Origin of the sequence: Rathayibacter sp. AY1A2, assembly GCF_002930935.1 — a bacterium.
GTDB lineage: Bacteria > Actinomycetota > Actinomycetes > Actinomycetales > Microbacteriaceae > Rathayibacter.
Window position 1 is genome coordinate 1 of sequence record NZ_PSTP01000025.1, and the last position, 48,190, is coordinate 48,190.

The window sequence follows — 48,190 nt, forward strand, 5'->3', positions numbered from 1 at the left end:
GTTCGAGCACACCGCGCAGACCCTCCGCGACGAGGCCGCGCAGCTGCCGCACCGGCGTCCACGTCGCCTGGTCGCCGTAGGCGTCGGAGCGGGTGAGGATCTGGAAGCCGTTGCCGGTGTACTCGGCGGCGGTCGCCGCGAGGAGCGCCTGGTGCGCGGCCTCGTCGCGGAGGGTCTGCGCGGTGTGCTCGAACTGCGCCGGGTCGTGGGTGGCGACCTCGATCAGGGTCGCGCGGGCGTCGGCGTCGTCCTCGAACTCCAACAGCACCGCCGCCTGGTCCAGGGTCAGCTCGTGCTCGTGCAGAACGGACGTGACGGTCGCGGACTCCGCGACCGCGAGGCCCTTCTTCACCGCGTCGGTCTTGGTGCCGGTGCGCTTGGCGATCGCTGCGGCGGTGACGCCCTCGAACGCGAGCTGCGCCCACGCGGCGGTGCGGTCCGCGACGCTCAGCTCGGCGCGCTGGTCGTTCTCGATGATCTGCTGCACGATCCGGTCCGCGGTCGTCTCGTCGCCCTCCACGACGTAGACGGGGATCGTGGGCACTCCGGCCTCGCGGGCGGCGAGGGTGCGGCGCTGTCCGGCGCGGACGATGACGTTGCCGTGCTCGTCGCGGCGGGCGAGGACCGGGGTGATGACGCCGTTCTCGCGGATCGACGCGATGAAGTCCTTCGTCAGCGGGGCGCTGGTGCGCACGTTCGCCTCGATCACGAGGGCGGTCGGGTCGATGTGCTGAACGGTCCCGGTTCCGGTGGTGATAGTCACGATGGTTTCTCCTCAATCGGTGTGCGACCATGAAGGTGACAAGTCCCGTGGTTCTAGACCAACTACGGGGCTTTTGTCGTCTTCCTGATCGTTTTTCTTTGCCTCTCCGGCGAGTGATAACCAATTGAGTGGAGTCGGCGGAGTGACGGCTCTCTTGGGCGAAATAAGGGAGCTTGCGACCGCGTCCGAGAGAGACGGCACGTAGCCGGCGGAGCGAGATAGGTTGAAACCGCGGAGAGGTGAAGAAAACGGGTAATCCGGCCGCGTAGCGGCTCCTGCCGGCGGTGTTCCGTCACCGCTGCGCGTGCGGAGCTCGCGCCCCGCCGGAGAAACGACGTCGGTAGGCTTCGGGCAGGTGACGCTTGATCACCCCGAACGGGAGAACGACATGAACGCCGTGATCTACCGCATTCGCTCCATCGCCGCATCGCTCCGCGCGAAGTTCACCAAAGCGCCGACGGCGCTGCCGAAGGATCCGTTCGGGGAGCCGCCCCGCGAGGCTCACGACCCGCACTCGTATCAGGAAGAGTCCTGGAAGGCACCTGCGCCCTCCACGATCAACTTCCACTAAAGCCATGCTCCCCGGGGGAGTGTGAGGGGGTCGCCCCTCACGGGCCGGCCCAGAAGGCCGGCCCCTCCCCCGCACTACTCGGCGGGCGTCAGGAACGCGATCAGCGCGGCGGCCTCGGCGGTGCCGTCGTCGTAGACAGGCATCCCGCCGGGTCCGCACTCCCCCGGCAGTCCGAGCGTGTTGCGGGTGTGCGCGAGGATCTCCGCGTCGGTCGCGGTGGTGTTCTCCGGGTCCTCGTCGCGACTGATCGCGAGGATGAGGGCGAGCTGTTCGGCCGTGGCGCGGCCGGTGTCGGTGCGGGTCATGGTGTGGTCCTCTCAGCGGTTCAGGAACGGGGCGACGCGGCGGATCGCTGCGCGGCGGGCGTGGGCGATGCAGTGGCGGAACGAGCCACTGGTGATGCCGTGCAGCTGGTCGGAGTGCCACGCCTCCCAGACGCCGGACTTGCGGCGGGTGACGTGCACCGAGGGCGTCGTCTTGGGGTCGGTGCCCACGACGCGGACGTCGACCGCGCGGGTGTTCGCGAGCGTGAGGTAGGTCTTCGCGGTGGTCTGCAAGTCGGTGATGGTCTGCATGGTGTGGGTGCTCCCTCTGACTGATCGTTTTTCTTTGCCTCTCCGGCGGGGAAAACCGTTTGAGTGGAGGCGGCGCAGTGACGCCGATAGCGGGCGAAATAAGCCCGCAGGGCGCGTCCGCTATCGGTGGCACGGAGCCGGGGGAGCGAAATAGGTTGAAACCGCGGAGAGGTGAATAAAACGGGTGGAACGGGCCGCATCGCGGCCTCCCCTCGGCGGCGCTCTGTCACCGCTGCGCGAGTGCAGCTCGCGCCCCGGACCGGGATCACGCCCTGAAGAACGACAATTGCCGATTAGGGTCGAATCTGTCGTTTATATACGCCCCTGCATTGGGGTCAAGGCCTGGGTCATCGATACGTGCCTCTGTTACGAAGTATGCGGACACATACTTTTCGACGACCGGAGCCCCGCATGCTCGCCACCGCACGACCTCAGACGCGAGCCACCGCTCCTGCCGTACTGCTCGATCACGGGACCCTGCCCGCGTTGCCGATGGACTCGGACCGGGTGCTCGTCATCCGCGCCGCGTCGGGCGATGACCGCGCGTTCGCGGCGATCGTGAACCGCTACTCGCGTCTGCTGCGAGCGATCGCGTCGCGAACCCTCGGAAGCTCCGCCGACGTCGATGACGTGGTGCAGGAGACGTTCCTCGCCGCATGGACGCACATCGACAACGTGATCGACGGGGACACGATCGCCGGCTGGCTGGCGACCACGACCCGCCGGCGCAGCATCGACCGCCTCCGCGCGCCCGCGTCCGCGCGCCGGTCGGAGCTGAACGAGGAACTGCCGGCGCTCGAAAAGGACGACCCCGAAGCCGCCGGCCGATGCGCCGTTCTCGCGGCGGACGCTCGGCGGGTGCTCGAGAAGCTGCCGGTGCTGCAGCGTCGCTGCTGGGAGCTGCGGCAGCTGCACGAGCTCAGCTACGACGAGATCGCTCTCGACCTCGACCTAACCCCAGCTGCTGTGCGCGGGCTCCTCGCTCGTGCTCGACTGCTGATGGCAAGCGAACTCGCCCACTGGCGCTGACCAGCGCGAGGAACGAACACAGCCGCTCCCCCCGAGCGACCGCTTCAGGGGGGAGTGTGAGGGGATCGCCCCTCACGGGCCGGTGACGCCAACCCACTTGCTCGAGCGAGTCGTATCGGCGCAGTGCGCGGCGATCGCGGAAGTGCGCGCGTCGATTCCGGAGGATCACGTCATCCTCTACGTGCTCCGGATCGCGGACGGCTCGAGTAGAGCACCGGGCGGCTCCAAGCCACTAGCGTTGCCATCCAGTCCTGAAGGTGATGGTTCCGTGATAGCAACAGCGTTGAAGCTCGTCGGGAAGTCAGTAGCGTTCGTCGCCCGCGTCGTGGGCGCGGCGGTGTCCGCCGGACTGGCCTCACTCGGTGTGGGCAGTTATCAGCAGCCAAATCCGGGGCCGCCGCCCTCGACCACGGACAATCGCGAATATCGCCCGTAGAAGAAGATCATCGCGGTGACGTCGGCCTCGGCGATCGCGGAAGTGCGCGCGGCGATTCCGGAGGATCACGTCATCCTCTCCGCGCTCCGGATCGCGGACGTCTCGGAGTAGGGGCTCAGGCCGTCCCGGCGAGGAGTGCGACGGCCGCTACGGAGAAGAGAACAACGGCAGCCAGGAGAGCGCCGCGGGCCCGAGCGCGCTTGTCGACCGCGACCTCGGACACTTGCGCGGAGTGGAGCTCGGAGTCGCGATAAAGCGGCACGATACCGGCGACGACGAGCGCGGCACCTGTCACGGCCAGCAGCAGAGCGATCCCGTCCCACATGCCGACCAACTTACTCAGCCGCGGGGGCGGCGCTGCGGCGGGGTGCGCGCTGGGTGGTTGTGGTGACGACGGCGGTCGCGCGGGTGAGGTTGGGGCCGATGGCGTCGGCTTCGAGGACGCGGCCGGTGCGGCGGTTCTCGCCTTCGCCCCAGGCGACGGTGCGCTCGTAGCCGACGACGATCACGGCGTCTCCCTTGTGGAGGGAGGCGAGGACGTGCTCGCCCAGTTCGAACTTCGCTTCGACGTAGTGCGTGGTCGGGGCGTCGTGCGGGGTCCACTCCCCCGCGCGGTATTCGCCGGTGTTCTCGATGACGCGCAGCTTCACGATCTGGACGCGGCCCGCCTGTAGGGCTTCGGGGTCGGCGGCGAGGTTGCCGGTGATGGTCCTGGTGCTCATCTGTCGTCTCCTGCTCGTGCGGTTGGTGGGTCCCGTCGACGTCGACGGGTTCTCGGTCGCGGCCGCGGCGGCCGGGGTGTCGGTGGGGGGTGTCTCGATGCCCCAGGACGCCAGAGCGTCGCGACGGGTGACTTCGACGGGCGGCTCGGACAGCGCTCTGCGCTGTTCGAGCTCGGCGCGCGTGACGGTGAGGTCGGGGACGCGGCGCTCGTCGCCGTAGGCGAGGCGGTAGAGCCGGTCGGCCTCGTTCTCCAGCCAGTCGACTTCGCCTTGCCGGTCGGCCTGTCCGGCGAGGTACCCGGCCCGGTAGTCGTCGCCGGTGACGTTCGGGCCGGTCATGCGGCGTGCTTCTCGATGAGGTCGGGGCGGAAGCCCGACCAGTGATCCTGGTCGCTCGCGACGACCACGGGGGCGGCGGAGTAGCCCAGCTCCTCCGTGACGTACGCGAGCGCTGCGGGGTTGGTGGTGATGTCGACGGTGGTGTACTCGATGCCCTTCTTCTCGAGCACCCGGTAGGTCATGGTGCACTGCACGCACGACGGCTTCGAGTAGACGGTGAGCATCAGTCGTCCCACCGGTCGCCGCGATGCGGGTCGTGCTCGTCGTTGACCGGGGACCAGGCGTGCAGCTCGGCCCACTTCTCGGCGGCGTCGGTGTATCCGGCCTGGGTGAGGAGGTCGATGATGCCCGTCGCGCGCCAGCACGGCAGCGTCGGGGCGATAGCTTCCGTGACGGCCGGGTCGGAGAGCGTGGCCGCGAAGGCCGCGACGGCCGCCTGGTAGGTCGCCGCCGGGTCGGGCGTGGTCTGCTGCTGCTCGCTCATCGGTGGGTTCCTTCCGGGGTGTGGGCGTCGCCCTCGTCGTCGTCGCTCGCGTGCTCCGCGATCCACAGGTCCGCGGCCTCATCTCGTCCGAATGCTCGCAGGAGTCCGACCAGCGCGTCGACCTCGGCGCAGCTGAGTCGCACGGCCAGCTCGTCGGCGGTGTCTCCGTGGGAGAACACGGACGCGAACTCGGCCACCGCGTCAAGGAGGGTCGGCTCCTCGGCCGCGGGGCTGGTGGTGATGGTGTCGGACATGGCGTTTGCTCCTCGGTGGTGATGCGGGTCAGGATTCGGTGCGGGTGAGGGTGTCCACGAACATGACGCCCTCGGGGCCGGGGATCGTGGCGGTGTGTGCCAGCGCCCACCCGTTGCGTGCCAGACCTGAGAGGTCGACGTCGCGCTCGGCGATCCGGCGCAACTGGCTCTGCATCCCGTCCTCGTTTGCGGCCGGGACGAAGGTGCTGACGGTGGTGATCTGCTGCATGTTCTTCCTCTTCCTCATCGTTTTTTTGCCGTGAAGGCGGTTCTCCGCCCTAGCAACCGGAGGGCGCAGTGCAACCAGCAGGGCGGCGGTGGAGAGAGTTTCGGCGCGATGTGAGGGAGCAAAGCTCCCGCGTGCCGAAAGTCTCGGAGGAGCCGGTGGCGCAGCCACTTGAACGGAGCCCGTAGGTAGCTACGACCGCAGCGAAGCGGAGGGAGCCGCCGAAGGCTTCACGGCAAAAAAGGGTGTGAGCCCGTAGGGCGACCAACGGCGGCCGGCGCAGCCGGGCGACCTCCTGGCGGTGCTCCGTCGCCGCTGCACGAGCGCAGCTCGCGCCCGCCCTGTCATAGTCGGACCGCTCGCGGTCGCCGATGTCACGATGTGTCCATGAGGGAACGCACGGTGATAGCGGTCGTCACCTCGAGCGTGACGGGAGAACCGGACATCACCCTCGACGGACGTCCCATCGGGGATTTCGTGACCGACGACGATCCGGAGGGTACGGGTGACGTCTTCACGGCACCCTGGGGCGAGTGGCGTCCGTTCCTCCTCTCGCTTCTCGGAGAAGGACCATCGGTCGTCACGGCCATGCTTCCTGGCCGGATCGCGCTGGCCAGCTGCGCGTCCTGCGGCGACTCCAGCTGCGGCATCCTCTTCAGCGCAGAACTCGTGCGCAGCGACGAGATCGTCCAGTGGAAGGACTCCCGGTGGGAGTCAGAGACTCTTCGACCGCTTCCACCTCCATCAACGCTTCTCGGCCGGCTCAGCCGGCGGCTTGGCTTCGGCGTGACCGATGAGTTCGCCGGATGGTGTCCGAACGGAGAGCTTGTTCGTACCCTCACCTTCGAGAGGGAGCAGTACGACGGCGCAATTCGCGAGGCACTGCGTCTGACGTGACTCGCAGTGACACGAGCGCAGCTCGTGCCTCCCGGAACGGGAATCCCGGGGTGTGTGAGGGGCCCGCCCCTCACGAGCTACCTACCTAGGTATCTAGGTAGGTAGCTCGCAACCGTTCAGCTCGCGGCGGCCGTCTCGGTGGCGGCCTTCTCGGTGGCGGCGGCTCGGGCTGCCTCGACTTCGGCGGCGGTGTGGTGTCCCTGCACGTCGGCGTAGACAACCTTGTAGGGGCGGGTGCCGTCGTTCCAGTCGAGCGCGACGGTCACGCTCTTGGGGTTCACGCGGGTAACGACGTGCCAGCCGAAGCGGTGCTTGATCATGTCGCCCTTGTTGATCGTGTCGCGGCTGTGGATCGTGACCTGTCCGGCGGCGGCCTGCGCCTCGCGGACGGCGCTCCAGTAGTCGCGCTGGTCTTCGAGCTGCGCGCGCTGGGTGAGCAGCCGCTCCCGGTAGGCGCCGGTCGCGGGGGCGGTCGTCTCGATGTAGCCGCCGCCGAAGTTGTGCGAGCTACCCTCGATCCTCCGTGTGCAGCCGCGAATGTCGGTATCGAGGCGGTCGATGCGGCGGGCGACCATTCCCGGCGCGTAGCGGGATTCGGTGGTCCCGGCGGCGACGTCGGCGCGGGCACGGGCGCGGGTGGCTTCGCGGTCGGCCTCGACGCTGCGGCCCATCGCGGCATCCGCCTTGGCGATCGCGTTGCGGTGCCGGTTCTCGGAGTGGTGGCCGATCTTGATCGGCTCGCCTCCCTCGGGGAGCCGGTCAAGCGCGCGGCGCGCGGCCGCGTCGGCGGTGTCGGCGTCCGCGGCGCGCCGGTCGGCCTTCGCGTCGAGCGCATCGACGCGGGCGGCCTGGCGCTCGGTCTTGTCCGCCTCGACCTCGGCGGTGGGCCGGAACGTCTCGTCAGCGTCGATCGTGACCTCGTGCCCGGCGTCGCGCAGGGCGGTCGCGGCACGGTTGATGGTCCACCACTTCGGGAGGCGGTCGCGGGACTGCGGGACGTACCAGGCGCCGATGGAGCGGCCCCAGCGCCAGCCGTTCGCCTTGAGGATCTCGGCGGTGCCGTCTCCGCGGCTGGTGCCCTCGATGATCGTTCCGGCCTCGGGGGTGTGGGTGATGGTGAGCATGTCGGTTCTCCTTCTCGGGTCGGTGATCAGTCGTTGGCGAGGTAGTCGGCTGGCGTCTCGCTGCGGTCGTGCAGCGAGTAGGCGGCGGGGTACAGGTCGAGCGCTCGGGCGACCGCGACCGGCACGACGACATAGGCACCGGAAGCCATGTAGCCGATGCGATCCGCGGGCAGCGGCTCGACGGGCTCAAAGTGCTGCAACGTCACCCCGGCCACCGCGCGGCCACCGCTGCGGGTGACCAGGCGCACGGCGGGCGTCTGCTCGGTCACCGGGTCGTTGCCACCGGCGCCGACGATGACCACCTGACGCGCGGTCCGGCTGATGCCCTCCGCTCCGGGTCCGTGGTTCTCGCTCTTGATGACCTCGGTACGTGTGCCGCGCTGCTCGCTCATGGTGCGTCTCCCTCTGGCTGATCGTTTTTCTTTGCCTCTCCGGCGGGGAAAACCGTTTGAGTGGAGGCGGCGGAGTGACGCCGATCACGGGCGAAATAAGCCCGCAGGGCGCGTCCGGGATCGGTGGCACGCAGCCGGTGGAGCGAAATAGGTTGAGACCGCGGAGAGGTGAAGAAAACCCGAAGGATGGGCCGCTCTGCGGCCTCCCCACGGTGTCGCGCAGCGACGCTGCGCGAGGACCCTCGCGCCCCCGGAACGGGTGTCTAAGACGCGCTCAGCGGGGTACAGGGCATGACACAGCGTCCAGCGTGCGAAGTACCCCGGGCGTGATCGTCTGGGCCGACTAGCGGCCGAGGCCTCCGATTTCGGGGCCGCGGGCCGGCTTCCTGCTCGTGGGGAAGCTCTGAGCGGCTGTTGCGCGTGTCTGCACGAGGGCGGTATCGACTAGCGGGCGTCCAAACGCCGTGCGGGACTTGTCGACGTGGACAGTGCGCGGCTGTCCTTCGCTGGCGGTGTTGAACCGGCGGAATCGCATCACGGTCGGGCCGGTTTCTGCGAGCTGTTCAGCGGAGAACTCGGGGAACGAACGACCCTCGGGGCCGGCGTAGACGTTGCGGGCGTACTCGCTGGGAACCCATCGGCCGCCGAGCTCATCGGCGCCGGCGAGGGCGCGTTCGTAGGACTGCTGCCACCGACCGGCGATCCGCGCTTCCGACAGCTCGAACGGCACCTCGACGTCGATCACTTCGACGCTGTAGCCGGCGGCCGCGAACCGTTGCCCCAGCTCGACTGCCTTCTCGGGTGAGGAGAGCACGGTGTCGATGACGACGTTCTGGCCGTCTCGCATCGCCGCAGCGCGGAGCTGGGTGGCGAGGAGGGAGGATTCTTCGTGCACGAGGGAGGCCAGCTCGAGCGGGAAGAACTTCTCCCCCGCCGCCTCGGCGGAGCGCACCTCTGGCGGCAGAATGGCGCGGTCGTAGCTGCCGTCCTTGATCGCCTCGGTGAGCAGCGCTCGCTTGAACTCGTCGGCATCGACCGTGAGCCACGCGCTGCGGTCGGCGCCGAGCACGTCTGCGAGAACTGTCGACTTTCCCGCTCCTGGTGGGCCGGCGAGGATGATCGCCTTCTTCTCCGAGCGGACGTCGGGAAAGTGAGCGCGGTACTCGTCCACGAGGCGGGCGTGCATGAGTCGGCGGGCAGCGCGAGGCTGGACCGATCCATCCGACTCCCGGGTGAACCAGTCCCGGTTGTTGACCGTCGCGCGCTCACTCGCAGGGCTCAGTGGGCCTCCCGCCCGAGCCCACGCGCGCACCGTCTCACGGTGCGCGGCGATCGCTGACGAGTCCTCCGCCGTCACCGACCTTGCTCGCTGTAGCGGTCAAGGATCTCGTCGTACGCGTCCGCGTCGATCAGGTGCTCAGTGAGAGCGCGACCTACTTCCTCGAACTCCCCCGGGTCCAAGGTGGTCCAGTCGTAGCTATCGCTGGGCGAGCCTGGACGATACGGCCAGCGGCCGAGCTCATCGATGACTTGCTCCCGCGTCAGCTCTCCCGCGTCGTAGCGCTGAGCGATTTCGTAGGGCGTCGCGCCAGAGAACCCGGGACGCACGTCAGGCACTGCGGCCGCAGACTTCAACGCACTGTTGACCGACGGCTGCGAGATGCCGATGTCGCGGGCGAGCTGCGACTGAGTGGTGCCTTCGGCCGCCGTCCGCAACGCGCGGAGGTATGACACGCGGGTTACGGCCTGCAAGCTGCGTAACCGGCGAACAGTGTCCCCGTCGGGCCTCTCAGCGATCGACACGGCAACCACCTCCTATAGAAGATTCTATCAAGTTGAGGGGACAGGGGACAGAGAGCAATGCGGTGATCTACTTGCATTCATTCTGATATTAAAATGAATGCATCGGACTTGACTGGTCAGCGCTCAGATTGGTGGTCGGCGCGCAGGGCTTCGAGCCCGCGTTGCAGGGCGCGGAGCGCGGTCTTGTGCTGGCTGCGGTCCTCGAGAGCTGCAACTTCGGCCAACTCCTTCGCCAAAGCAGGGTCAGGCCAGCGGACGAGGAGAGTTCGGCCGAGTCCGCTAGGCCACTCCCCCGCGCTCTCGACGGGCCGCTTCGCTGTGCCCGCTGCCCTCCCGGCCGACTTCGCCACTGCCAGCGGCGTAGTCGCCGTCGTAGCGGCTTGCGCTGCGGGGGCCGGGGGTGCGTCGGCCGCGTCACCGAACCTTTCGATCGCGGCAGGGTCCACGGCTGGCCGCTTCTTGATTGCCATTACGCCACCAACTCCGCAGCAAGTTCCTGAATTTCAGACTTTGCCTTGACGTTGTTCCATTCGACAACCCCGAGCCCTTCTCCCACGACGTCTCGGTAAGCCTTCCGCTCGTGGATCACTGTCTCGAGAGGCCGGATGCGCGGGTACTCCGCCAGGTACTCCCCTGCGTCGGTTCGTTCCGTGACGGCCGGATTGGAGGGGGCCTGGGCGATGAGGCCGCGCACGTCCAGGTCGGGATTGAAATCGAGAGCTTGGTCAATGACTTCGGTCATGTGTCCGAGAGTGTCGAGGTCGAGCTGACTGGGCCGAACGACCACGACGAGCTTGTCTGCGGCTGTCATGCCGGTGCGCATCTCCTTGCTGTCCTTGCCTGCGACGTCGACCATCACGACGTCGTAACGAGTCGCGAGGTCTTGCAGAGTTTGATGGATGCTGCCGAGCTTCTCGACGCACGCGATCGCTGGCTGGTGTCGGTTCTCCTCGCGGTCGGCGTGCCACCTGGCCGCCGAGCGCTGCGGGTCGGCATCGACCAGGCAGACGTCCTTGCCTTGGCGGGCGTACTCCGTGGCGAGATTGACCGCGATGGTCGTTTTCCCCGGGCCGCCCTTCTGGCTGCCGATCAGAATGATCATGCGTTCACATCGCTTTCAATTTGGCTTCAAAGTGCATGCGTCTTGCGATCCATATGCGCGAGCGGCAGGGATGCAAACTGCTGCGAAGTGATACCAGTCTGACATCATTGCAGGATGGATGCAAGGCGCAGTCATAGTGAATGCAGATGGCAGAACGGTTGCAGCTTGCAGGCATAGTGCATGCATGTGACAGAATAGATGCAATATGCAACCATCCTGAATGCAGATATTGGACTGAATGCACTATGCATTTGTCTGGGAGACGCGGGGGAGCAGCCTCACCTCGCGTGAGCGGCGGCTGGTTCACCCCAGTGGGGAGGCATCCGTCGTTGTTCGAGAGGACGACGGGCCGGCCTGCGAGCTTCGGGGCGAACAGTCGCTCGCAGGAGACGTAGAACGAGTTGACGTCGACCAGACCGATCCGCTGCTCAGAGCGCACGGTGGAGGTGGTGGAGGCAGACGGTGACGACGCCCCACACCTGGAGGTCGCTGAGCTCCGGGACGAGGATCGGCGGGTACTCGGAGTTCTCGGCGCGCAGGATCACGCCACCGGGGGAGAGTTCGAGGCGCTTGACGGTGAGTTCGCCGTCGAGGATCGCGACGACGACGTTGCCGTGCTTGGGGGAGAGGGAGCGATCGACCACCAGCTCATCGCCATCGCTGATGCCGGCACCGACCATGCTCTCCCCGGAGACGCGGACGATGAAGGTGGACGTCTTGTCGCGGATCAAGTGGTCGTTGAGGTCGAGAGAGCCGTCGAAGTAGTCCTGCGCGGGGGAGGGAAAACCGGCCGCTACCGCGTCGCCAGCAACGAGGAACGCGATCGCCACGGCGTCCGGCGCCGGAGTCGAGATCCGCTCCACGATCGTCACAGTCATCTCGATACCTCTCGACGTGTTCGAACGTATGTTCGATGAAAGTCGAGTGTAGGTCGGAGGATCTGACAGCGCTCATGTACGCCGGTCGGCGGGGCCGTCTCGGGCGCGTCGAGCTCGGGTCCGCGTCGACGTCGAAGGGCAGCGTCGGGGCTAGGCAGCGGTGGAGGACCACCAAAGCGAGCCGGGGGCGAGCATGCCGGTGCGTCCCCAGTGCAGCGCCTCGCGGTGATCGCCGCGGCCGGCGGCGTCGCGGGGGTAGAGCGGCCAAACGCGCTCACCGGGTGTGGTGTCCTCGAACAAGAGTCGGCTCGACACGTGTCGGCGTCGCGGGCGTTGTCTGGGGGAGGAGGAGCGGTGGCTCAGCTCTGCTTGCCACCAAGCCCAGACTTCGCGCTCGACGTCGTAGCGGTGGGCTCGATCAGCGAGGGCTCCGTCGACGCCGAGGGTGCGAGCTGCGACAGTGCGGAGATCGCGCTTGGCTCGGGTCCATCCCGTCGTGTGCTTGATGATCAGCCGGTGTGTGCGTAGGCGGGAGAGGGCGGTGGCGGCGGTGCGGGTGGTGATGCCGAGCAGCGTGGCTGCGGCGTCGAGGGCGAGGGTCCCTTCTCGGCGCAGCAAAGCGTAGGTCTTTCCTGCCAGGTGCCCCAGACCGGCGCGGGTGAAGAGGTCGTGCCGGGTGTCGGTGAGGTCGGCTTCGAGCATGGTGAGGAGCATGGTTCGTTCGGTGAAGATCGGCCCGGGGGGGCGGGGGTTATTAGTGGTTGTGACCGGACCTTGCAGAGAGCCTGTGGAAAGGTGCTCGGACAATCGCCATTCGCTGGCGTTCGAGCCGTCCGCACGGACGGCGAGCTGCACGTAGCCGTCCTCGCGCAGCGTCCGCAGGGCGCTGGCCGCGGTCGTTCGGCCCAGGCCCGCGAGGAGGGCGAGGTCACGGATGGACGCGGCGACGGTGCGCTTGCCGGTGTGCAGGGTGAGGTAGGCCAGGGCGGTGAGGATCGTCTTCTCCGACGTCGCCCGCTCGCTCCGACCCCACCGGCCCGGGCTCACCCGGAACCGGTCGAGGAGGGCGCTGACGGAGCCGACGAGGCTCTCCAGCTCCGCCAGGTCGCTCGGCTCGCGCTCGGACGGGAGAACGGCGTGCAGCGCCGCGTACTGGAGCGCTTTCTCCCACTGCCGCGTCAGGCGCTCGGCCGCTTCGTCGCGCGATCGCGGGCGGCGGTGGCCGCGGCCGGTGTTCTTGGTCCGGTAGTGCTCCATCCCGGGAGCGGTGCGGGCGGCGTGCTCGACGTCGGTCAGGGACCAGCCGGCGTGAGCCGCGGAGAGCAGGCACATGAACGCCGTCCACGACGGATTCGCACCGCCACCCGCGGCCGCCATGTGTCCGGCGCCGGCAGCGCTGAGCTGGCGGTGCGCCCGGTGCGTGGTGGTCGGGGCGGCCGGGGGAGTGACGTCGATGGCGCGCGGCGGGCGGGACGCTTGCAGCGCAGCGGTCACGGCCTCGATGGCGACCGCGGTGACGGTCGCATTCAGCAGCTCTTCCGCGCGGCCGCGGAGAACGCTCGAGAAGCTGCCGTCGCGGTGCGGGGACAGGGGAGGTCGAGCGGCGCCGGTGCGGGGGTTGCAGAGCATCCCGTGATCCAGCGTGCGAAAGTTCGCACGAGCGGCGATCGCCAGCCGAGCCACTGACTCGGCCGGAACACCCTCGGCGAGTGCGATCCACAGGTGCCGGCCGCCGGTTCCGGAGGACTGGCACACGAGGTGAGCGACCTGGTGCGCGTCCAGAACGGCGGAGAGTGCGTCGCAGTCGTCCGCGGCCTGCTCCATGAGGTCCGCATCAACGCCGTGGGAGTCCTTGCCGTCGAAGTCGAAGCAGAGCAGCCGGAACGCTCCGGCGTCATCTGCGAGGTAGATCGCCCACGGGGCCGCCGGCGCAGCAGGGGAGACGGGGAAAGCGGCCGGGTAGGCGTTCTCGTCCAAGCGCCCGTAGGCATCGCGGCGCATCGTTCGGACAGTGCTGCGCGGGCTCAGCCGACGTGTCAGCGACCATGCGTCGCCGCCGAGCGTCGACGAGCTGTTTCGGCGCGCCGAAAGATCCATCGTTGAATCTCTCGGCCCGTCGTGTAATCTTTCGGGCATAGAGAAGCCTCCCGTGAGGGTGGTGACTTGATTAGCTCTGAACCCGGGCTTTGGTCGGCGGTGGGTTCTGAGCTACGAAACTTGGTGAGGCCCGCTCCGGCGGGCCTCCTTCGTTTAAGCGGCTGTCGTGCGCGCCTCCTGAGGGATGGGCAGTTCGTTGATGCGATCGCGCCGAGGACGCGGGGCGTACTCGGGCATGCCGAGAGACTCCGCTGCGAGAGCGGTGATGTACTCGCCGTAGCTCAACCCCGCGGCTGTCGCATTGGCCTTGATGACCTCGGCAAGAGGCACCGCGGGTTTCGCCATGATGGGGACTCGTTGTCCCTTGCTCGGTCTAGCCATGGGCGAAATCATCCTGCGATTCCGTTAACGGAAACGTTAGGTGGGCGGTGTGTCGCCAAGTCGGCGCTCGGATCGCGAGACGCGGCGGCGCCTGGCGCTCGACGTCGACCGCGATTCGACCCACGCGTTGCCTAGGCGCCCACCCGCTTGCCGTCATGAGGACACCGTACCAAATTAGGTACGGATACTCTTACCCATCTTGATTCATTACATGCTCAGAGCCAGGGACTTGCGAGTGGCGGCCGAGCCAGTGCGTCACGATCCATTCGAACGCGTCCGGCGCCACGTTGTACTCCCATGCGTGTGCAGCCGGCGGAAGCAGTGCCAGCTCGCTTCGCTCGTCGTTCACGCTCACGAACGCTCGCGACAACGAGGCGGGCACCTCTCGATCTCCGTCCGAGTGGATGAGGAGGCTCGGGACGGTGAGTCGCGGTTCTCGGGTCCAGTCCAGGGCGTCGAAGTCGATGGGTCGGGGGAGTCCGACGAGGGTACTGAGCGGGCGAGTCGAGAGCGCGAACGTTCCGAGCGCACCGACTACTGATGGCAGGTGAGCACGGCGTGCTCCGGCGCGGATGACCTGCCGCCAGTCGGTAGCCGGGGCGATCAGGACAAGGGCTGCGATGACGTCGCGATGTCGGGATCTTTCGGTCAGCTGAAGAGCAATGCCACCACCGAGCGACCAGCCGAACAGCACGATGCTTCGCGCTCCGTGCGCCACGGCGAAGCTGATCGCAGCATCCACGTCCTCCCACTCGGCTTCGCCGAGGGCCGACGCTCCGTTACTCGTCGGTGGCGCTTCTCCATCACCGCGGAACGAAGGAACGAGCGATGTGTATCCGAGCTTGCGTGCCGCGGGGACGGAGCGCAGCGCCGTGATGCGTGTGGTGCGGATGCCGTGCACATGGATCGCCCAGGTCGTTTCCTCCTCGCCGCCGGTCGACGGGAAGAGCCATGCCGGACAGGGACCTGCTGGTGAGTCGATGTGGATCTCGCGCGCGTTCGGGTCGATGTCCTCGGGACGCGCGAAGACGTGTCCGGTCCATCGGCCTTCGTGAGCGGTGGAGAGATCGCCTCCGCTGACTCGAAGGATTTCCCGGCGCACGGTCCGACCTAGCGGGTCGTGGTGCAGGATCCGGCCGACGAGTGCATGGCCCCGATCGGAGTCGAACCAGAAGCCGTACTCGCCGTCGTGAAGGGTTTCGGGCGTGGCGTCGAGGGTGAGGGTGTCCGGGGTCGATGCGATGACCCGCATGGTTCTCTTGCGCCCCGGCATCACGACTCGCCGTCCCAGCACGACACCAACTCCGGCCAGCAGAGAGAGCGCCCCTATCGCGGTTCCGACCGCTCCTAGGGCAGTTCTCGCGCTGCCACGTCGTGCGCTCATCAGGTCCAGGCCTTCGTGGTCGCGGGGGAGGGGAGCTGTTCCATCACGATGGCCTCGGCCTCTGCCACGCGGCGAGCGTCCGCGACGGTCAGGCGGCCGCGATGGGCGTTCTCGAAGTCGCGCAGGGCGATCACGAGGTCGTACACGACAGCGATCGGAGATTCGTCTCGAGTGCCGTGTGACCCGTTCGTGGGCGGCATCACTGCGAGCCGGGTGGCGAGCCGGCGGAGTCGCCGCGCATGTCGGCCGAGTCGCGCCTCTCGCATGGCCTTCTGCAGAGTGAAGGAGGCGATTCCGGTGACGATGAGGATGACGCCGCAGTAGAACAGGAAGTCGAACGCGTTTCGTAGGAGGATGCGGAAGCCCAGATCGGTGACCTCGAAGTGGTCGAGAGCCAAGACGACGATCTCGTCGATGCACGCGAGGATGACGAGACTGCTGCCGGCGACGAAGAAGCCGTAGGAGCGCGCCTGTCTGCGGCGGAGACCCAACAGGAGCATCGTCGAGATGGCCAGGATTGCCGTCATATAGATGCTGGCGTAGAGCCAGGTGCTGGTCTGAGTGATGTGCTCGGTGATGAAGGTCTTCGAGGTGGGTTCCTTGTCGGTGATGAACAGGAACGGCACCGCGAAGGATACGAGCATGGCAACGAGGATGAGCTTCCTGGTCCAGAATCGCGGGGTGCTGCGGGACTGAAGGAGGGCGGCGCGCATGACCAGCCAGAAGGCGGTGGTCGCAAGGAGATTCTGGGCGAGGTTGATGTAGTTCTCACCACCGATGAACCGATCCAGCCCGGGGTGGACTCGGGTGAGTAGCGCTAGGGAGCCGACTCCGCTGGCGAGCCAGGACAGCCGGCTTGAGGGCTGGGAGACAGCGGCGGGGATCCGGGCGACGAAGACGACGGCGAGAATCACCAGAGCGATCAGTGCCAGAGCCTGCATCTACCCGAAGACCTCCTCGTCCTCCCGGAAGCGAGGACGCAGGAGCGAGCGGGAGAGAAGGTGTGCTAGGTGCTCTGCTTCTCCTTCGAGGATGCGCCGGTCGCCGTCGGCGTTCTCGAGGTCCTCCGAGCCGCCGGTTTCCAGGAGGCGGCCGCGCACGAGTCCGTTCGTTCCCCGGTACGACGCGAGGGAGGAGTCGTCTCCCAGGACGTTGCAGCCGGGGTGGCGAAGGACTATGTGAGCGAGTTCGTGCAAGATGCAGTGCATCTGGTAGAGCCGCGTATCAGTCGAGCGGTAGAGGATCTGGGCCTCGTGGGGGAAGTCGACCCAGAGGGCTGTGAGCGTCTCCCAGTCCGTGTCGTCGATGGCGTCGACGTGGATCGGCTTGCCGTGCAGGTCGGCGACGTGCTCGAGGAGGGCGTCCAGGGTTTGGTCGTCCTCGAATCGGTGCTGCTCGAATGCGTGCGCTGTGCGCGCCTCGACCTCGGCGTGCTCGAACCACAGGGCGTCGTTGCTCTGGGTGGCGCTCATGGGGTGGTGCCCTCCTTCGGAGTTCGCTCGATCGAGAGAATCGCCTTGGTGACGGCGGCGAGTTGCTTGGCGTTCATGCCACCCAGCGCTCGGGCGCTGATGGAGGTTGCACCGGTCGCGAGCAATGCCCGGTGGAAGCGGATCTCGGCTTCGATGAGCTCGCTGGCTTCGTCTTCACGCCTCGCGGTTAGGTACTCGTAGCTGACACCGAAAAACTCGCTGAGACCGACGAGCAGATCGACCGGCAGCCGAGTGGAGCCCTCCAGCCCGAGCATCTCGTCCCACTCTTCCGGGTCGAAGCTGATGTCACGGCCGTGGAGCGATTGAACGAGGGCATCGAGGGTGAAGACCGGAGCATCGGCGCTAGTCGGCCCTTCGGCGAGGAACTTTAGTCTCCGAGCGAACTCCCTGCCGTCGATGCGCTCAGCAGTGAGCTCTGCTCCGCCATCCTCCGCTGTCGGGGAAGAGGCGAGCTGCAGCACCTCGTACGGCTCGACTCCGAAGGCTCCGGCGAGCTTCTCGATGTCGTTGGTGGTGAACGGCGCTTCGCCCCGGAGGCGGATGTAGAAGTAGTTCGCCGAGATGCCCGCGGCGCGGATGAGCTCGGTGTTGGTCAGCCGCGCACGATCGCGGAGCGTCTCGACCGCGCGGACCACGCGTCGCGAGAAGTCCGTCGGTCCCGGCGCTGGTCGTCTAGCCACGCATGGAATGTACCAAAGATGATATAAGCCTATTTCGGTAACTCACTCAGGTTGCAATAGCTACCGAAATCGGTAGTTTTAGACGCGTGCTCGCATCTTCGTTTCGGTACTCGCCCGTGCTGCTTGCTCTCTGCGCCACGCTCCTCATCGGCGGCTGCACCTCCACCCGGTCGGACGACGCACCGCACGAGAGCGAGTCGCCGACGACGACGACGCCTGTACCGACCGCTGCGCCCTCAGCAGCGGAACTCGCGCCCAGCCGACCTGGTCCTGGTGACACTGAGCCGACTCCAGAACCAGATGTAGTGAGCGACACCGTTGCGGTAGCCACGAATGCGGTTGCCGCCTTCTGCCGTCCGTCGCTCGAATACGAGTTCTGGATCAATGAGCTGTATCCGGTGCTCTCGCAGCGGGCGGCTATCGCCTACGAGACGGTCGACCCCGCGAACGTGCCGTGCACGAGCGTCACAGGCGAAGCGCGAGTGCGCGACGGTGACGGCGCGTTCACGATGCGCATCCTCGTCCCCACCGACGCGGGGGAGTACTCCGTGTACGTCCACCGCACCAGCGAGAGCACTCCCTGGGCCGTCGAGCAGATCACCCCTCTGGCCTCGGAGTAGCCGGATGGAGAAGGGGGGACTGGGGGTGCTGGCGGCGGTCATGGTGCCCGTCGTGGCGGTCGCGATGCTGTTGTGGGTGCTGTTCTTCGGCGGCTCCGCTGCCGCGGCATGCCTGCCGGGCGGGGGGCCCATCAACGTCTCCGCCATCCCCGCGGACGCGAAGGTCGGCGCCTATAGACACGACCAGCTGGTGAACGCGGCACTGATCGTGAACGCAGGGGCAGCGAATGGGCTCGGCGCGGACGGGCAGACGCTCGGCGTGCAGACGGCGATCGGGGAGTCCTCCCTGGTGAACATCAGCTACGGGGACGGTGCGATCGACCCGGACGGGTCGGTCGCTGACTCGACCGGCTTGTTCCAGCAGCAGTCGAGCTGGGGCACCGTCGAGCAGCGCATGGACCCGACGACCTCGGCGGGCTTCTTCTACGACCGCCTCGTGGCCGTCGAGGGCTGGCCGGCAATGGAGCCCTCCATCGCGATCAACAAGGTCCAGCGCAACGCCGACCCGAACCACTACACGAAGTACCGCGCCGACGCCGTGGCGATCATGACCTATCTGAACGGGCTCGGTAGCACCACGACGGGGCCGGCGACGACCGGCGCACCGGTCAGTGTTCCGTCGACGCCGACCAGCACCACGCCTACGACGGCTGAGCCGGTCGGTGGATGCGTAGCCGTGTCCGGAGACGCGCAGGCCCTCGCCGCCGGACTCGTGACGGCGATGGACGAGGGGCGCCTGCGCCTACTCGAGGACCGCTACGCGCAGCAGATCCGCGACATGGCCGCCGGGACCGCCAAAGAGAACTGCGGCATCGACGTCCGGATCCTCCAGGTCATCACCATCGCCCTGAACACGTTCGGGAAGGTCGGCGTCTCCGACCTCAACCGACAGTGCACCGGTTCACTGCTGGGCGCCGGCACCGGCTCCTCGCACTGGATGAACGGCGGCGGGAACGCCGTTGACTTCTTCTCCTTCGACGGCACGGCCACCACCGGCTGCGACGCGAACGCCCTGCAACTGCTGACGGTCCTGGACCCGCAGGTGCCCCAGGGCTCTCGCGCCGGCCAGATCCAGTGCCGGTCGACCACCTATCAGCACATCACCCAGTTCGGTGACACCCCGAACCACCTGCACTTCGACGTCGCCTACGCCGACGGCCCCCTCATCACCGGATGACCGGACCCTTTCGACGTCGCGACCGCGGCGCCGATCACCCCGCACCACCCAACACAGAAAACGGAGCACACCATGTCTGCACTGCTCGCAGCAACGACCGACATCCTCACCACCGCGGGCGCGCTCGGCGCGGTCGTGCCGGATCCGGGCCCCGGCGGCATGCCCCCCGGATTCGAGGCCTTCACCACAGTCATGGGCTGGGCCAAGTGGGTCGGCCTCGGCGTTGCCGTCGTCGGCCTGATCATCCTCGGCGTCACCATGACCGTCTCCGCCCGCCGCGGCGAAGGCGGAGAGATCGGCGGCTGGCTCGGACGCCTGCTCGTCGGCGTGATCATCGTGTCCGCCGCCTTCACGATCGTCGGCTTCCTCATGGGTGCGTAGCGTCCGGAGGAAACCGACCGCACCACCAACGAAAGGCACGACGTCATGAGCGACACGGAGCAGCGCAACCCGTTCACCAGTCGAGGATTCATCTTCGGAGCGATCATCTTCGGAATCCTCGTCCTGGCCGCAATTCTGCTCGCCGTCACGTCCCTGGACAGTGGTGGCGGGCAGGGCACCGCCGTGCCCGCCACCACTGCAACGCCCACCTCCCAGGCCTCAGAGCTCGACGCCGATGCTGCGAGCATCTGCGGCCTCCCTGGACTCGACGAGAGCGGCAGCCTCGCTGCCGCACCCGACGCGGAATGGACCATCGTTGGGACCATGGCAGCGCCCTCCTCGGACGATGCAGGGCCTGGCGTCGTCGACGCCGACGGAGTCCGCAGCTGCTACGCGCACACCGTGGAAGGCGCAGCCTTCGCCGTCGCGAACCTCTGGGCGATGGGAACGGACGGCCGTCTGAGCGACCTCGTCACCGAACGCCTCACCGTCCCCGGCCCCGGTCGAGACGCCGCGCTGGCCCGCGAGACCACTCAGAGCAACACCGGCCTGAGCTCCCAGATCGCCGGCGTGAAAGTCCTCGCCTACGACGGCCAGAACGCCACCATCGACATCGCCTTCCAGATTTCCGACGGACGTCTCATCAGCTTCCCCTACGCCCTCAGCTGGTCCGAGGGCGACTGGAAGTTCGTGCTCACCGATGACGGACTCCCCACCTTCCGCCCGGTCGCTCTGCAGAGCCTCGGCGGCTACCTCCCTTGGAGCGGCACCACATGACCCCAGTCCCCGACAAAGAGCCGTGCTCCGTCGTCGACGTTCTCTGCTGGACCGGAGAAGGCATCGGCAAGGTCGTCTCGCAGGCGTCGAACGACGCTCTGCAGCAGTTCGTGAACAACATCTTGGAGGGCTTCGGCAAAGCGGTCATCTCGCTCGGCACCCTCTGGGTGAACGTTCCCTCCCCGGTGACCGTGGTCGACCGGGGAGGCGGCGTTAACGGTGGCGGTACCCCGCCCCTACCGGAAGCGTTCGAGACGATCCTCGGCTACGTGACGTGGGTCGCGGCGGGCCTCGCGGTCATGTCGCTCATCATCGCCGGCGTCATGATGAGCACCCGTCGCCGCCACGGCGACGGCGAGGCGCACATGGGACGCATTGGCGTCATCATTTTCGCCGTCTTCCTGCTCTCCTCCGCCTCAGCGCTCGTGACAGGGTTCCTGCCCTTGGCGCTGCACCTCAACGAGTCTTCGAGCGTCGTCGGCTGGGTGCAAGGGCAGCTCGAGTGGTACGCCGGAGGACTCGCGATCCTGTCGATCCTCGTCGCCGCCGGCCGCATGGTCTGGACGCAGCGCGCGGGCGAGTTGCGCACCCTCGCCCGGTCGGTACTGACGCTGATCGCCGTCGCCGGCGCGGGACTCGTCGTGATCCGTCTCGCCACGCAGGCAGGCGACGCCTTCTCGATCTGGATCCTCAACAACTCCACCGACTGCGACGTCACCAACGGTGAGAGCAACTGCTTCGGCACGAACATCTTCGCGATGATTTCGCTGACCGCAACGTCGGGTATCGGCCTCATTGGCTTGTTCCTCCTCGGCATCCTCGCCGTGCTCATGACCTACGTTCAGATCGCGCTCATGGTGTTCCGCGGCGCGATGCTCGTCGTCCTCGCCGGCATCTTCCCGATCGCCGCGGCCGCGACCAATACGGAGATCGGGCAGCAGTGGTTCAAGAAGACGATGGCCTGGACCCTCGCCTTCATCCTCTACAAGCCCGCCGCGGCGATCGTCTACGCGATCGCGTTCCGGATGACCGGCACTGATCTGTTCAAGTCGGACGGGACTGGACTGTTCCAGATCGTCACGGGCCTCGCGCTGATGCTCATCGCGCTCGTGGCCCTGCCCGCGCTGATGCGCTTCCTCGTCCCCGCTGTCGCCTCGGTGGGCGGTGGCGGTGGCGGTGCAGGCCTCCTGCTCGGTGCGGCCGCGGCCGGTGGAGCGGCGGAGATTGCCAGCGGAGCGATCCGCTCGCGCAGCGGAGGCGACAGCGGCGGGGGCGGAGGGTCGCCCGGCGGCGGTGGCTTCGGCTCCGCACCGTCCGGCAGCAGCGCCTCCGCCGGCAGCAAGGGGTCACCCGCTGCGACTCCGGCCGCCTCCGGTGCAGGCGGCGGCGCAGCAGCAGGCGGTGGCGCAGCTGGCGGAGCTGCGGCCGGCGGTGGTGCGGCAGCGGGCGGTGCGGCGGCAGGCGGTGGTGCCGCAGCCGCGGCAGGAGGCCCGATCGGTGTCGGCCTTGCGGTGGCAGGGAAGGCCGCCGAAGGCGCGAAGCACGCAGCAGGGGCGGTCAAGGCCGCCACGGACGACGCCACTGGCGGCAACGGAAGCGGGAACTGATGAGCACGGCAACTCCTACGCGCAGCGCTGAGGCGCCGCGCACGTACGGCAATTGGCGTCGCCCGCAAACTGCGGGACTCGGCGGCCTCGGACAGCTCGCCACGGGCGTGCTGTTCGTCGGCATCCTCTCCTCGATCATCGCCTCGATGTTCTCCGGCCTCGGGGCCGCGCTGATCGTCGCCGCGATCTTCGGCGGGATCTTGCTGACGGTGTCGGTGAAGGACAAGCACGGGCAGAGCGCCCTCGGAAGGACGGTGAATCGCGTGAACTGGATGCGAACGAAGGCCAAGGGAGCGAACGTCTACCGTTCAGGTCCCGCGGGTCGAGCGAAATGGGGCACGTTCCAGCTCCCCGGACTCGCTGCGGCGTCGCAGCTCTCCGAGCACGAGGACTCGCACGGGCGCCGATTCGCTCTCGTGCACGTCCCCTCCACCAAGCACTACACCGTCGTGATCGCCACGGAGCCGGACGGCGCCGCGCTGGTGGATCAGGAGCAGGTCAACAACCAGGTCGCGGAGTACGGCATTTGGCTCTCCAACCTTGGAGACGAGCCCGGCATCGAGGCCGCCTCCGTCACCGTCGAGACAGCCCCCGACACCGGCACGCGCCTGCGCTCGGAGGTCGAAGGGTCGATGGACCCCGACGCACCGGAGTTCGCTCGAGCGATGCTCTCGGAGGTTGTCAGCAGCTACCCGGTCGGGTCGGCCACGATCCGCGCCTACGTCGCGATCACCTTCTCTTCCCTGTCTCGCATCGGCGGGAAGCGCCGCAACGCGAAGGAGGTCGCCGCCGACCTCGCCGCCCGCCTGCCCGGCCTGACGACGAGCCTTGCCGCGACAGGGGCCGGCGCTGCCCGGCCGCTCGGTGCTCAGGAACTGTGCGAGGTGATCCGGATCGCCTACGACCCCGCCGCCGCCGTCCTGATCGATGAGGCCCGCGCCTCCGGGGACGTGCCCGAGCTGTCGTGGACGGACGTCGGCCCCGCGGCCGCTGAGTCCCGGTGGGAGTCGTATCGGCACGACGGCGCCGTGTCGACGTCGTGGACGATGACCTCCCCGCCGCGCGGTGTCGTGCAGTCCGGGATCCTCGCGCGCCTGCTCGCGCCGCACCGCGACGTCGCTCGCAAGCGCGTCACCCTGCTCTACCGCCCCATCGACCCGGCCCGCGCCGCGGCGATCGTGGAGGCGGACCTGAACGCGGCGCAGTTCAACAGCTCCGCGTCGACCAAGCCCACCGCCCGCTCGACCCTCTCCACCCGCTCCGCCCAGGCGACCGCGGCGGAGGAGGCCTCCGGTGCTGGCCTGCTCAACTTCGGCCTGATCGTCACCGCGACGACCACCGACGCTGTGCACGAAGCGGACGCACGCGCGGCGATCGACTCGCTGACCGCCGCGGCGCGTCTTCGAGTGCGGCCGGCGTTCGGGTCGCAGGACACCGTTTTCGCTGCGGGTCTGCCGCTGGGGCTCGTGCTCCCGCGTCACCTGCGCCTGCCCACCGAAGTGAGGGAGTCCCTGTGAGCCTGATCACCCGCCTGTTCTCCTCGAACAGTGACAACGAGCTCGAACCCGGCGAGGACGTCCTGCCGGACGGAGCGGTCACCGCCGCCCACGGCGATACGACGGGGGAGGAGCTGACCGGCGACGGCCTGCCCACCGGTGCCGTGTCGTCCTCGGCAGAGCCCGGCACCGATACGACGGCACCCTCGCGGCGGGCTGCGCGCGGGCAGGGCGAAGCTCCGGCCCCGGTAGCGGCGGTCGCTCAGCGCCCGACGCTCACCAGAGAGCGCACAACCCCGCGCACCCGGCGCCGAGAGGGGAAGAAGATCGAGATCCCGCACGGCGGGAAGAAGAAGAGCCAGGGGACGGCGCTGCGCCGTCCCTTGCGCCCGAGCATCCGAGGGTGGCTCGGCCGCGGCGGCGGTGAGGCCGTCAATGTCACGGCCGCAGACGAGTTCCGCGGGACGACCGTGCAGGTGTGCGGGCTGTACCCGTTCTCGGTCGGGACGGGTACGCCGATGATCGGGGTGCCGCTGGGGAAGAACCTCTCCACCGGCGCGTCCGTCTGCTGCGACCCGATCAGCTGGTTCCAGCGCGCGAACCTCATCAGCAACCCGTCGATGTTCGTGCTCGGCAAGCCCGGCCTGGGGAAGTCCTCGCTGACCCGTCGCATGGCCGTGGGCCTCGCCGGATACGGCACGATCCCGCTCGTGCTGGGCGACTTGAAGCCGGACTACGTGGATCTGATCGAAGCCCTCGACGGGCAGGTGATCCCTCTTGGCCGTGGCCGCGGGTACCTGAACATCCTCGACCCCGGCGAGGCGTCGGAGGCGGCGCAGCGCCTCCGGGACGAGGCCGACCGCTCGCTCGAGCGGGCCGACGAGCTCGCGCACCAGGTCGACGCGCTCGGCGTCTCCGACGACACCGCGGCGATGATCGCGGAGGTCGGCCGGCTGCGCAAGCACGCCGCGAAGGTGCAGCGCCTCGCGCACCAGGTCCTCGCGGACGCCCACGGCCGCCGGCACACGATGGTCGCCGCGCTGCTGACGATCCTCCGCTCCCAGCCGCCGAGCGACCGTGAAGAGACGATCATCGACCGGGCGCTGAAGTACCTGGACGAGCACCACCAGGGGGTGCCGGTCCTCGCGGATCTGCTGCGCGTGATCCAGGAGGCGCCGGACGAGGTTCGTCAGGTCGCGTTGGACCGCGGGAACATCGAGAAGTACAAGGACGTCACCGAGAACCTCGAAGCCTCCCTCATCGGCCTCACCACCGGTGGACGCCTGGGCGAGGTGTTCTCGAAGCAGACGACCACGCCGATGCGCCGGGACCGGCCCGTCGTCTACGACGTGTCCTCGATCGACGACTCCGAAGGCGACCTCCAGGCCGCGATCCTCCTCGCCTGCTGGTCCGCCGGCTTCGGGACCGTCAACGTCGCGGCCGCCCTCGCGGACGCGGAGCTCGAACCGCAACGGCACTACTTCGTGATCCTGGACGAGCTGTGGCGGGCGCTGCGCGCGGGTAAGGGCATGGTCGATCGCGTCGACGCGCTCACCCGCCTGAACCGTGCGCGCGGCGTCGGCCTGGCGATGATCAGCCACACCATGTCCGACCTCCTCGCACTGGCCTCCTCGGAGGATCAGATGAAGGCGAAGGGCTTCGTGGAACGCTCCGGCATGGTCATCTGCGGCGGCCTTCCGGGCGCTGAGATGCCGCTGCTGACGTCAGCCGTGCCGATGTCGATCGCGGAGCAGGGGATGCTCACCTCCTGGCAGGACCCGCCCGCCTGGGACCCCGTGTCCGGGCACGAGTCCGAGCCTCCCGGCCGCGGCCGCTTCCTGATCAAGGTCGGCGGACGTCCCGGTATCCCGGTGCGCGTCGAGCTGACCGCAGCAGAGAAGGAGGTCAACGACACCAACAAGCTCTGGCACGCGACCTCCCGCGCGGGACGTGCGGCGGAGCCACTGCCCACCGATCCCGTGAACGTTGAGATCCTGCCGTGAGCGTCCTCGTCGCTCTCGGCGCGAGCTGCGTCGCGGCCGGCGCCGGCGGGGCCGCGATCAACAGCGCGCTCCGCGCCCGCCAGCGGACGGCGGACCGCGACCGGTTCCTGCTCACGATCTGCTGGACCGGCGTCGGGCTCATGGCGAGCTTCGTCGCCTGGGACCAGTGGGACCGGGTGATCGCGTGAGCTGCCCGTCGACGCTCGCCTTCGAGGGCTACCGCTGGACCTGCCAGCGGTCCGCTCCGGGGGAGCACGGCTTCCACACGACGGATCTTCCCGTCTCCTTCGCGGAGCGGTGCCTCGCGGTCCTCTCCTGGGGGACCTCGCACCAAGCAGCCGCCGACGACTGCACCCCGCAGTGGACCGGCCCGATCTACACGGAGGAGTCCGCATGAGCGCCACCGCCAACAACCGCCGCCGCGAGCCCGGCAAGGCAGGCAACGACGGCCTGATGCTCGGCGCCGCCCTCGCGGCGATCGCTGTGATCGGCATCGTCTGGGTGGCCGTCGCGGTCGGGTCGCAGCTTGACGGAGTGAACGAGGGCCTGCCCTCCGATCCGTTCGAAATCATCTCGGGCCTGTTCCGCGGCCGAGTGGTGTGGTCGACGTCCGCAACGATGATCGCCGCGGCCGCCGTCGCCGTCATCGTCCTTGTCGGCCTCTGGCTCGTGTGGATGCGCTCACTCGGACGGAAGAACCGCTCAAGCGTCGACCACGCCGCCCGATACATGGCGACGCCGCGCGATCTGGCGCCGATGATGCGCAAGGAAGCGTTGAAGAAGTCCGCCCGCCTCGGTGTCGCTGAGAACCCCGGCGTCCCGGTGGGGCGGCTGCACCTGGGGAAGCAGATGCTCTACGCCTCGTTCGAGGACATGATGCTGCTGATCGCCGGCCCGCGCGTGGGCAAGTCGACCTCCCTCGTCATCCCCGCGATCATGGCCGCCCCCGGCGCCGTGGTCACGACGTCGAACAAGCGCGACGTGCTCGACGCAACCCGCGACGTGCGCGCCGCCAAGGGCCACGTGTGGGTCTTCGACCCGCAGCGGGTCGCGTTCGAGGATGCGACCTGGTGGTGGAACCCCCTCTCCTACGTCACCGACGACACGAAGGCCGCGAAGCTCGCGACGCACTTCGCCTCCGGCACCCGGGCAATGAACGCGAAGACCGACGCCTACTTCGACGGCAAGGGCCAAGAGCTGCTGTCCGACCTGCTGCTCGCGGCCGCGGCCGGGAACCGGCCGATCAGCGACGTGCTGCTCTGGCTGACCTCCGTCGAGGACGAGACGCCCGTCGAGCTCCTGCACGACAACGGCTACCCGACGAACGCGCGAGCGGTCCGCGGCATCATGAACACCGCTGAGAAGGCCCGCGATGGGATCTACTCGACCGCGCAGGGCATGGCGGTGTGCTTGAAGAGCGCCGCGACCGCCGACTGGGTGAACGCCCGCCCGAACGACACCCGCCAGCAGTTCGTCCCGGAGACGTTCGTCACGTCGACCCAGACGCTGTACTCGCTGTCGAAGGAGGGCGCCGGCACCGCCGGACCCCTCGTCACTGCCCTGACCGCCGCGACCATCGAGGCCGCGGAGGAGCACGCCGCGCGCTCCCGCGGAGGCCGGCTGGCGACGCCGCTCGTCGCCGTTCTGGATGAGGCCGCGAACGTGTGCCGGTGGAAGGATCTGCCCGACCTGTACTCGCACTACGGCTCGCGCGGGATCCCGATCATGGCCGTGTTCCAGTCCTGGTCGCAGGGCGTCGGCGTGTTCGGCAAGGAGGGCATGCTCAAGCTGTGGTCCGCCGCGAACGTGAAGCTGTATGCCGGCGGCGTTGCGGAAGACGAGTTCCTGCGCACCCTCTCCGAGCTGATCGGCACCTACGACAAGGAGACCACCTCCGCCAGCTACAACAAGGGCGTGCGGTCGACCACCTCGGCGCTGCGCCGAGAGAAGATCCTCGAAGTCGCCGACCTCACCAGCATGGGCCGCGGACGCGCGATCATGCTCTCCTCCGGCTCCCGCGCCGCCCTCGTCGACACCGTGCCCTGGTACAACGGCCCGAAGGAGCAGGTCGCCGCGATCAACGCCTCCATCGCCGCCCACGACGCCAGCAGCGGACCGGCGAACTCCGCGCCGGTGTCGCCCGTCGTGACGGTCATACCTCCGCTCGAGGCGCAGCCAGCGGCGGACGTCGACGTGGACCAGGACGCGACTCTCCGGGGTGAGCGATGAGCGACGAGGACCTGTTCGACGTCGACACGGATGCGTTCTCGGCCCCGGTTCGACCCGTCAATTTGCACCCCGTCGAGGCGGAGGCTGAGGACGAGGAAGAGGTGCCGGCGACGTACTTCGGATCCGCCGACGAGTGGGTCCGGAAGTTTCTCCGGCCCTCTTACCGACGCCGGGTGACGGCAAAGGGCCAGGCGGCCGGCGATCGGTGGGCGGCTGAGTGGTGGAGCAGCGTCGAGGCGCTGACCCGCATCGAAGCCCTCTGGCGGATGTGGGAAGAGATCCGCACCAGCGCCGGCTCACTCAGCGCCTACTGGATCAACCACCTCGACCCGCACATGCGAGTCCTGCTCTCACCCAGCGGACCGTTCGCAACGTCAACTGACGAGAACCGGCCAGGCGACATGCTTCCCTACACGGCACCGCCGACCGGGATGTTCCCGCCGGACGCGCAGGTCTGATGTCTGATCACCGAAGAAGCCGTGACCTAAACGTCGGAAGAGCCGATCAACTCGAAGACGCCGTGACCGAATCCTTTGACCGACGCGGTGTTCCTGCTGAGGGTGACTCCCTCACCTGTGAGCAGGACCGCTGACGCAGCGATGCTGAGGTCGACGCTCGCCGCCTCTCGACGAGGGTTGATGACGACGAGGTGGGTGCCACCGCGAAGATAGGCGAGGGGGTATCCCGCCGCCAGGATCTGTCGCGACGCATTGGTGCGCAACGCAGGCGTGCTTCGACGAAGCATGACGAGCTCGCGGACGAAGTGCAGGAGCGAGTTCGGATCGGCCAGCTGCTTCGCAACGGTCGGCCGGGCTGGGTCGGGATCCTGCGGCAAGTAGAGGTCGGCTGTCGGCGCCGTGGAAAAGCCTGCGTTGGGGAGCCGGTCATCCCACTGCATGGGGGTGCGGCAGCCGGCGCGGTTGAAGCGCGGGTCCCAGACGCTGCCCTCGGTGTCCGGGAGCCCGTCGAGGTAGCGCATGCCGATCTCATCGCCGAAGTAGATCGACGGGATCGATCCCCAGGTCAGGAGGAAGAGGAAGGCGGCACGCAGCTGCTCACCTGTGCGCGAGCCGGCGGAGAGGCGGGAGAAGTCGTGGTCGGCGGTTGGCAGGACGAGCAGTCGATCGGCGCGACCTGCTCGACGCGCGGGAAATCAGGCCCCTCCTCGCCGAGAGCGCCCGCGGCATCGAGTTCGCTCCCGCGACCGCCGAGGTCGCTGCACCGATCATCAATCGGATCGGGCTCACGACCGGACTCGAGCGGCTGACGCTCCTCCTCGAGCTCCTCACGCTGCTCGCTCGCTCACCCGCCGGCGACCGCACCCCGCTGGCGACGGAGTTCTTCATGCCGCAGCTCGATGACCGCGCGGCCGCGATCGTCGACATCGTCCTCGAGTACGCCTTCGCCGGCCACGCCGGCCAGGTAAGCGTCGGCGAAGCAGCGGACCTCGTCGGCATGCACGAGGCGACGTTCTCGAAGTACTTCAAGAAGGCCACCGGCCAGAACTTCATTGAGCTCATCCGCAAGCTCCGCATCGCCCACGCAGGGCGCCTCCTCACGACGACGACGCTGTCCATCGCGGCGGTCTGCTACGAGGTCGGCTACACCAACCTCTCGAACTTCAACCGGCAGTTCCTGGCCGAGAAGGGCGTCACACCCCGCCAGCACCGACGGGACGCCGGGGAGGCGTCAGCGTAGGCGACGGCGGCAGCAGCGACCGCAAACTGCCATGCCTCTCCAGGTGCGCGGCACCTAAACTGACATAATCTCGCTTATGAGAAGCGGCAGTGGGAAGCGCCCGGGGGAGCGCGCAAGCCCTATACCGCCTTCGACGGGCTTGCGTACCGTCGCTGACGACCCGCACCACTCCTCGAGGCACCGGACCGGTGCAGAACAGGTGACAGCACATGACTCGCGAGCAGAACATCGCCTCCCAGCAGGCCTTCGGTGAGGCGGTCAACGCCGGCGACTTCGCCGCGTTCGACGCACTCGTCGCGCCCGACTCGGTCGATCACGACCCGGCGCCCGGCCAGGCACCCGGTCCAGAGGGATACGCCGCGTTCTTCGGCGACCTGCGGACCGCGTTCCCCGACATGGCACTCGAGGTCGAGAAGCTCGTCGCGGACGACGACAGCGTCGCGTTCGCCTACACGCTGACCGGCACGCAGACCGGTGTGTTCCAGGGCCACGCGCCGACGGGCAAGTCCGTGAAGATCCGCGGCATGCAGATCAGCACCTTCGTCGACGGCAAACTCGCCGAGCGCTGGGGAAGCAGCGACGAGCTCGGCATCCTCACGCAGCTCGGCCTCGCACCCGGCGCCTAGCCGGCGGGACTCCGACGGGTTCCGAAGCTCGTGTGCAACCACACCTCGGAGCCCGTCGAGCGGAGTATGTGCGAACAAACTGACATAACGTAGATTATCGGAGATATATCCCAAGTAGAAGGGGAGGTCTGATCGAGGCGTCACCAGCTGCACCTCACTCTCGTTCTCAGCGAACCACGGTCCGGGCAGGACGTCATCCGGGCCGTCCGCGGCTTCCCCGAGGTCGAGCAGCTGCACTCGACTCTCGGCACCTGGGATCTCGTCGTACAGCTGCGGACGGCGACGACGGCCGAGCTCGACGCCGTCCTCGAACGGATCAGGGCAATCCCGGGCGTCAGGGACACGCAGACGAGCCTGCTCGTGAACTCCCTCACCGGCCAGTAGGCCGCGGCGAAAGCGGCCCGCTCGAGCAGGATGGGCCGACCGCGGACTCCTTCGAGGAGTGCTTGGAGAACTCGGCAAACTACGCGGACGACGACACTGTGTCAGTTCGCGTTACGGATCGCGACGAAAAGATCTTCAACAGCGGCTACGACCGAGCCCTCCGATCCAGTCGGGAACCCGAGCCCGGTCACAGCCACGGCGAAGTCGTCGTCCCATCGCCAGCACTCCGAGTTCGAGTACCCATCACCCTGGGGATGAAGTGCGCAATGGACGTCTCCGACTGTGATCGGATCGGTGACGGCGTCGCCGCTGTTGCCGGCCTTGAACCACTCCCATTCGGTCTCGGCTAAAGCGATCGCCGTGGTGCCCGTAAATGTGTAGATGATGCTCGGATAGTGATCGTTCGGGTCCGAGTCGTACGTCATGTGTTTCACAGTCAGTCGTTGCGGGTCACCAAAGCGCGACTTGGCAAGGCCGATCAGCCCACTCATGTCGTCGGGTGCCGATTCCGGGGGAACCGCTTCGAAGGACATCGTTCTGTCTGGAACCAGCAAAGGTGTGGTCGATGGAGTGTCACCTTCGGAGCTGGGGTCTTCGCCGTCATCGATGGTGGCGGCACCTCCGTCACTGGGGCTGGTGGGTCCAGGCAGGCTCGCCTCGATCTCCGTGCCCTCAGCTCGCGGGAACCACGCGGGGATCACCAAGGCAACGACGGCGGCGAGGGCGACCACCGTGAGGGGCAGAGTCTTGCGGCGACTCGTGAAAAGGGCCGAGATGCCCCAGCCGAGCAACGACCCAACTCCCGCGAGCAGCGCAGTACCGAGCACGCTCGTGAGCTCGCTGGCCAGAGCGATGGCGACCGCAGCGCACGCTCCGACTAGCGCGCCGGCAAGACCGGGGAGCGTCGAGTGCTCGGTGCCGGGATCCGTCGCCATAGGTCGCCAGTGTAGGTGCGCCTCGACGAGCAAGTTGAGCGCTCAGGCCGCCTTGGCGTCGCGCGAACCGCGAATGCCGCTTCGCCGACGTTCAGCGGCGACCGCACGCCGACCGTGCGGTACATGACGTCGTGGAGCGTCCCGAAGTTGGGAAACAGCCGTCGAGGGGGTGGAGCTGCTTCCGAGAGGGGTTGCCGCCCCGTAGAACAGGTACGCGGATCGAACCGAATCCACTACAGGAGGACACCATGACCGACGACCAGATTCTTGCTCTGTTCAACGAGACCTACGCCAACCCAGACGACGCTGGCTTGTTCTTGGACCCAGAGGGCGGCAGCGATGCCTACAACTGGGATTCGTACACCCGTCTCGAGACCGAGGATGCGGTTCAGGAGATCGCACCTGGTGCGAGCGAGGACCAGCTCGCGCGCCTTGCAGCCGAGCTGAACAGTTCATACTCGGCGTGGGTGCGACGTTCTGAGCTGTAACTGCTGAACGAGGGAGGCAGCGAGACGAGCTGTCACAACAGCGCGGCGCGCTGGTGCGCCCCTTAGCCACCGGCTTCTCGTACAGCTCCTGGCATCACCACCGCTTCCGGGAGGTCCCACCCGTCAGAAAAGCGTCGAGAAGTTTCCACCGCGCCTGACATAATTTCGATTATCGGAGCTTTCCTCGTGTTGCCGCGGCTCCGATGGCGGCCACTGGCATGACCCACTAGGCGAAGAGTTGCTGACTGAAGGGGGCGGACAGCGGCGCAACACCGACGCTAAAGTTTTGATTCGTTGGACCAGCCTGGGGAGGTAGCTAGTGGTCAATCACGACGCCGCACCGAGTGCACTCGGGTACTTGCACCAGGTCGACTGGGCGTTATTGAATATGCTCAAAAGCGGACCCGATCGTCCCGATCAGATGATGATGCTCGAGCAGTTTGATGACGTGTCCTGGCAAGACGATGCTGGGCCCACCGAATTATTGCAGGTGAAGCACCATATCAATAAGGGCTCACTAAGCGATCGCTCTGTAGACCTGTGGCGAAGCATTCGGGTCTGGCTTGACGACGCCGTCATGCGGGATATTGATGGACCGATGCTTTGCTTAGTTACCACTGCGACTGCAGCGCCCGCGTCTGCCGCCTCCTTGCTAAAAGTCGATGGCAACCGTAACGAAACCCGCGCCCTGGACCTACTTGACGACGCCGCCCGCTCTTCTCAATCGCAGGACACCAAGGCCGCACGTCAACTATGGCTGGAGCAGCCGAAACCTATTAGAGTAGGAGTTCTCGCGCGCCTTCGGATCCTCGACCAGTCCATCAGTATTGAGGAAGTTGGAGCGGAAACTCGAAGACTACTTTTTTGGGTGAGCCTTCCTGAACCTCAACTGGTACTGTTCGAGGCGCAGCTTCGATCGTGGTGGCACGAAGTCGCAATTGACTTACTCCTTAAGCGGAGGCCTCCCGTGACCGCCTTTCAAGTCCGTGCTCAGGCGGAACGCCTTCGAGACGGATTTACCTCTCGATCTTTACCTCGAACAGTTGGCCGGCCCGTGGCTGAAGAGGCAAGGAGAATTGTCAACCTACACTCCGGAGAGGTTTTCGTTCAGCAACTAGGATGGATTGAGGTACCTACTCGCCTGCTTGAAAGAGCAATTATCGATTTTTGGCGAACGGTAGAGCAGGCGACCGTTTGGGTGTCAAACCACCTCATTGAATTAGCTGAGCTCCAAGAATACCGCGAAAATCTTGCCGAGCAATGGGACCACGCTTGGGATGCGATGCTCCGCGGGTTACCCGACGGAGCCACCGATAAGCAAAAGTCGGACGCCGGATACAGCCTTTGGACTCAGATGCGTGACCGTACAGACCCGTATCTCCGCGCCGATTATGGGGAATCATTTTTTCGAAGTGGAGTACTTTACGAGCTCGCTAACAGCGACGCGTCCGGCCAATGCTACGGCTGGCACCCAGAGTTCGAAGCGATGCTTCGCATGCTTACAGTCGAGCGTGTCCCGTGAGCGGGCATGCCTCGGAGCCTGTCAAACCCGTCATGGAGCTTCCGTCGTGGGATTCCCGACACCCGAGCATCGCGACGATGCTGAATCCAGCTCTTATCACTGTCGTTCTCGCTGCCGCAGCCAATCGGTATCAGGCAGAGGGAAGCTCAGGCATGCCCTGGGAACTCAGTTTCCTCGTCGCGCCCATGTCGTTTCATCATGACACTCGGAAGGCGCTTCCGAGTAGGATCGATTCGCACCTTCCAAAGTGGGTGGAGCGCAATCCGGTGGTTCTCGCGGGACTGGCGCCTCGTGCTCGCGCAATGGCCCCGCATGTTCGAGAGGGCCTGCGCTATGGGCTGCGAACTCCGACACTGCAGATTGACGCGGAGGGACAGCTACACGGCGAGCTGTTCGGTCGCCTTCCACGCAAGAACGGCGCCGACGTACCGGACATGGTGAAGGCCGCCTCGTTCCTTGGCAAATGGTTCGCGACGGTCGGGTCGTCCGCAACAGTGTTTGCGATCCTCGGCGTGACACCATAGCTCCGTGCAGCTTTTGCGAGTGGTCCTCTACAACGAAGACGGACGAACCAGAACCGTTGAGTTCGAACCCGGCGTCCTGAACGTGATCGTCGGGAACTCCGGTACCGGCAAGTCGGCGCTGCTGGACATCGTCGACTACTGCATGGGACAGGACGATGCGCCAGCGTTCCCGGGGATCATCGGCCACACGTGTAGCTGGGTGGGCTGCCTTTGGAGCCTCGACGGAGGTAGCCGCGTGTTCGTTGCGCGACCCCGTCCATCGAAGGGCAAAGCCACGTCCACCGTCGCTGCCATCCGCCTCGGTGGGAACGACCTCGCGGAACTCTCGTTTGCGGAGCTCGAGGTGAACCTCAACTCTGACCAGCTGCGAGAGCAACTGGGAGCTCTGGTCGGGCTGAACGATATTCGCGTCGCCCGCTCGGATGCTGATGGTGAATCCATGACCGTGACGCTTGGCACGGCAAGCGTCTTTTCTTTCCAGAACCAGGACGAGATCGCTGGCAAATCGCAGCTCTTTCACCGCGCTCAGGACCCTCAACTCCGGCGGCGACTTCAAGACGCTTTTCCATTTTTCCTCGGCGCGGTCGATGGCGATCAGTCGAAAAGACAGGCGGACCTTCGCGCCGCTGAATACGTTCAAAAACAGCAGGAGGCAGCGCTCGCCCGGGCAGAGGACGACGCGGAACGCGTCGAGGCGGATCTCCGGGCGCTCCTGCATGAGGCCTATACCGTGGGCCTGATTTCTGCCGAAGCCGAGTCACCAGATAGCCGGCGGCTCGTTCTCGAACTACTACGATCAGCGGTCGCGAACACGGACGAAGAACCGGTCGACACTACAACGGCCGATAGGTCGCAGGAGCTCCGGCAGCGTCAAAGACAGCTTCGCAACCAGCTCGCGACGGTGATGGAGAATCGAACCCTTTTGCTCGAGGCGTCATCTGGAGCGTCGGGGTATGAATCTGCCATCAGCCAGCAAGCTGGGCGCTTACAGAGCCTACAGCTGGTCGGTGACTCAGATGGTGGACAGCTTGAATGCCCCGTTTGTCGACAGGCGCTTCGAGGCGATGATCCCCTCCCCGAGCAGTTGACCCATCGACTTACGCGGCTACGCGCTGACATCGAGCACCTCATCACTGCCACCCCAGGCCGCCAGCGCGCATTAGACGAAACGCAGGGTCAAATCGATCAACTCAGAGGGGAATTGGTGGCAGTGGATGCCGCTTTAGTCACAACTCAAATAGCTAGCACATCTGGCACAGATCGACGGAGTGACGCAAGCCGACGCGCCTTCATCCGCGGTCGAATCGACGCCACCCTACGCGGTACCCGCCCGGTCGACGAGGCTGCCCTCGCCACATTACGCGAACGGCTTCAGGCAACAGGTTTGCGAGTGTCTTCTCTCCGCGAGCAACTGGACGACGCCGAGGTTGCGGAATTGCTCGAGTCGCTTCTACATATTATATCGGAAGACATAACCAATTACGCCGCGCGACTTGGCGTAGAGAATGCAGGCCGAAGTGTGCGTCTTGATGTTCGCAAGTTGACCATTGTGGCCGACACTCTCGACGGCCCAAGGACGCTTAGGCAAATTGGAAGCGGTGGTAATTGGGTTGGCTATCATATCGCAGCGCATCTCGCTCTCCATCGGTTCTTTGTGCAGCAGAAACGACCAACTCCTCGAATTCTAATGCTTGATCAGCCGTCGCAGCCATTCTCGGAGGGTAAGCAACGAGAGGGGAACACGGACCCTGACGCGGTTCGTCGAGTCTTTGAACTCCTTCGCGACATTGCCTCCGAACTTGCCCCCCGACTCCAAATCATTCTGTGCGAACACGCCGAACTTGACGACGCATGGTTCAAGAGTGCTATCCGGGAGACGTGGCGCGGCCATGGACTCATACCTCGGGACTGGGCCGATGAGGAGGAATGGTCCTACTTTGAATCCGGGAAATCGCGGTCTGCCTGAGGAGCCTCAGAAGCGAGAACGGACGAGCCTCCCGAAGCCGATCTCCTAGATCGTCTTTAGCGACGTGCTTATTGCCGGGGCCGTCACTATCCGTGGGACTGGTGAGGGGGCTGCAGAAACTCTCGACCTCGTCGGCGTCTCGTGACGTCGCCCGAGCTGTCGGAGGAGTACCGCGTTCGTCTGCGATCGCTGATCTGGTCGACGTATCTCTTCCGTGAGCTGAGCGGCATATGGGATGAGGGCGCTGTTCTGTGGCAACTAAATGGGCGCTGGACGCTGTCTACGGCCTGTCTGAGGCCTACTGGATGTTGTCCGGGCAAGGGGAGGCGAGGCTGTCGCAGCAGGATGACCGCGTCGCCTCCCTCACCTCGACGGCCGGTGAGAAAATTGGTCGCCTTCTCGCCGCTCGCGGCGCAATGACTCACCGTATTCAACGGTCCATCGCCCTCAGCCCAACACGGGGCCTGCCGTACGGTTTCGCAAGCCTCACCGACTGGGTCTGGGCGGAGCAGTCTTGGCCAATCCCTGCGCGTCGCGCGCGTCGCGCTCGCTGGTACGTCGAGCACGTCAGCCGGCGCCCGCTTTGGGTCGCCTCCGACGAAGCCGAGTACTGGTTTGTTCGCAACAGCCCGATCCCGCTGCTGCCGGTGACCCAGAGAGCATCGATGACTGGGTCTACAAAGTCGGACCGCGCTACAAGGAGTGAGGCGAGTCGACGGCTGCGCCGACATGTAGGCCTGAAAACCGCGGATTGCTCAATAGTCCCACAAGCTGTGGGACTATTCGTTGGCTTCCCCGCTGACGTCGATGGCGGCGATGATGCGCTGCTCGTCGGGGAGCGCGAGGCGCTCTGCGTCGGGGAGGGCGTCGTAGGTGTAGGTCGCGACGGCGATGGGTGATGCTGCCTGGCTGAGGGCGTAGCGGACGATGTGCTCGTCCTTGTCGCCGCAGATCAGGATGCCGATGGTCGGGGCGTGGCTCGGGCGTCGGAGTCGTTCGTCGACGAGGGCGATGTAGAACCCGAGCTGGCCGGTGAACGCGGGCTCGAAGTCGCCCTTCTTCAGCTCGACTACGACGTACCGGAGCTGTTCGGTGTGGAAGAAGAGCAGGTCGAGGTAGAAGTCCCGGCCGCTGACGTCGAAGTGAACCTGGCGGCCGGCGAAGGTGAATCCGGTGCCGAGCTCCTGCAGCGTCTCGGCGATCCGGTCGAGGAGCGCGTTCTCCATGTCGCGCTCGGCGGCGTCTTCAGTGAGGTTGAGGAAGTCGAAGACGTAGGGGTCCTTGGCGATCTCGCGTGCGAGGCCGGAGTCGGCGGGCGCGAGCCGGTCGACGTAGTTCGACGGTGCGCGGCCGGCGCGCTCGAGGGTCTGGTTCTTGACGTGGGTAAGGAGCATCGAGCGCGTCCAGGAGTTCTCGGCCGCGGCGGCGGCGTACGCTTCGCGCGCGTCGGGGGCGGAGAGCTTGTCGAGGAGCAGTCGGACGTGGCCCCAGGGCAAATGTCCCACAGCCTGTGGGACTTTCTCTCGGTCAGGCCAGGCGGCGGCGAAGGCGCGCATGTAGAAGAGGTTGCTGCGGGACAGTCCGGTCATCGCGGGGAACTCTCGGCGCAGGTCTTCCGCGAGCCGGTCAAGGACTTTCGTGCCCCACGGCTCCTTGGCCTGCTGGTCGAGGATCGCGTGTCCGAGGTCCCAGTACAGGCTGATGAGCTGCGCATTCACGGTGCGCTGAGCGCGCAGCTGCGCGTCCTGAACGCGCGACGTCAGCGAACGCAAGAACGGCTCGTAGCCGTTCGGCAACTCGATGTCGCGTCCGTTCATCCCGCAATTGTCCCGGATCCGCGTCGCGACGCCGACCGCGGCTATGAGGATGGCGTCCAACAAGCTGTTGAACTCCCCCGCAGTTTCTGCGTCGCAGTCGTCGACGGCCGAATGCGACGCGATCTCCATCGACCTAGAGGCGGGATCCTCATCTGCGGCGGCCACGACGAGCACGCCTTCCACTCCGCCCTCAGCCAGACCGGCTCCCCCATGGCCGTCTCCAGCTACACCGACGACCCACTCGTACCGGCAGAGCAGGCGGCGCTACCGACGGCCCAAGGAGATCACTGCAGCGCTCGACTGGCCGGACGGGAGCAGCTGACGGGACGAACCCCTCACCAACGGCGCCGCATCGACCTAGATAGCTAGATACCTATCTAGCTCCTCCAAGATCGGGTGGCACGAGGCCCACCCTCGCTGTGTTAGCGGCCCAGCTTGGATCGTTCGATCTCAGTCCCCTGGCCGCGGCTGCCGCGGGTTGAGGGGACGCGCGTGCGCTTCGTGGGCTCCGCGCCACGTGCGGGAGTGGCGAAGGATGCGTCGACGGTCATCCGCGCGTTCACCTGCTCCACCGGTACGTTCTGAGCCTGCATCGTCGCTGCCGTGTGCGCGCGGCGCTCTGCGCTGTCGTAGGCGAGCTCTCCTTCGGAACGAGCCGCGACCGAACGTCCCTCGTCAGTCGATACCGGAATTTCGTTCAAGGCGCTCTGCGCACTGCTGTCGTCGCGGTAGAGGGCGACCTGAGCCCTGGCATCCTCAGCGAGGCTGCGCAGCTCCTCGGAGCTCTGCGAGGGCGTGCCGCCGGCCTCTGCATCACGGTCGTACTGGGCTGCCTGCTGCTCGAGATCGTCGGCACGTCGTGCGGAGTCGACGGGGACCTCGGACGATGTGATCTGGGTTGAGGCGTCGTTGGCGCGGTCGAGGCGGTCGGCTTCCGCGATCATGACCTGGGCCTCGGTGAAGTCGCGTTGGGATTGTGTTCGCTCGGTGTCTGCTGCGGTGACGGTGGGGCCGCCGGCCTGGTCGGTGCGCCACTCCTGCACGAGAGCCGCACGCGCGGCTTCAGCCACCGCCGGATCCGCCGGCTGCGCGCGGCCATGGTCATCGAAGGCGACGGCTGTCTCAACGCGGTAGTCCTGGTAGCCGACCGGATCGTTGGCGCGCTTCCACTCCTCGGCGACACTCAGCTCGAGCGCGGGGACGTCGCCGGCGACTGCCGCGCGGTAGTCCGCAATGAGCGCTCGTTCGGCTGAGGGATTGGCTTCGAGCGTGTCGCCGACGGGCATCGTGAGACGGTCCTCGTCGTGTCGGTGGTATCCATCAGGCGCCGCAGTGGAGGCCCACTGCTTCGCGAGGTCTAGCTCGGTCGGGGTGTCGCGTGCGATGCCCTGCAGCGTGGCGACGTCGACGCCGAAGCGCTCTTTCGCCTCCGACGCGATCAGTGCGCTGGCGGACGCGATCTGCGGGTCCGCGTCCTTCCACGCGGTCGCCGTCTCCGCGACACGGGCGACGTCGCGCACGCTCGCCTGATCCCACCACTGGGGATCGTTGACGACCGACACGGCCTGTCGCGCGGATGCCCGTTCGCCCTCGTAGCGGGCGGCGAGCTCGCGCGCCTCGATGGCGCTGCGCTGCTGCGCTTCGCGCATCGCGTCCTGGTACGCGCGGGCCAGCTTCTCGCCGAGCTGGATCGCGATGGTGAGCGCGATCCGCGCGGACGAGTTGATGGACTCTTCCACGCCTCCGTCGTCGTCAGCCATAGTGATGCCTCCCCTTCACTGGTGTCGGTCTAGCGGTCGTGTCCGTCGCGCTCGCGCGGCTCGGCGCCGCGCTGCGGAGCAGCGGTCGTGGTGACGTTCGGCTCGGCCTTGGTGAGTTTCGTCGGCACAGGAGTCCCGGTCGCGAAGCTCGCCTGTACCGTCGCGCGGGCGCGGCGGGTGTCCTCGGGCAGGGCGTCCCAGGCGTTCTTCTGGATCTGCGCGCTGTAGCCCTCGTGGACCGTCTTCAGCTGGTTCCGGATCGTCCCCGCGAGCTCGCGGGTACGGCGAGCGTCGCCGGCAGCCTTGTGGGCGTCCATGATCGCGCGCGTGGTTCGCACGATCTGGCGCAGCAGCATGGCCTCCTCGGCGGCCTTGTTCCGCTTCCCGGCGGTCGCGAGGATCAGCATCGTCGTGCCGGCCATCGACGGCATCCCCGCCGGCCGCGGCGTCGACTCATGCGCACGCAGATGCGCGGAGCGGGCAAGGGTCCGTGACGCTTCAGCGAGTGGCCCGGGTGTCGACTCGAGGCGCCGCGACCATGCGGCGTAGGCGCCGGATGCTTCGCGGGCTGCGTGTGCCCAGGTCGCGCGATCGGAGGGGTCCACTCGACTCAAATAGTCGTGCAGCCTCCCCATGTCCTCCGCGTAGGAGGAGTAGAGATCACTGGAGAGCTCGGTCGCTTCGCGGCCGGGCGCGACGGGCTCGTAGCGCCACGGGTTCTTCGCTGTCGCGCGCCACTCATCGACTGCCGTCTGCGCGGACTGCGGGGAGTCCGGCCAACCCTTCCGCAGCTCCGGGAGAGTGAGATCTCGGGCGAGCTTCCCGCCACCGTGCCACACCACCGGCGCACCCTTCTCGGGACGCAAGGCGACCGAGTAGCCGGCGACGACGTCGTCGCGGCCCGCCGCGTAGCGCGGGCGGATGAGCACGCCTGCCTGGCGCATCCGGCGTACGAACTCCGCCTCATCCGCTGACGCTGATGCCGACGAGCGGACCGCGCGCTCGAGTCGGTGAGCGTCGACCTCGACGGCGCCGCGGCGCTGCGCGGACTCGCGCGCGCCGGGCTGCACGCCGCGCTCCCCCAGCTCACGCTCGGGCGCGTGCAACGGTTCGAGCCCGTACTCCTTCTCGAGCTGACGGCTGACCCTCTGCGAGAGCGCCTTGTCGTAAGCGACGTGCGCCTTCGTCCCGTCGGCGCGCACCGCGGAGACAGCGATGTGGATGTGGTCGTTGCCGTTCTTCGACAGCCCGTGCCGCACGGCGATCCACCGGCAGTCGGCTTTCCCGGAGGACTCGCCGGCGAACCCCATCCGGTCCACGAAATCGGTCGCTATCCGTCCCCACTGCTCATCGGTGAGCTGCCCCTCCTCCGCACGCAGCGAGAGGGAGCAGTGCCAGACATCGGCGGCGACGCGCTTGCTGCCGATCTGCTCGCCGGAGTTCTTGTCGAACACCTTCTCCTGGCGGGTCACCTCGACGCCGAAGAAGTTCTTGTACTCGTTCAACTCCGCCGCGATCGCGGCGGCCTCGGCCCGATCGAGGACGCTCTCACCGTGCATCGCCATGATCGCCGGGTCCCCCGCGATCAAGTGCTGTTCGGTGTGCTCGTTCGCGCGCCCCTCCCCCGCGAGGTAGCGCACGAGACCGCCCATGTCCCCGCCGTACGTGACGTTCGGGATCACTGGCCGGCCAGTCGTCGCAGCGTCTCGTTCACCCGCGGCACCAATGCCCGGTACTCCGCCGCCACCTGCACTGCTTCCTCCGGGAAACGGCCCTCGGTGTTCGCGAAGCGAGCGAGCTGATTCATGTTGCTCGAAAGCCGTCCCATCAGAGTCCGCAGCTGCATCAGCTCCGAACCGACCGACTTCCACTCCACGTCCGAGCGCACCTGCGGATCGATCGCCGCCTCGAACATTAACCGCGGCACCGTCACATCAAGAACCTCGGCGCGAGCACGCAACATCGCATCCTCATCCGGGGACACCCGCACGACGTACTTCTTCTCCCGACGCTGCTCCGGCGGAACGTTCGGACGACGCTTCCGACCGAACAACCGGCTCGACTCCGTCATTACATCCCCGTCCTTCGGCCCAGCGCAGCGAACCCGCCAACTAGCGGGGACCATACGACTAGTATGCGCACCGGCCCAGCGCAGCGCCAGGCCGGCAAGCAACTTAGGACACCTATGTTGACAGCTTGCTCCTTCGATTGAGCCGATAACACTTCGATAACCGCAGGTGGTGGGCGCTCGATCCGCGCAGCAGGATCGGGGCATGACAGGCGCAGCGCGCTCCGTTAATCTGCGGGGCATGGCAGACAAGATGATCGACCCCGAATCCGCAGCAGCGTCCGCACGCGAGATCCTCGAGCGCTCGGTCGAGGTGCGTGTGAACGCCGTCCGGTCGTTGGTCGCCGCGACCAACGACGTCGACGCGGCCGAACAGCAGCTCAAGGACGCCCGCGACGCGCACGGCAAAGCATGGGACGCTGCGCTCGCCTCCGGATGGAGCGACAAGGATCTGCGCGCAACCGGCGCCCGCGCTCCGGGCAAGAGCGCTGCGCCGGCACGTGCGCGGCGCAGCTCCCGCATGACCGCTCCGGCGGAGCCGACGCCGGTCGAGAACGAACACCACGACTAGATCGCGGACGCCCCCTGACCACCTGTGCACAGTCCAGCTCTCTCCTCCGGGCTGGCCTGCACACAGGTGGACAGCGGGACCCCGACCGCACCACAGGCGCCCGGCAGGATGACGGAGTGAGCATGACCGAGGATAAGGATCAGCAGTTGCGCACCTGGGCGTTTGGAGACGACGCGCGATCCGCCGCCGTCGAACTCCTCATCCGCTCGGGCCTCGCGGACGAGACCGCCCCGTGGGTGCTGCACGATCGCGCGTGGGACACCTGGGCGATCGACTTCGACGTCCTGCTCGCCGCGGTGACAGCCGCCGCCACAGGCGCCACGGCGGCCGAAGTCTGGACCACGACAGCGCTCGACGCGCACCACTCCACCGCCGACCTCACCCCGTCATCACTGAGTGTGCTGCGCGTTGCTGCCGCACTCAGTAGCGGCGCCTCCCTCGAACTCAGGACGGCACTTATCGACCTCGACCACGACGCGGCCGAGCTGGTCCTGATTGCGATGGCGCACGCGGCCGGCTTCACCCGCGTCACCGTCACCGACGAACCCGAACGCGCCGTGCGGCCACCCCTCGCGGTCTGGCCCGAGTAGGGCGTCCATCGACGTCCCGGAGCGTCGCTAACTCGACTGCGGGCGCGCGGATCAGGTCGCCCTCGAACTCCGCGATCATCGCCAGCACGTCGAACAGCAGCCGCCCGATCGGGTCATTCGGGTCGTGCAGCGACCCGCCAATGTTCAATCGCACTCCCCTGCGCGTGAGCTCGTCCACGATGCCGCGAGCGTCTGTGATCGAGCGGGTGAGCCGGTCGAGCTTCGTCACGAACAGAGTCGAGCCGGCGTCGCACGCAGCTAGGACCTCGCGCAGCGCGGGCCGCACGCGGTTGCTGCCGGTGAGGCCGACGTCAACGTAGATCCGCTCCGCCGGCACACCGGCCGCGACCAGCGCGTCGCGCTGCGCCTGCGCGTCCTGCTTATCCGTCGAGACGCGGGCGCCTCCGACAAGCTCATGACGTCCGCCTACGACCACCAACCGGGCCTCACGCCGACCGCCCCTCGATGGACCTCGAGCTGATCGCGGTCAAGATCGCACTGAACCTCGCGTCATCGGCGGCCTTCATGCCGTAGAACGAAGGGTCACCGTAGGGGGCGAGCACGACCGATCCGCCCTCCTCGAGGACGACCTCGATCGCCCGCCGGATGAAGAACCGGTCGAGCAGCGGCGTCGGCCGGACGGACGCGACCCGCGACCACGGGAAGGTGACCCGCCGCGCATTCGCCTGCGACAGGATGCTCAGCCCGGTCTCGTCCAGATGAACGACCGGGTAGGACCCCATGCTGACGTCCGGGTCCAAGCCCCTCACCAGCAACCGCAGGTGCTGATGGTAGACGCACGCGAAACCCTCCCTCGAGGTCCCGGGATCAAGTTCCGCCACCCTCCGCGCGGATCGCCCGGCTGACGCCCTCGCCCAGAGGAAGAGCCCCACCGCCAAAACCACTAGAGCCCCATCGATGACAGCGACCACCGAATATGACCCGCTCCGGCTCAGAACGAAGAAGTGCTGCGCGACGACGGCACCGACCGCGAGCACGAGCGGAAACCAACGAACCCGGAGAGCAGGAATCGCAGAAACGGTCACGGCATTGGTCATTTGTTCCTCGCTTGTCGCCGAAGTAGCGCCGCAGTCTTCCAGTCCAGATGCGGCTCGCCTGCCTCCCGCAGGATGACACCGGTTCTCGAATCCACCGTAGGAACCGAGATGCGCCCGAACCCCAGGGTCGTGTAACCGGCTTCCTTCTCAGCGGTGACCCTGGATGTGCCGATCGCGAGACAGATCATTGACCAAGCGAGAGCGGCGAAGAACAGCACCAGCGGCACGAAAAGGGGCAGACGCGATCCCGGAGGAAGGACCGCGAACCCGATGACGAGCCAGATCCAGGCGATCGCCTGGGCGAGAGTTCCCCACCCGGTGTTGAGAACACGTGTACGCGCAGACCACCCGGGCAGCACTTCCACCCTCTCCGGCACCAGCGCAGGTTCCCTCTCCGCCCCCGACATCACGCGCCCTCCGTCGGCAGCGCCAGGGCGACGGCGCCAGCGGCGCGCGCATCAGCCCGCTGCACCGCCCGATAGACCGTCGAACGCGCGACCTTGAACTCCGCCGCGAGCTCGGCAACGGTGTAGTTCCCGGCACGATGCTCTGCGACCAGATGCGCCTCGATCTTCGGCGACAGCTTCGGCTGACGGCCACGCAGACGCCCCTTGGCCTTCGCGACCTTCATCCCCTCACGCGTGCGGGCGCGAATCAGGTCCCCCTCGAACTCCGCGACCATCGCGAGCACGTTGAACAGCAGCCGGCCGATCGGATCCTCCGGATCATGGACCGACCCCCCGATGCTGAGCTTCACCCCGCGGCGGGTCAGCTCATCAACGATGTCGCGAGCGTCTGTGATGGACCGCGCGAGCCGGTCGAGCTTCGTCACGAGCAGAGTCGATCCGGCGTCGCACGCAGCCAGCGCCTCCCGCAGCGCGGGACGCTCGCGGTTCCGGCCCGTCAGACCGGAATCGACGTAGATCCGATCGGATGGGACGCCGGCCGCCCGGAGTGCGTCGCGCTGCGCGGTCGCATCTTGCTTGTCGGTTGAGACGCGGGCGTATCCCACGAGAGCTGCCATGCGCTCAGTGTGTCAGTTGACGCCCCATCATCGGGCATTTCATCGGGCGGGTCTATTGCGACAAACAGCGCCGCGAGATTCCGGTCTCATGCGCGGCCATCCTGGGCGGACGGATGACGACCCTCTAACGGGACGGCCTGAGCAGTCGACCCGAGATGGCGATGCGGAAGAGCAGGGTTTAGCGATGGCGCACCCCGCTCCTGTGACTATGCCTTTCACTGGCATACGCTGCGTGCTCGCGCAGCCGAGCAAGGCGGGTCCTGCGTGCTGGGCAGGAAAACCGGTCACTCTCTACACTCGGGGCAGCGGCAGGGAGGGGGCCCGATGGCAACTGCGCCCGATCCTGCCTCGGCGATCGCGCACGCAGGCTTGGCGGGTATCGCAGTCGGCGCCGTCGCCTTCGCCGGATCGCTCCTCGCCGTGCCGTTGCTGTACGCCGGGTACGCCGGTCTGGCCGCGTTCGTCCTCCTGCCGCTCATCGCCACTGCGCTCCTGCTGATCGTGTCCCGGGCCGTCACGGGTCGCCTGCATGCCGGCGCAAATCTCGTGCTCGGTGCGCTGCTGACTCTTGCGACACTCGCCGCCGTGGTCACACCGCTCGTGACCGATGCCCCGCCGCTCCCGGCTCCCCTCCTCGCCGCCCTTCCGCTGCTGCTCGGCGCCGTGGCGGCATTCGGGTCGCTCGTCGTCCATCCGGGTCGCGCCCGAATCGTTGGAGCCGTGGCGACCGTAGCCCTCCTCGCGACAGTGGCATCGCCCGTGGTGCAGACGGTGCTCGGGCGGTCCGCTGCCGCGCGCGCTTCACAGGAGGCGGAGTACGAAGCGCGGCTCGATTCGTCCGTCGTGCCGTTCGAGTCCGATCGGCTCACGACGACGGCAGTCGTCATCGGGCAGTACGAGTCCTCCATCCGGGCGTCGGAGGATCCTCTCGCGCGACAGGACACCGACTACCTTCCCGACCCGGGCGACATCACGATCCTCACGAACCGCTTCAACCCGGAGTTCTCGCTCGAGAGCCAGGTCTGCAGCCTGTACACGAATCCCGAGCTGGCGGGGACAGCGGGGAACACCTGCGACCGTCGGGACGACGGCGTCTGGGTGCTCGAGGTGGATGGCTCCCCGATGCTCGCCCGACTCATCGACAACGCCGTGGTCTCCGTGGCAGGCGCGGACCAGGAGCGACTGGAGGAGTTGCTCGCCGCGGTGGTGCCGATGGAGCAGGACGAGTACGAGCGCCGGCTCCGCCTCGCCTTCGAACGGGATCTGCGCGCATAGACACCCGTCGTACCGTCGACCACCTCATGCAGCGCCTGCCCCCAGTGCAAATACCGTCGCGACCCGTTACCAACTAGGAGAACCCGTGTTTCTAGCGTTCCTCGCCGGCGCTCCCGCCGTGATCGGGATCCTCTGGCTCGTCAACCTCTCAGGCGACGGGTCCGAAGAAAAGGTGCGGCAAGACACCTGCATCGGCGCCCTCGTCGCCAGCCTGCTGTTCATCGTCGGAGCCGTCATCTAATGGTTCAGGCCCGTGGATATGAGCAACGATGCTCAGGGGTCCTTCGGCGCTTCCGCCTTCGCCGTCGCCGCGCTGCTCGCCAGCGGCATCATCGGCCTCCTCCTCACCCTCATCCTCTGGCTCACGATGCCAGGAAGGGTAGGCGCGGAGCGCGACTAACGCCCGGTCGTTGCTCGAACGACGATTCGATCGGAAGGCTTTCCCACCACTGGCTCCGCAGAGACCCCTCGGCACGGTGATGAGAATCGCGCCCTGCGTAGGCTGAGCGACAGTTCGACGGACGGAGCAGCACGAACCATGACAGACACGAACGCGATCGGTCGGCTTTCGGCCGTGGTCGCTGCGACCGGGCTCGTTCTCGCCCTGGCCGGCTGCACGGCACCCCTCGATGGAACCTCCGTCGCCAGTCCCTCGGCGACGTCCGCCGCTCCCAGCCTTCCTACGAGCACTCCCACGGACGATTCTGATGCAACAGACTCTCCCGCCGCCCAGTCGCTTCTGGAGCAGCTACCTATCCGTACAGCACTCGAGAGCGTGTCCAACGACGCGAGCGGTGATCTGCTGATCGAGGAGCGAGATGACGGGACAGTGTGGCTGTCTCTCAGTGGGCTGAGCCTGACCAGAGCAACCGAACCGCGGGTCTTCGTCACGAGCGCTCCGCTCGAGGACAACGACGGCGAGTTGAGGTTCCCTGTGGACGTAGGGAGCGAAGTCGGCTCGCTGACAGCAGATGCTGACCAAGAGCTGCAGATCTTCGATCCCGAAACGATCGGCAACATCGAGAGCATCCTGATCCTCGGTGTCGGTGATCCTGGCATCCGACAGCTTGCAGCCGCTCGAGTGTCGCCCTCCAGCACGGAACAGTGACGCCGCAGCGCCGCGAACGGAGGCCATCGCCAGGCACCGGCACCGGCCTTCGCGTGGAGAGCACGCTCGCCGCGCTCTCCTACGAGGTGACCCGCGTCATGAGCAGCTCCTGCAAAAACGGGCAGCACCCATTCGACCCGCTCCTTCGGCCGACGGGGCACGAGGGAACGCCGGATGCCTGATCCCAGCGCGATTATCCTGGTGCCCTTAGCCATCATCTGGTTCTTCGTGACCTACTGGCCGATCATCTCCGTGGTGTTCGTCGTCCTTTTCGTCATCGTCGGGTTCGTGGTCCTCATGCGCCGTGAGGCGCAACGCGGCGGCAGATAGGAACTGCGCGACACATCCCCGAAGGTCGCCGCGCTGAAACTTCGTGTCCAATGGCGCGGTGCGGTCGAGGATCACCTGCGCGATCCGCGCCCGCCGAACGATCCCCATACGGAACGGATGCGGCGCCCGTTCCGTGGTCCGTGTCACGCCGGCGGTGCACCGCGCTTCGCGCGCGTGGTTAGGGGATGAACTCTTGGGACCAGTAATCGGCCCGCACCTTCAGGAGAGGTCCCTCTATGGCGGAACTGACCGTGATGGTGCGCGGGTCCCAGAGCGTTCCTGCGATGCGCGCTTGCGGCGTCGTTCCAAGCTCGCTCGACAGCTGCTCGGGAGTCATCGCGTCGGGCGGGCGCACCGAGAACAGCCGCCAGCATCCACCGGAGGCGCACTCGACGGTCTCGCTGACGAGCTCGCTTCCGGCCGGAAGGTCGATGGCCGAGGCCGCCGGCACGTCCCCCTCGGTCCGGAAGACGGCCAGACCGGCGTAGTACACGAAAGCGCAGAGGACGGCTGCAGCCGCGATCGT

General features: G+C 67.0%; 57 protein-coding genes and 1 pseudogene. 28 read left to right on the forward strand and 30 right to left on the reverse strand.

Annotated features, from left to right (window positions below; translation table 11 throughout):
• On the reverse strand, positions 1 to 763 hold a 763-nt coding region (locus C5B93_RS15345; protein ID WP_146078512.1), incomplete at its 3' end, for a ParB/RepB/Spo0J family partition protein.
• 355 nt (positions 764 to 1,118) lie between these two features.
• On the opposite strand from C5B93_RS15345, the gene C5B93_RS15350 reads away from it, so the two are divergent.
• A complete protein-coding gene (locus C5B93_RS15350) occupies positions 1,119 to 1,334 on the forward strand; it encodes a hypothetical protein (protein WP_146078513.1) in 216 nt (71 codons plus the stop codon).
• Between the two features lie 74 nt (positions 1,335 to 1,408).
• Here the strand turns inward: C5B93_RS15350 and C5B93_RS15355 are convergent, their stop codons facing one another.
• Together C5B93_RS15355 and C5B93_RS15360 are read right to left on the reverse strand one after the other, a co-directional pair.
• Positions 1,409 to 1,639 (reverse strand): hypothetical protein, encoded by a 231-nt coding sequence (locus tag C5B93_RS15355; RefSeq protein ID WP_104247873.1) that lies wholly within the window; start codon positions 1,637 to 1,639, stop codon positions 1,409 to 1,411.
• A gap of 12 nt (positions 1,640 to 1,651) precedes the next feature.
• The gene (locus tag C5B93_RS15360) at positions 1,652 to 1,909 is read right to left on the reverse strand and encodes a hypothetical protein (RefSeq protein WP_104292837.1); all 258 of its coding nucleotides are present in this window, start codon (positions 1,907 to 1,909) and stop codon (positions 1,652 to 1,654) included.
• A gap of 492 nt (positions 1,910 to 2,401) precedes the next feature.
• Here C5B93_RS15360 and C5B93_RS15365 point away from each other — a divergent pair, with 492 nt between their 5' ends.
• A complete protein-coding gene (locus C5B93_RS15365) occupies positions 2,402 to 2,938 on the forward strand; it encodes an RNA polymerase sigma factor (protein WP_181068412.1) in 537 nt (178 codons plus the stop codon).
• Between the two features lie 551 nt (positions 2,939 to 3,489).
• Here C5B93_RS15365 and C5B93_RS15370 read toward each other — a convergent pair.
• Genes C5B93_RS15370 through C5B93_RS15395 form a run of 6 tightly spaced genes read right to left on the reverse strand, consistent with a single transcriptional unit; the run spans position 3,490 to position 5,402 of the window.
• Positions 3,490 to 3,699: a hypothetical protein gene (locus C5B93_RS15370; protein WP_146078514.1), complete on the reverse strand. Its 210-nt coding sequence runs from the start codon at positions 3,697 to 3,699 to the stop codon at positions 3,490 to 3,492.
• A 10-nt stretch (positions 3,700 to 3,709) separates the two neighbouring features.
• The gene (locus tag C5B93_RS15375; RefSeq protein WP_104292839.1) at positions 3,710 to 4,435 is read right to left on the reverse strand and encodes a single-stranded DNA-binding protein; all 726 of its coding nucleotides are present in this window, start codon (positions 4,433 to 4,435) and stop codon (positions 3,710 to 3,712) included.
• Positions 4,432 to 4,662, reverse strand: a complete 231-nt coding sequence (gene nrdH, locus C5B93_RS15380; RefSeq protein WP_056045893.1) for a glutaredoxin-like protein NrdH — start codon at positions 4,660 to 4,662, stop codon at positions 4,432 to 4,434. Before nrdH ends, C5B93_RS15375 begins: the two co-directional genes overlap by 4 nt.
• Positions 4,659 to 4,919: a hypothetical protein gene (locus C5B93_RS15385; protein WP_056865926.1), complete on the reverse strand. Its 261-nt coding sequence runs from the start codon at positions 4,917 to 4,919 to the stop codon at positions 4,659 to 4,661. Before C5B93_RS15385 ends, nrdH begins: the two co-directional genes overlap by 4 nt.
• Positions 4,916 to 5,173, reverse strand: a complete 258-nt coding sequence (locus tag C5B93_RS15390) for a hypothetical protein (protein WP_104292840.1) — start codon at positions 5,171 to 5,173, stop codon at positions 4,916 to 4,918. The genes C5B93_RS15385 and C5B93_RS15390 overlap by 4 nt, the downstream gene beginning before the upstream one ends.
• Before the next feature lie 28 nt (positions 5,174 to 5,201).
• Complete coding sequence (locus tag C5B93_RS15395; RefSeq protein ID WP_104273023.1) at positions 5,202 to 5,402, reverse strand: hypothetical protein; 201 nt, start codon at positions 5,400 to 5,402, stop codon at positions 5,202 to 5,204.
• A gap of 384 nt (positions 5,403 to 5,786) precedes the next feature.
• On the opposite strand from C5B93_RS15395, the gene C5B93_RS15400 reads away from it, so the two are divergent.
• Positions 5,787 to 6,296, forward strand: a complete 510-nt coding sequence (locus C5B93_RS15400) for a hypothetical protein (protein WP_056865921.1) — start codon at positions 5,787 to 5,789, stop codon at positions 6,294 to 6,296.
• A 116-nt stretch (positions 6,297 to 6,412) separates the two neighbouring features.
• Here the strand turns inward: C5B93_RS15400 and C5B93_RS15405 are convergent, their stop codons facing one another.
• The 11 genes from C5B93_RS15405 to C5B93_RS15465 form a co-directional block, all read right to left on the reverse strand.
• Positions 6,413 to 7,420: a DUF3560 domain-containing protein gene (locus C5B93_RS15405; protein WP_104292841.1), complete on the reverse strand. Its 1,008-nt coding sequence runs from the start codon at positions 7,418 to 7,420 to the stop codon at positions 6,413 to 6,415.
• 26 nt (positions 7,421 to 7,446) lie between these two features.
• Complete coding sequence (locus C5B93_RS15410; protein WP_104292842.1) at positions 7,447 to 7,812, reverse strand: hypothetical protein; 366 nt, start codon at positions 7,810 to 7,812, stop codon at positions 7,447 to 7,449.
• A 343-nt stretch (positions 7,813 to 8,155) separates the two neighbouring features.
• On the reverse strand, positions 8,156 to 8,983 hold the full coding sequence (locus C5B93_RS15415; RefSeq protein WP_258068243.1) for a zeta toxin family protein: 828 nt from the start codon (positions 8,981 to 8,983) through the stop codon (positions 8,156 to 8,158).
• Between the two features lie 182 nt (positions 8,984 to 9,165).
• A complete protein-coding gene (locus C5B93_RS15420) occupies positions 9,166 to 9,615 on the reverse strand; it encodes a hypothetical protein (RefSeq protein ID WP_104292843.1) in 450 nt (149 codons plus the stop codon).
• Between the two features lie 469 nt (positions 9,616 to 10,084).
• Positions 10,085 to 10,717 (reverse strand): AAA family ATPase, encoded by a 633-nt coding sequence (locus C5B93_RS15425; RefSeq protein WP_104292844.1) that lies wholly within the window; start codon positions 10,715 to 10,717, stop codon positions 10,085 to 10,087.
• A gap of 428 nt (positions 10,718 to 11,145) precedes the next feature.
• Positions 11,146 to 11,595 (reverse strand): LexA family transcriptional regulator, encoded by a 450-nt coding sequence (locus C5B93_RS15435; protein WP_104292846.1) that lies wholly within the window; start codon positions 11,593 to 11,595, stop codon positions 11,146 to 11,148.
• 150 nt (positions 11,596 to 11,745) lie between these two features.
• On the reverse strand, positions 11,746 to 13,596 hold the full coding sequence (locus C5B93_RS15440; protein WP_104292847.1) for a hypothetical protein: 1,851 nt from the start codon (positions 13,594 to 13,596) through the stop codon (positions 11,746 to 11,748).
• A gap of 667 nt (positions 13,597 to 14,263) precedes the next feature.
• Positions 14,264 to 15,325 carry a S9 family peptidase gene (locus C5B93_RS15450; protein WP_258068244.1) on the reverse strand — a complete coding sequence of 354 codons (1,062 nt, stop codon included), beginning with the start codon at positions 15,323 to 15,325 and terminating at the stop codon, positions 14,264 to 14,266.
• A 131-nt stretch (positions 15,326 to 15,456) separates the two neighbouring features.
• Positions 15,457 to 16,398 (reverse strand): hypothetical protein, encoded by a 942-nt coding sequence (locus C5B93_RS15455; RefSeq protein ID WP_104292850.1) that lies wholly within the window; start codon positions 16,396 to 16,398, stop codon positions 15,457 to 15,459.
• Entirely contained in the window at positions 16,399 to 16,929 is a 531-nt protein-coding gene (locus tag C5B93_RS15460; protein ID WP_104292851.1) for a hypothetical protein, read from the reverse strand.
• Positions 16,926 to 17,585: a helix-turn-helix transcriptional regulator gene (locus C5B93_RS15465; protein WP_104292852.1), complete on the reverse strand. Its 660-nt coding sequence runs from the start codon at positions 17,583 to 17,585 to the stop codon at positions 16,926 to 16,928. The genes C5B93_RS15460 and C5B93_RS15465 overlap by 4 nt, the downstream gene beginning before the upstream one ends.
• 350 nt (positions 17,586 to 17,935) lie before the next feature.
• Between C5B93_RS15465 and C5B93_RS15470 the strand changes: the two genes are divergently transcribed.
• The 11 genes from C5B93_RS15470 to C5B93_RS15525 all read left to right on the forward strand — a co-directional run bounded on the left by C5B93_RS15470 (position 17,936) and on the right by C5B93_RS15525 (position 28,378).
• Positions 17,936 to 18,250: a hypothetical protein gene (locus C5B93_RS15470; RefSeq protein WP_146078515.1), complete on the forward strand. Its 315-nt coding sequence runs from the start codon at positions 17,936 to 17,938 to the stop codon at positions 18,248 to 18,250.
• Between the two features lie 4 nt (positions 18,251 to 18,254).
• Positions 18,255 to 19,427, forward strand: coding sequence for a hypothetical protein (locus C5B93_RS15475; protein ID WP_104292854.1), 1,173 nt, complete (start codon positions 18,255 to 18,257; stop codon positions 19,425 to 19,427).
• 72 nt (positions 19,428 to 19,499) lie between these two features.
• Complete coding sequence (locus C5B93_RS15480) at positions 19,500 to 19,808, forward strand: hypothetical protein (RefSeq protein WP_104261433.1); 309 nt, start codon at positions 19,500 to 19,502, stop codon at positions 19,806 to 19,808.
• A 45-nt stretch (positions 19,809 to 19,853) separates the two neighbouring features.
• Complete coding sequence (locus C5B93_RS15485; protein WP_104292855.1) at positions 19,854 to 20,585, forward strand: hypothetical protein; 732 nt, start codon at positions 19,854 to 19,856, stop codon at positions 20,583 to 20,585.
• Positions 20,582 to 22,192, forward strand: a complete 1,611-nt coding sequence (locus C5B93_RS15490; RefSeq protein ID WP_104292856.1) for a hypothetical protein — start codon at positions 20,582 to 20,584, stop codon at positions 22,190 to 22,192. Before C5B93_RS15485 ends, C5B93_RS15490 begins: the two co-directional genes overlap by 4 nt.
• Positions 22,192 to 23,709, forward strand: a complete 1,518-nt coding sequence (locus tag C5B93_RS15495) for an SCO6880 family protein (RefSeq protein WP_181068413.1) — start codon at positions 22,192 to 22,194, stop codon at positions 23,707 to 23,709. Before C5B93_RS15490 ends, C5B93_RS15495 begins: the two co-directional genes overlap by 1 nt.
• A gap of 374 nt (positions 23,710 to 24,083) precedes the next feature.
• On the forward strand, positions 24,084 to 25,691 hold the full coding sequence (locus C5B93_RS17540; protein ID WP_219814056.1) for an ATP/GTP-binding protein: 1,608 nt from the start codon (positions 24,084 to 24,086) through the stop codon (positions 25,689 to 25,691).
• Positions 25,688 to 25,879 carry a hypothetical protein gene (locus C5B93_RS15510; RefSeq protein ID WP_104292858.1) on the forward strand — a complete coding sequence of 64 codons (192 nt, stop codon included), beginning with the start codon at positions 25,688 to 25,690 and terminating at the stop codon, positions 25,877 to 25,879. Before C5B93_RS17540 ends, C5B93_RS15510 begins: the two co-directional genes overlap by 4 nt.
• Positions 25,876 to 26,088, forward strand: coding sequence for a hypothetical protein (locus C5B93_RS15515; protein ID WP_104292859.1), 213 nt, complete (start codon positions 25,876 to 25,878; stop codon positions 26,086 to 26,088). Before C5B93_RS15510 ends, C5B93_RS15515 begins: the two co-directional genes overlap by 4 nt.
• Positions 26,085 to 27,920 carry a type IV secretory system conjugative DNA transfer family protein gene (locus tag C5B93_RS15520; protein ID WP_104292860.1) on the forward strand — a complete coding sequence of 612 codons (1,836 nt, stop codon included), beginning with the start codon at positions 26,085 to 26,087 and terminating at the stop codon, positions 27,918 to 27,920. The genes C5B93_RS15515 and C5B93_RS15520 overlap by 4 nt, the downstream gene beginning before the upstream one ends.
• Positions 27,917 to 28,378, forward strand: coding sequence for a DUF4913 domain-containing protein (locus tag C5B93_RS15525; RefSeq protein WP_104288556.1), 462 nt, complete (start codon positions 27,917 to 27,919; stop codon positions 28,376 to 28,378). Before C5B93_RS15520 ends, C5B93_RS15525 begins: the two co-directional genes overlap by 4 nt.
• Before the next feature lie 26 nt (positions 28,379 to 28,404).
• On the opposite strand, the gene C5B93_RS15530 is transcribed toward C5B93_RS15525, so the two are convergent.
• Positions 28,405 to 28,899 (reverse strand): hypothetical protein, encoded by a 495-nt coding sequence (locus C5B93_RS15530; RefSeq protein WP_104292861.1) that lies wholly within the window; start codon positions 28,897 to 28,899, stop codon positions 28,405 to 28,407.
• 125 nt (positions 28,900 to 29,024) lie between these two features.
• On the opposite strand from C5B93_RS15530, the gene C5B93_RS15535 reads away from it, so the two are divergent.
• The 3 genes from C5B93_RS15535 to C5B93_RS15545 all read left to right on the forward strand — a co-directional run bounded on the left by C5B93_RS15535 (position 29,025) and on the right by C5B93_RS15545 (position 30,628).
• Positions 29,025 to 29,618 carry an AraC family transcriptional regulator gene (locus tag C5B93_RS15535; protein ID WP_258068245.1) on the forward strand — a complete coding sequence of 198 codons (594 nt, stop codon included), beginning with the start codon at positions 29,025 to 29,027 and terminating at the stop codon, positions 29,616 to 29,618.
• A 209-nt stretch (positions 29,619 to 29,827) separates the two neighbouring features.
• Positions 29,828 to 30,244 (forward strand): ester cyclase, encoded by a 417-nt coding sequence (locus C5B93_RS15540; protein WP_056045707.1) that lies wholly within the window; start codon positions 29,828 to 29,830, stop codon positions 30,242 to 30,244.
• A gap of 147 nt (positions 30,245 to 30,391) precedes the next feature.
• Positions 30,392 to 30,628, forward strand: a complete 237-nt coding sequence (locus tag C5B93_RS15545) for an Lrp/AsnC ligand binding domain-containing protein (protein ID WP_104292880.1) — start codon at positions 30,392 to 30,394, stop codon at positions 30,626 to 30,628.
• 101 nt (positions 30,629 to 30,729) lie between these two features.
• Here the strand turns inward: C5B93_RS15545 and C5B93_RS15550 are convergent, their stop codons facing one another.
• Positions 30,730 to 31,563 (reverse strand): hypothetical protein, encoded by an 834-nt coding sequence (locus C5B93_RS15550; RefSeq protein WP_104292863.1) that lies wholly within the window; start codon positions 31,561 to 31,563, stop codon positions 30,730 to 30,732.
• Positions 31,564 to 31,811: 248 nt separating this feature from the next.
• Between C5B93_RS15550 and C5B93_RS15555 the strand changes: the two genes are divergently transcribed.
• The 4 genes from C5B93_RS15555 to C5B93_RS15560 all read left to right on the forward strand — a co-directional run bounded on the left by C5B93_RS15555 (position 31,812) and on the right by C5B93_RS15560 (position 36,063).
• Positions 31,812 to 32,051, forward strand: coding sequence for a hypothetical protein (locus C5B93_RS15555; RefSeq protein ID WP_104292864.1), 240 nt, complete (start codon positions 31,812 to 31,814; stop codon positions 32,049 to 32,051).
• A gap of 319 nt (positions 32,052 to 32,370) precedes the next feature.
• Positions 32,371 to 33,573 carry an ABC-three component system protein gene (locus C5B93_RS17025; protein ID WP_146078516.1) on the forward strand — a complete coding sequence of 401 codons (1,203 nt, stop codon included), beginning with the start codon at positions 32,371 to 32,373 and terminating at the stop codon, positions 33,571 to 33,573.
• A gap of 32 nt (positions 33,574 to 33,605) precedes the next feature.
• Positions 33,606 to 34,097 (forward strand): three component ABC system middle component, encoded by a 492-nt coding sequence (locus tag C5B93_RS17030; protein WP_258068246.1) that lies wholly within the window; start codon positions 33,606 to 33,608, stop codon positions 34,095 to 34,097.
• Positions 34,098 to 34,101: 4 nt separating this feature from the next.
• A complete protein-coding gene (locus C5B93_RS15560) occupies positions 34,102 to 36,063 on the forward strand; it encodes a DUF3732 domain-containing protein (protein ID WP_146078518.1) in 1,962 nt (653 codons plus the stop codon).
• Positions 36,064 to 36,842: 779 nt separating this feature from the next.
• Here the strand turns inward: C5B93_RS15560 and C5B93_RS15565 are convergent.
• The 4 genes from C5B93_RS15565 to C5B93_RS15585 all read right to left on the reverse strand — a co-directional run bounded on the left by C5B93_RS15565 (position 36,843) and on the right by C5B93_RS15585 (position 41,711).
• Positions 36,843 to 37,880 carry a YhcG family protein gene (locus C5B93_RS15565; protein ID WP_104292866.1) on the reverse strand — a complete coding sequence of 346 codons (1,038 nt, stop codon included), beginning with the start codon at positions 37,878 to 37,880 and terminating at the stop codon, positions 36,843 to 36,845.
• A 422-nt stretch (positions 37,881 to 38,302) separates the two neighbouring features.
• A complete protein-coding gene (locus C5B93_RS15570) occupies positions 38,303 to 39,640 on the reverse strand; it encodes a hypothetical protein (RefSeq protein ID WP_104292867.1) in 1,338 nt (445 codons plus the stop codon).
• A 29-nt stretch (positions 39,641 to 39,669) separates the two neighbouring features.
• Positions 39,670 to 41,292 (reverse strand): relaxase/mobilization nuclease domain-containing protein, encoded by a 1,623-nt coding sequence (locus C5B93_RS17035; protein ID WP_146078519.1) that lies wholly within the window; start codon positions 41,290 to 41,292, stop codon positions 39,670 to 39,672.
• A 26-nt stretch (positions 41,293 to 41,318) separates the two neighbouring features.
• Positions 41,319 to 41,711 (reverse strand): plasmid mobilization relaxosome protein MobC, encoded by a 393-nt coding sequence (locus tag C5B93_RS15585; RefSeq protein ID WP_104292870.1) that lies wholly within the window; start codon positions 41,709 to 41,711, stop codon positions 41,319 to 41,321.
• 238 nt (positions 41,712 to 41,949) lie between these two features.
• Here C5B93_RS15585 and C5B93_RS15590 point away from each other — a divergent pair, with 238 nt between their 5' ends.
• Positions 41,950 to 42,279, forward strand: a complete 330-nt coding sequence (locus C5B93_RS15590; protein ID WP_104292871.1) for a hypothetical protein — start codon at positions 41,950 to 41,952, stop codon at positions 42,277 to 42,279.
• 116 nt (positions 42,280 to 42,395) lie between these two features.
• Positions 42,396 to 42,869, forward strand: coding sequence for a hypothetical protein (locus tag C5B93_RS15595; protein ID WP_104292872.1), 474 nt, complete (start codon positions 42,396 to 42,398; stop codon positions 42,867 to 42,869).
• Here the strand turns inward: C5B93_RS15595 and C5B93_RS15600 are convergent.
• The 3 genes from C5B93_RS15600 to C5B93_RS15615 form a co-directional block, all read right to left on the reverse strand.
• Entirely contained in the window at positions 42,814 to 43,305 is a 492-nt protein-coding gene (locus C5B93_RS15600) for a recombinase family protein (RefSeq protein WP_104292873.1), read from the reverse strand. The genes C5B93_RS15595 and C5B93_RS15600 overlap by 56 nt on opposite strands.
• A 10-nt stretch (positions 43,306 to 43,315) precedes the next feature.
• On the reverse strand, positions 43,316 to 43,927 hold the full coding sequence (locus tag C5B93_RS15605; RefSeq protein WP_104248343.1) for a hypothetical protein: 612 nt from the start codon (positions 43,925 to 43,927) through the stop codon (positions 43,316 to 43,318).
• 406 nt (positions 43,928 to 44,333) lie between these two features.
• Entirely contained in the window at positions 44,334 to 44,951 is a 618-nt protein-coding gene (locus C5B93_RS15615; protein WP_104292875.1) for a recombinase family protein, read from the reverse strand.
• Positions 44,952 to 45,215: 264 nt separating this feature from the next.
• Here C5B93_RS15615 and C5B93_RS15620 point away from each other — a divergent pair, with 264 nt between their 5' ends.
• The 5 genes from C5B93_RS15620 to C5B93_RS17380 all read left to right on the forward strand — a co-directional run bounded on the left by C5B93_RS15620 (position 45,216) and on the right by C5B93_RS17380 (position 47,664).
• Positions 45,216 to 46,226 carry a hypothetical protein gene (locus tag C5B93_RS15620; protein WP_146078521.1) on the forward strand — a complete coding sequence of 337 codons (1,011 nt, stop codon included), beginning with the start codon at positions 45,216 to 45,218 and terminating at the stop codon, positions 46,224 to 46,226.
• 85 nt (positions 46,227 to 46,311) lie between these two features.
• A complete protein-coding gene (locus C5B93_RS17370; protein WP_181068414.1) occupies positions 46,312 to 46,467 on the forward strand; it encodes a hypothetical protein in 156 nt (51 codons plus the stop codon).
• An 18-nt stretch (positions 46,468 to 46,485) separates the two neighbouring features.
• Positions 46,486 to 46,626, forward strand: a complete 141-nt coding sequence (locus C5B93_RS17375; RefSeq protein ID WP_181068415.1) for a hypothetical protein — start codon at positions 46,486 to 46,488, stop codon at positions 46,624 to 46,626.
• 138 nt (positions 46,627 to 46,764) lie between these two features.
• Positions 46,765 to 47,334 (forward strand): hypothetical protein, encoded by a 570-nt coding sequence (locus C5B93_RS17040; RefSeq protein ID WP_146078522.1) that lies wholly within the window; start codon positions 46,765 to 46,767, stop codon positions 47,332 to 47,334.
• Between the two features lie 174 nt (positions 47,335 to 47,508).
• Positions 47,509 to 47,664: a hypothetical protein gene (locus tag C5B93_RS17380; protein ID WP_181068416.1), complete on the forward strand. Its 156-nt coding sequence runs from the start codon at positions 47,509 to 47,511 to the stop codon at positions 47,662 to 47,664.
• Positions 47,665 to 47,842: 178 nt separating this feature from the next.
• Here the strand turns inward: C5B93_RS17380 and C5B93_RS17385 are convergent.
• Positions 47,843 to 48,190: pseudogene (locus tag C5B93_RS17385) on the reverse strand (hypothetical protein); the annotation flags it as partial.

Bases quoted from the DNA above. Each gene is read 5' to 3' on its own strand.
- C5B93_RS15355 (WP_104247873.1), bottom strand. From the start codon at position 1,639: ATGACCCGCACCGACACCGGCCGCGCCACGGCCGAACAGCTCGCCCTC.
- C5B93_RS15360 (WP_104292837.1), bottom strand. From the start codon at position 1,909: ATGCAGACCATCACCGACTTGCAGACCACCGCGAAGACCTACCTCACG.
- C5B93_RS15365 (WP_181068412.1), top strand. From the start codon at position 2,402: ATGGACTCGGACCGGGTGCTCGTCATCCGCGCCGCGTCGGGCGATGAC.
- C5B93_RS15370 (WP_146078514.1), bottom strand. From the start codon at position 3,699: ATGTGGGACGGGATCGCTCTGCTGCTGGCCGTGACAGGTGCCGCGCTC.
- C5B93_RS15375 (WP_104292839.1), bottom strand. From the start codon at position 4,435: ATGACCGGCCCGAACGTCACCGGCGACGACTACCGGGCCGGGTACCTC.
- C5B93_RS15385 (WP_056865926.1), bottom strand. From the start codon at position 4,919: ATGAGCGAGCAGCAGCAGACCACGCCCGACCCGGCGGCGACCTACCAG.
- C5B93_RS15390 (WP_104292840.1), bottom strand. From the start codon at position 5,173: ATGTCCGACACCATCACCACCAGCCCCGCGGCCGAGGAGCCGACCCTC.
- C5B93_RS15395 (WP_104273023.1), bottom strand. From the start codon at position 5,402: ATGCAGCAGATCACCACCGTCAGCACCTTCGTCCCGGCCGCAAACGAG.
- C5B93_RS15400 (WP_056865921.1), top strand. From the start codon at position 5,787: ATGAGGGAACGCACGGTGATAGCGGTCGTCACCTCGAGCGTGACGGGA.
- C5B93_RS15405 (WP_104292841.1), bottom strand. From the start codon at position 7,420: ATGCTCACCATCACCCACACCCCCGAGGCCGGAACGATCATCGAGGGC.
- C5B93_RS15410 (WP_104292842.1), bottom strand. From the start codon at position 7,812: ATGAGCGAGCAGCGCGGCACACGTACCGAGGTCATCAAGAGCGAGAAC.
- C5B93_RS15425 (WP_104292844.1), bottom strand. From the start codon at position 10,717: ATGATCATTCTGATCGGCAGCCAGAAGGGCGGCCCGGGGAAAACGACC.
- C5B93_RS15435 (WP_104292846.1), bottom strand. From the start codon at position 11,595: ATGACTGTGACGATCGTGGAGCGGATCTCGACTCCGGCGCCGGACGCC.
- C5B93_RS15440 (WP_104292847.1), bottom strand. From the start codon at position 13,596: ATGCGCCGCGATGCCTACGGGCGCTTGGACGAGAACGCCTACCCGGCC.
- C5B93_RS15450 (WP_258068244.1), bottom strand. From the start codon at position 15,325: ATGCGGGTCATCGCATCGACCCCGGACACCCTCACCCTCGACGCCACG.
- C5B93_RS15455 (WP_104292850.1), bottom strand. From the start codon at position 16,398: ATGCAGGCTCTGGCACTGATCGCTCTGGTGATTCTCGCCGTCGTCTTC.
- C5B93_RS15460 (WP_104292851.1), bottom strand. From the start codon at position 16,929: ATGAGCGCCACCCAGAGCAACGACGCCCTGTGGTTCGAGCACGCCGAG.
- C5B93_RS15475 (WP_104292854.1), top strand. From the start codon at position 18,255: ATGGAGAAGGGGGGACTGGGGGTGCTGGCGGCGGTCATGGTGCCCGTC.
- C5B93_RS15480 (WP_104261433.1), top strand. From the start codon at position 19,500: ATGTCTGCACTGCTCGCAGCAACGACCGACATCCTCACCACCGCGGGC.
- C5B93_RS15485 (WP_104292855.1), top strand. From the start codon at position 19,854: ATGAGCGACACGGAGCAGCGCAACCCGTTCACCAGTCGAGGATTCATC.
- C5B93_RS15490 (WP_104292856.1), top strand. From the start codon at position 20,582: ATGACCCCAGTCCCCGACAAAGAGCCGTGCTCCGTCGTCGACGTTCTC.
- C5B93_RS15495 (WP_181068413.1), top strand. From the start codon at position 22,192: ATGAGCACGGCAACTCCTACGCGCAGCGCTGAGGCGCCGCGCACGTAC.
- C5B93_RS15520 (WP_104292860.1), top strand. From the start codon at position 26,085: ATGAGCGCCACCGCCAACAACCGCCGCCGCGAGCCCGGCAAGGCAGGC.
- C5B93_RS15525 (WP_104288556.1), top strand. From the start codon at position 27,917: ATGAGCGACGAGGACCTGTTCGACGTCGACACGGATGCGTTCTCGGCC.
- C5B93_RS15530 (WP_104292861.1), bottom strand. From the start codon at position 28,899: ATGCGCTACCTCGACGGGCTCCCGGACACCGAGGGCAGCGTCTGGGAC.
- C5B93_RS15540 (WP_056045707.1), top strand. From the start codon at position 29,828: ATGACTCGCGAGCAGAACATCGCCTCCCAGCAGGCCTTCGGTGAGGCG.
- C5B93_RS15550 (WP_104292863.1), bottom strand. From the start codon at position 31,563: ATGGCGACGGATCCCGGCACCGAGCACTCGACGCTCCCCGGTCTTGCC.
- C5B93_RS15555 (WP_104292864.1), top strand. From the start codon at position 31,812: ATGACCGACGACCAGATTCTTGCTCTGTTCAACGAGACCTACGCCAAC.
- C5B93_RS17030 (WP_258068246.1), top strand. From the start codon at position 33,606: ATGGAGCTTCCGTCGTGGGATTCCCGACACCCGAGCATCGCGACGATG.
- C5B93_RS15565 (WP_104292866.1), bottom strand. From the start codon at position 37,880: ATGAACGGACGCGACATCGAGTTGCCGAACGGCTACGAGCCGTTCTTG.
- C5B93_RS15570 (WP_104292867.1), bottom strand. From the start codon at position 39,640: ATGGCTGACGACGACGGAGGCGTGGAAGAGTCCATCAACTCGTCCGCG.
- C5B93_RS17035 (WP_146078519.1), bottom strand. From the start codon at position 41,292: ATGGGCGGTCTCGTGCGCTACCTCGCGGGGGAGGGGCGCGCGAACGAG.
- C5B93_RS15585 (WP_104292870.1), bottom strand. From the start codon at position 41,711: ATGACGGAGTCGAGCCGGTTGTTCGGTCGGAAGCGTCGTCCGAACGTT.
- C5B93_RS15590 (WP_104292871.1), top strand. From the start codon at position 41,950: ATGGCAGACAAGATGATCGACCCCGAATCCGCAGCAGCGTCCGCACGC.
- C5B93_RS15605 (WP_104248343.1), bottom strand. From the start codon at position 43,927: ATGACCAATGCCGTGACCGTTTCTGCGATTCCTGCTCTCCGGGTTCGT.
- C5B93_RS15615 (WP_104292875.1), bottom strand. From the start codon at position 44,951: ATGGCAGCTCTCGTGGGATACGCCCGCGTCTCAACCGACAAGCAAGAT.
- C5B93_RS17375 (WP_181068415.1), top strand. From the start codon at position 46,486: ATGAGCAACGATGCTCAGGGGTCCTTCGGCGCTTCCGCCTTCGCCGTC.
- C5B93_RS17040 (WP_146078522.1), top strand. From the start codon at position 46,765: ATGACAGACACGAACGCGATCGGTCGGCTTTCGGCCGTGGTCGCTGCG.
- C5B93_RS17380 (WP_181068416.1), top strand. From the start codon at position 47,509: ATGCCTGATCCCAGCGCGATTATCCTGGTGCCCTTAGCCATCATCTGG.